The 57671-nt window shown below is 54.9% G+C and carries 52 protein-coding genes and 1 tRNA gene (1 of these 53 running past the window's edge); 37 read left to right on the top strand and 16 right to left on the bottom strand.

Features of this window, described 5'->3' with window-relative positions; translation table 11 throughout:
• A protein-coding gene (locus EDC90_RS11145) for an SDR family oxidoreductase (RefSeq protein ID WP_132311536.1) crosses the window boundary here: on the top strand, nt 1-729 show its 3' portion. Its footprint begins 9 nt before the window's first position; 729 of the gene's 738 nt are visible here — the last part of the coding sequence; its start codon lies beyond the left edge, outside the window; the stop codon is at nt 727-729.
• A gap of 244 nt (nt 730-973) precedes the next feature.
• Here the strand turns inward: EDC90_RS11145 and EDC90_RS11140 are convergent, their stop codons facing one another.
• Nucleotides 974-1930 (bottom strand): LysR substrate-binding domain-containing protein, encoded by a 957-nt coding sequence (locus EDC90_RS11140; protein ID WP_132311534.1) that lies wholly within the window; start codon nt 1928-1930, stop codon nt 974-976.
• 270 nt (nt 1931-2200) lie between these two features.
• On the opposite strand from EDC90_RS11140, the gene EDC90_RS11135 reads away from it, so the two are divergent.
• Nucleotides 2201-2473 carry a DUF1127 domain-containing protein gene (locus EDC90_RS11135; protein ID WP_165972809.1) on the top strand — a complete coding sequence of 91 codons (273 nt, stop codon included), beginning with the start codon at nt 2201-2203 and terminating at the stop codon, nt 2471-2473.
• 305 nt (nt 2474-2778) lie between these two features.
• Here EDC90_RS11135 and EDC90_RS11130 read toward each other — a convergent pair whose 3' ends face one another.
• The 3 genes from EDC90_RS11130 to EDC90_RS11120 form a co-directional block, all read right to left on the bottom strand.
• Nucleotides 2779-4152 carry a glutamate--cysteine ligase gene (locus EDC90_RS11130; RefSeq protein ID WP_132311530.1) on the bottom strand — a complete coding sequence of 458 codons (1374 nt, stop codon included), beginning with the start codon at nt 4150-4152 and terminating at the stop codon, nt 2779-2781.
• 176 nt (nt 4153-4328) lie between these two features.
• Nucleotides 4329-5066 (bottom strand): 16S rRNA (uracil(1498)-N(3))-methyltransferase, encoded by a 738-nt coding sequence (locus EDC90_RS11125; RefSeq protein WP_132311528.1) that lies wholly within the window; start codon nt 5064-5066, stop codon nt 4329-4331.
• 73 nt (nt 5067-5139) lie between these two features.
• Nucleotides 5140-5607: an NUDIX hydrolase gene (locus tag EDC90_RS11120; protein WP_132311526.1), complete on the bottom strand. Its 468-nt coding sequence runs from the start codon at nt 5605-5607 to the stop codon at nt 5140-5142.
• Nucleotides 5608-5755: 148 nt separating this feature from the next.
• Here EDC90_RS11120 and EDC90_RS11115 point away from each other — a divergent pair, with 148 nt between their 5' ends.
• Complete coding sequence (locus EDC90_RS11115; protein ID WP_432420002.1) at nt 5756-6007, top strand: DUF1328 family protein; 252 nt, start codon at nt 5756-5758, stop codon at nt 6005-6007.
• 7 nt (nt 6008-6014) lie between these two features.
• Here EDC90_RS11115 and EDC90_RS11110 read toward each other — a convergent pair whose 3' ends face one another.
• Nucleotides 6015-6923 carry a LysR family transcriptional regulator gene (locus EDC90_RS11110; protein ID WP_132311524.1) on the bottom strand — a complete coding sequence of 303 codons (909 nt, stop codon included), beginning with the start codon at nt 6921-6923 and terminating at the stop codon, nt 6015-6017.
• A gap of 131 nt (nt 6924-7054) precedes the next feature.
• Here EDC90_RS11110 and EDC90_RS11105 point away from each other — a divergent pair, with 131 nt between their 5' ends.
• Genes EDC90_RS11105 through glcF form a run of 4 tightly spaced genes read left to right on the top strand, consistent with a single transcriptional unit; the run spans nt 7055 to nt 11400 of the window.
• The gene (locus EDC90_RS11105) at nt 7055-8497 is read left to right on the top strand and encodes an FAD-linked oxidase C-terminal domain-containing protein (protein WP_132311522.1); all 1443 of its coding nucleotides are present in this window, start codon (nt 7055-7057) and stop codon (nt 8495-8497) included.
• On the top strand, nt 8490-9713 hold the full coding sequence (gene glcE / locus EDC90_RS11100) for a glycolate oxidase subunit GlcE (RefSeq protein ID WP_132311520.1): 1224 nt from the start codon (nt 8490-8492) through the stop codon (nt 9711-9713). The genes EDC90_RS11105 and glcE overlap by 8 nt, the downstream gene beginning before the upstream one ends.
• The gene (locus EDC90_RS11095) at nt 9710-10087 is read left to right on the top strand and encodes a DUF4870 family protein (protein ID WP_132311518.1); all 378 of its coding nucleotides are present in this window, start codon (nt 9710-9712) and stop codon (nt 10085-10087) included. The genes glcE and EDC90_RS11095 overlap by 4 nt, the downstream gene beginning before the upstream one ends.
• Nucleotides 10088-10101: 14 nt before the next feature.
• Nucleotides 10102-11400: a glycolate oxidase subunit GlcF gene (gene glcF, locus EDC90_RS11090; protein ID WP_132311516.1), complete on the top strand. Its 1299-nt coding sequence runs from the start codon at nt 10102-10104 to the stop codon at nt 11398-11400.
• A 168-nt stretch (nt 11401-11568) separates the two neighbouring features.
• On the opposite strand, the gene EDC90_RS11085 is transcribed toward glcF, so the two are convergent.
• Entirely contained in the window at nt 11569-12240 is a 672-nt protein-coding gene (locus EDC90_RS11085) for an outer membrane protein (protein WP_132311514.1), read from the bottom strand.
• 216 nt (nt 12241-12456) lie between these two features.
• Between EDC90_RS11085 and EDC90_RS11080 the strand changes: the two genes are divergently transcribed.
• A complete protein-coding gene (locus tag EDC90_RS11080; protein WP_132311512.1) occupies nt 12457-13101 on the top strand; it encodes a DNA-3-methyladenine glycosylase I in 645 nt (214 codons plus the stop codon).
• 3 nt (nt 13102-13104) lie between these two features.
• Here the strand turns inward: EDC90_RS11080 and EDC90_RS11075 are convergent, their stop codons facing one another.
• Nucleotides 13105-14163 carry a YeiH family protein gene (locus EDC90_RS11075; RefSeq protein WP_132311510.1) on the bottom strand — a complete coding sequence of 353 codons (1059 nt, stop codon included), beginning with the start codon at nt 14161-14163 and terminating at the stop codon, nt 13105-13107.
• A gap of 207 nt (nt 14164-14370) precedes the next feature.
• Here EDC90_RS11075 and EDC90_RS11070 point away from each other — a divergent pair, with 207 nt between their 5' ends.
• From EDC90_RS11070 to EDC90_RS11050, 5 genes are all read left to right on the top strand, one after another.
• Nucleotides 14371-15261 (top strand): LysR substrate-binding domain-containing protein, encoded by an 891-nt coding sequence (locus EDC90_RS11070; protein ID WP_132311594.1) that lies wholly within the window; start codon nt 14371-14373, stop codon nt 15259-15261.
• A gap of 84 nt (nt 15262-15345) precedes the next feature.
• Nucleotides 15346-16905, top strand: coding sequence for a histidine--tRNA ligase (gene hisS / locus EDC90_RS11065; RefSeq protein ID WP_132311508.1), 1560 nt, complete (start codon nt 15346-15348; stop codon nt 16903-16905).
• 129 nt (nt 16906-17034) lie between these two features.
• On the top strand, nt 17035-18180 hold the full coding sequence (locus EDC90_RS11060; RefSeq protein ID WP_132311506.1) for an ATP phosphoribosyltransferase regulatory subunit: 1146 nt from the start codon (nt 17035-17037) through the stop codon (nt 18178-18180).
• Nucleotides 18177-18872, top strand: coding sequence for an ATP phosphoribosyltransferase (gene hisG / locus EDC90_RS11055; RefSeq protein WP_132311504.1), 696 nt, complete (start codon nt 18177-18179; stop codon nt 18870-18872). The genes EDC90_RS11060 and hisG overlap by 4 nt, the downstream gene beginning before the upstream one ends.
• A 270-nt stretch (nt 18873-19142) precedes the next feature.
• Nucleotides 19143-19850: a glutathione binding-like protein gene (locus EDC90_RS11050; protein ID WP_132311502.1), complete on the top strand. Its 708-nt coding sequence runs from the start codon at nt 19143-19145 to the stop codon at nt 19848-19850.
• A gap of 620 nt (nt 19851-20470) precedes the next feature.
• Here EDC90_RS11050 and EDC90_RS11045 read toward each other — a convergent pair.
• Together EDC90_RS11045 and EDC90_RS11040 are read right to left on the bottom strand one after the other, a co-directional pair.
• Complete coding sequence (locus EDC90_RS11045; RefSeq protein ID WP_132311500.1) at nt 20471-20743, bottom strand: hypothetical protein; 273 nt, start codon at nt 20741-20743, stop codon at nt 20471-20473.
• Nucleotides 20744-20940: 197 nt separating this feature from the next.
• Entirely contained in the window at nt 20941-22395 is a 1455-nt protein-coding gene (locus EDC90_RS11040; protein ID WP_132311498.1) for an SPOR domain-containing protein, read from the bottom strand.
• A 311-nt stretch (nt 22396-22706) separates the two neighbouring features.
• Between EDC90_RS11040 and EDC90_RS11035 the strand changes: the two genes are divergently transcribed.
• Both EDC90_RS11035 and EDC90_RS11030 read left to right on the top strand, forming a co-directional pair.
• Entirely contained in the window at nt 22707-23435 is a 729-nt protein-coding gene (locus EDC90_RS11035; protein WP_132311497.1) for a rhomboid family intramembrane serine protease, read from the top strand.
• A gap of 129 nt (nt 23436-23564) precedes the next feature.
• Nucleotides 23565-23999, top strand: a complete 435-nt coding sequence (locus tag EDC90_RS11030) for a CBS domain-containing protein (RefSeq protein ID WP_132311495.1) — start codon at nt 23565-23567, stop codon at nt 23997-23999.
• A 106-nt stretch (nt 24000-24105) separates the two neighbouring features.
• On the opposite strand, the gene hisI is transcribed toward EDC90_RS11030, so the two are convergent.
• A complete protein-coding gene (gene hisI / locus EDC90_RS11025; RefSeq protein ID WP_132311493.1) occupies nt 24106-24555 on the bottom strand; it encodes a phosphoribosyl-AMP cyclohydrolase in 450 nt (149 codons plus the stop codon).
• A gap of 174 nt (nt 24556-24729) precedes the next feature.
• On the opposite strand from hisI, the gene EDC90_RS11020 reads away from it, so the two are divergent.
• Entirely contained in the window at nt 24730-25173 is a 444-nt protein-coding gene (locus tag EDC90_RS11020; RefSeq protein WP_132311491.1) for an iron-sulfur cluster assembly scaffold protein, read from the top strand.
• Between the two features lie 4 nt (nt 25174-25177).
• Complete coding sequence (yidD, locus tag EDC90_RS11015; protein WP_132311489.1) at nt 25178-25558, top strand: membrane protein insertion efficiency factor YidD; 381 nt, start codon at nt 25178-25180, stop codon at nt 25556-25558.
• Here the strand turns inward: yidD and EDC90_RS11010 are convergent.
• From EDC90_RS11010 to moaA, 4 genes are all read right to left on the bottom strand, one after another.
• Complete coding sequence (locus tag EDC90_RS11010; RefSeq protein ID WP_132311487.1) at nt 25543-26364, bottom strand: methyltransferase domain-containing protein; 822 nt, start codon at nt 26362-26364, stop codon at nt 25543-25545. The two genes, yidD and EDC90_RS11010, sit on opposite strands and share 16 nt — an antisense overlap.
• A gap of 172 nt (nt 26365-26536) precedes the next feature.
• Entirely contained in the window at nt 26537-27196 is a 660-nt protein-coding gene (gene mobA / locus EDC90_RS11000) for a molybdenum cofactor guanylyltransferase MobA (protein WP_165972808.1), read from the bottom strand.
• A complete protein-coding gene (locus EDC90_RS10995; RefSeq protein ID WP_245511029.1) occupies nt 27193-28158 on the bottom strand; it encodes a DMT family transporter in 966 nt (321 codons plus the stop codon). Before EDC90_RS10995 ends, mobA begins: the two co-directional genes overlap by 4 nt.
• 82 nt (nt 28159-28240) lie before the next feature.
• Complete coding sequence (moaA, locus tag EDC90_RS10990) at nt 28241-29233, bottom strand: GTP 3',8-cyclase MoaA (RefSeq protein WP_132311588.1); 993 nt, start codon at nt 29231-29233, stop codon at nt 28241-28243.
• A 168-nt stretch (nt 29234-29401) separates the two neighbouring features.
• Here moaA and EDC90_RS10985 point away from each other — a divergent pair, with 168 nt between their 5' ends.
• Together EDC90_RS10985 and EDC90_RS10980 are read left to right on the top strand one after the other, a co-directional pair.
• Nucleotides 29402-29770 (top strand): gamma-butyrobetaine hydroxylase-like domain-containing protein, encoded by a 369-nt coding sequence (locus EDC90_RS10985; protein WP_132311483.1) that lies wholly within the window; start codon nt 29402-29404, stop codon nt 29768-29770.
• Between the two features lie 38 nt (nt 29771-29808).
• Nucleotides 29809-30420 (top strand): pyridoxamine 5'-phosphate oxidase family protein, encoded by a 612-nt coding sequence (locus EDC90_RS10980; RefSeq protein ID WP_132311481.1) that lies wholly within the window; start codon nt 29809-29811, stop codon nt 30418-30420.
• A gap of 9 nt (nt 30421-30429) precedes the next feature.
• Here EDC90_RS10980 and EDC90_RS10975 read toward each other — a convergent pair whose 3' ends face one another.
• Complete coding sequence (locus EDC90_RS10975; RefSeq protein WP_132311479.1) at nt 30430-31506, bottom strand: AI-2E family transporter; 1077 nt, start codon at nt 31504-31506, stop codon at nt 30430-30432.
• Between the two features lie 126 nt (nt 31507-31632).
• On the opposite strand from EDC90_RS10975, the gene EDC90_RS10970 reads away from it, so the two are divergent.
• The 13 genes from EDC90_RS10970 (at nt 31633) to EDC90_RS10910 (ending at nt 52718) form a co-directional block, all read left to right on the top strand.
• A complete protein-coding gene (locus tag EDC90_RS10970) occupies nt 31633-32214 on the top strand; it encodes a DUF924 family protein (RefSeq protein ID WP_132311477.1) in 582 nt (193 codons plus the stop codon).
• 82 nt (nt 32215-32296) lie between these two features.
• Nucleotides 32297-34891, top strand: coding sequence for a mechanosensitive ion channel family protein (locus tag EDC90_RS10965; protein WP_132311475.1), 2595 nt, complete (start codon nt 32297-32299; stop codon nt 34889-34891).
• A 140-nt stretch (nt 34892-35031) separates the two neighbouring features.
• On the top strand, nt 35032-37545 hold the full coding sequence (locus EDC90_RS10960) for a GcvT family protein (RefSeq protein WP_132311473.1): 2514 nt from the start codon (nt 35032-35034) through the stop codon (nt 37543-37545).
• A gap of 217 nt (nt 37546-37762) precedes the next feature.
• Nucleotides 37763-37838: transfer RNA gene (locus EDC90_RS10955), tRNA-Trp, on the top strand.
• A 169-nt stretch (nt 37839-38007) separates the two neighbouring features.
• Complete coding sequence (gene secE, locus EDC90_RS10950) at nt 38008-38208, top strand: preprotein translocase subunit SecE (protein WP_132311471.1); 201 nt, start codon at nt 38008-38010, stop codon at nt 38206-38208.
• A 29-nt stretch (nt 38209-38237) separates the two neighbouring features.
• On the top strand, nt 38238-38768 hold the full coding sequence (gene nusG / locus EDC90_RS10945; RefSeq protein WP_132311469.1) for a transcription termination/antitermination protein NusG: 531 nt from the start codon (nt 38238-38240) through the stop codon (nt 38766-38768).
• Nucleotides 38769-38912: 144 nt separating this feature from the next.
• Nucleotides 38913-39341 (top strand): 50S ribosomal protein L11, encoded by a 429-nt coding sequence (rplK, locus tag EDC90_RS10940; protein WP_132311467.1) that lies wholly within the window; start codon nt 38913-38915, stop codon nt 39339-39341.
• A 5-nt stretch (nt 39342-39346) separates the two neighbouring features.
• Entirely contained in the window at nt 39347-40042 is a 696-nt protein-coding gene (gene rplA, locus EDC90_RS10935; RefSeq protein ID WP_132311465.1) for a 50S ribosomal protein L1, read from the top strand.
• Nucleotides 40043-40389: 347 nt separating this feature from the next.
• On the top strand, nt 40390-40908 hold the full coding sequence (gene rplJ / locus EDC90_RS10930) for a 50S ribosomal protein L10 (protein ID WP_132311463.1): 519 nt from the start codon (nt 40390-40392) through the stop codon (nt 40906-40908).
• 66 nt (nt 40909-40974) lie between these two features.
• Entirely contained in the window at nt 40975-41355 is a 381-nt protein-coding gene (rplL, locus tag EDC90_RS10925) for a 50S ribosomal protein L7/L12 (RefSeq protein ID WP_132311461.1), read from the top strand.
• Nucleotides 41356-41648: 293 nt separating this feature from the next.
• Nucleotides 41649-45794: a DNA-directed RNA polymerase subunit beta gene (gene rpoB / locus EDC90_RS10920; protein WP_132311459.1), complete on the top strand. Its 4146-nt coding sequence runs from the start codon at nt 41649-41651 to the stop codon at nt 45792-45794.
• Between the two features lie 193 nt (nt 45795-45987).
• Nucleotides 45988-50196 (top strand): DNA-directed RNA polymerase subunit beta', encoded by a 4209-nt coding sequence (gene rpoC, locus EDC90_RS10915; RefSeq protein ID WP_132311457.1) that lies wholly within the window; start codon nt 45988-45990, stop codon nt 50194-50196.
• A 542-nt stretch (nt 50197-50738) separates the two neighbouring features.
• Nucleotides 50739-52718, top strand: a complete 1980-nt coding sequence (locus EDC90_RS10910) for a leucine-rich repeat domain-containing protein (RefSeq protein ID WP_132311455.1) — start codon at nt 50739-50741, stop codon at nt 52716-52718.
• 106 nt (nt 52719-52824) lie between these two features.
• Here EDC90_RS10910 and EDC90_RS10905 read toward each other — a convergent pair whose 3' ends face one another.
• Nucleotides 52825-53118: a transcriptional regulator gene (locus EDC90_RS10905; protein WP_132311453.1), complete on the bottom strand. Its 294-nt coding sequence runs from the start codon at nt 53116-53118 to the stop codon at nt 52825-52827.
• 288 nt (nt 53119-53406) lie between these two features.
• On the opposite strand from EDC90_RS10905, the gene EDC90_RS10900 reads away from it, so the two are divergent.
• The 5 genes from EDC90_RS10900 to EDC90_RS10880 form a co-directional block, all read left to right on the top strand.
• Nucleotides 53407-53892: a hypothetical protein gene (locus EDC90_RS10900; protein WP_132311451.1), complete on the top strand. Its 486-nt coding sequence runs from the start codon at nt 53407-53409 to the stop codon at nt 53890-53892.
• 592 nt (nt 53893-54484) lie between these two features.
• A complete protein-coding gene (rpsL, locus tag EDC90_RS10895) occupies nt 54485-54856 on the top strand; it encodes a 30S ribosomal protein S12 (protein WP_132311449.1) in 372 nt (123 codons plus the stop codon).
• A 59-nt stretch (nt 54857-54915) separates the two neighbouring features.
• The gene (rpsG, locus tag EDC90_RS10890) at nt 54916-55386 is read left to right on the top strand and encodes a 30S ribosomal protein S7 (RefSeq protein ID WP_132311447.1); all 471 of its coding nucleotides are present in this window, start codon (nt 54916-54918) and stop codon (nt 55384-55386) included.
• Nucleotides 55387-55413: 27 nt separating this feature from the next.
• Nucleotides 55414-57513, top strand: coding sequence for an elongation factor G (gene fusA / locus EDC90_RS10885; protein WP_132311445.1), 2100 nt, complete (start codon nt 55414-55416; stop codon nt 57511-57513).
• A 68-nt stretch (nt 57514-57581) separates the two neighbouring features.
• Nucleotides 57582-57671, top strand: a 90-nt coding sequence (locus EDC90_RS10880; protein WP_132311443.1) for a GTP-binding protein, incomplete at its 3' end; no start/stop codon positions are given.

Genomic DNA, 57671 nt, shown 5'->3' with positions numbered 1-57671 from the left:
GTTGCTGGAAAAGTCGTGGTCATCACCGGTGCAAGCTCCGGTCTGGGCGCGGAAACCGCACGGCATTTGGTGGAAGCAGGAGCGAAAGTCGCTCTTGGCGCGCGCAGAAAGGACAGGCTCGATGCGCTTGTCGATGAACTCGGCAGCGATAATGCCAGGGCCTTTCAGGTTGACGTCACAAAGCGTGAACAGGTCGAGGCATTCGTAAAGGGTTCCAAAGAGCACTTCGGTCGCATCGATGTCATGCTGCATAATGCTGGTCTTATGCCAATGGCACCGCTCAGCATGAACCGCTATGATGAGTGGGAGCAATGCATCGATGTCAATCTCAAGGGCGTTTTATATGGTGTTGGTGCGGTTCTGCCGATCATGAAAGAACAGGGCAGCGGCCAGAACATCTTCGTTTCATCCGTTGCCGGCCATGTTGTGAATTCGGTCAGCGCGGTTTATTGCGCGACGAAATTCGGTGTACGCGCCATTGCTGAATCTCTGCGCCAGGAAGTCAAAGAAGATGGCCTGCGCACGACCATCCTGTCTCCCGGTGCTGTCGAATCGGAATTACCCGGTTCGGTGAAGGCCGAAGGCGTGCAGGAGGCGATTGCCGATTTCTACGAGAAGCAGGCTATTCCGGCCTCCAGTTTCGCCCGTGCGGCGGTCTATGCGATTTCGCAGCCCGAAGAGGTCGATATCAACGAGATACTCTTCCGTCCGACCAGCCAGACATTCTAGAGCGGTTCCGCCTTTCATGGAAACGCGCAACCGCTCTATCTCTTTGTTTTGACGCATTTTCGCGGACGTTAGATTTTTCCATCTGACTGCGAAATGCTCTAAACGCCTTGCAGCATCGGCCCGAAAATCGGAATCGATTCTCGGGCCGATGCGTAAATTCAATAGGTTGGAGCGTGCTTTGTGCATCCGAATGGATGCATGGCACTTTAAGGCCCGGTGTTAAGCCGGGCCTTTTAAAACGGCATTACCAACTGGGCAGGATGTGTCCGGGCCTGAGGCGCGGTTGGCGGGGAACAGGCGCAGCCTTGCCATCGGGTTCATAGGCATCAACGGGATCAGCCGGGCTGATATTGTCCAGCGAGGCGATGATGTGATTACACAGCGCAGTTGTCAGAGATGCCGAGGCACCGGGGCGTTTCATCAGTCCGATCTGGACCGGTGGCAGCGATGGAAAGCCATCGGCCTGCGTTAAAACCCGCATGCCGGTCCTAAGCGCGGACTCCGGCAGAATGGAAACCGCCATCCCCGCCAGCACTGCAGAGGCCACAACCGTAGATGACCAACTGGTGAAAAGAACCTTGTAGTCTCGTCCAACACCTTCCAGCGCGCTGATGGCCAGTTGACGCCAACGGCAGTCACGCCGCCCCACAGCCAGTGGTACCGGCCTGTCCACGGGCAAGGCATGATTGGCTGAAGCAACCCAGCACAGAGGCTCCGTGCGTACAACTTCTGAGTCGCGGGTGCGCGGGTTATGTGTCACGAGAGCCATATCAAGCTCGCCATGTTTCAGGCGTTCAGCCAGATCCACCGATGCCTCGCAAACGATATAAAGCTCAACATTCGGATGGGTTTTGCCGAAACGGCTAATGATGTCCGGCATATAGCGATCAGCATAATCATCCGGCGTTCCGATCCTGATCGAACCTTCCAGCCGGTTATCATCAAATGCCGCGACAGCTTCATTATTGAGGCGAATGATCCTGCGGGCATAGTTGAGGAGCTTGTCGCCTTCATCCGTCAGCTTAACGCCTCGGCCATCCTTGGTGAAGAGCTGTTTTCCGACCCGTTCTTCAAGGCGACGCATCTGCATTGAGACCGCAGACTGGGTTTTGAAAACCTGTTCTGCGGCACGGGTGAAGGAGCCGTTGTCGACAATTGCGACGAAGGTCTGGAGCTGGTCTGTATCAAGCGGCGCGGCCATGAGCGTCATCCATCAATCGTATTGATGCTTGATATTAAAAACATTCGTTGGACTGATCAATAGGGGCGTGAGAATATTGCCATCAACGGGACAGAAGCGCTGACGGCATTGGGCGCATAAATCGGGTGGTTTTTTTGGCCAGAAACGGTTTCCTTCGGTCTCGACTAATGAGCAATTCCTTACAATGCCAGAGATCTGGCTTTCTGCGGTGTTGCTCAACAAAAAATGAGGCGTTTCCGGGACCGGCAACGTTTCAGAGAGGAAACGAAAATGAACACCTTGAACCGAACTGCTGAAAGCCGGACTTCCGGCCACGGATCGACCACATTTGAAATGATACAGGCTGCTTTTGCAGCAACAATGCGTTTCTTCAGGAACCGCTTCGCTATCAAGGAACTCGCGGAGCTTGATGACGCACTGCTGAAAGACCTTGGCCTGACCCGTCACGATGTCAATCGCGCTTACTATTCGGCAGCCTCGGAAGATCCTATGACAGATCTGAAGCAAAGTGCAGCCCGCCGCGCCCAGCGCATGATTGTCTGATCTCGCTTCTGCAGCTGTCATCGCTTTTGGCGTGAACCTCTGCGTGTCCAAAGGGATCGCGCTGAAAGATTTTCACGCTGTATGGCTCTTTTGCAAGCGCCGGTGATGGTTTGCTCTGTTTTGGCGTTAACAGTCCGGTCGTTCATCCCAACATGCGGCCAGATGAAAGCGTCATTTTCCCCGCAGGATATTTTCAGCCTTTATCCTGCATTTGCCCGGAAACGCGTTGCGTTTTCCGGGCTTTTTTATCAGGGGCAGTGCTGTCCGGCGTTTGTGTATTTCCGTGTCCACGCTCAAAGGGCGCTCTAGTACTGAAATTCGGAAAATAGCGGGTCTACGGAGCCGTTCCAGCGCCCGTGATAAAGTGCCAGAAGATCTTCGGCAAATGTCGCTTTCTTCGCCAGAATCTCATCAAGCGTCATCAGGAATACGCTTTCATCACGCCCGTCACTGTTGCGGTTGCCGCGTGCCTGCAGTCCTTTGCGCGCGATCGCGATCACATCCGGGGCGACATCCAGAAGCGATCTGCCGCCGATCTCAGCCTTGAGCGCCAGAGAGGGGACATCGTTCCTGAGTTTGTGGATGTCGGCAATCGACCAGTCTTTGGTCAGCGCTTCTGCATCAGACATCGCAGTGGAATCGTAAAGCAGGCCAACCCAGAAAGATGGCAAGGCACAAATACGCCGCCAGGTTCCGCCATCGGCTCCGCGCATTTCAAGAAAACGCTTCAGACGAACGTCGGGAAACAGCGTTGAAAGGTGGTTGGTCCAGTCACCCATGGTCGGCTGCCATGCTTCGACTTCATCTTTAAGGGCGCCGTCCATGAACTGGCGAAATGTGATGTGGGTGCAATCATGATAGCGGCCGTTGCGCACGATGAAATACATCGGCACGTCCAGCGCCCATTCAACATAACGCTCAAAGCCAAAGTTCGCTTCAAAAGCGAAATCGAGCAGTCCCGATCGGTTATTGTCGGTATCGCGCCAGATATCGCCACGCCATGACAAGAGGCCGTTGGGTTTGCCTTCGGTAAACGGGGAGGACGCAAACAGCGCAGTCGAGAGCGGCTGAAGTTTCTGAGAAAGCGCCATCTTCCGCCGCATATCGGCTTCTGAGGAAAAATCGATATTCACCTGAATCGTGCAGGTCCGATACATCATGTCCAAGCCCTGCGTACCAACCTTCGGCATGTAGCGCGTCATGATCTCATACCGCGATTTCGGCATGCGCGGTGTTTCGTCAAGGCTCCATTTCGGGCTTCCGCCAACACCGAGAAAACCGATTCCCATCGGTTCTGCAACACCGCGCAAAACGGCCAGATGCTGGTTGGATTCACGGCAGGTTTCGTGCAGCGTTTTGACCGGCGCTCCGGAAAGCTCAAACTGGCCACCGGGCTCCAGAGATATGGCACCCATGCCATTGGGTTCGGCGAGGCCAATAATGTTCTCGCCATCCATGATCGCATCCCAGCCGAGCTTGTCCTTCATGCCATGAAGCAATGCAGAAATCGAATGCTCACCATGATAGGGAACCGGACTGTTATCTGCTTTGAAAAACGGAAACTTCTCATGCTCCGTGCCGATCCGGAAATGCGATTCCGGCTTGCAGCCGCGTTCAAGGTCGGCGATCAGCTCAGTCGTGGATGTGATTGGCGTGTCATCGGATGTATCACGAGCCATGATGTTTCCTCGAATATAAATGGTTCCGGCCTTCAGCCGCAAAGGAACTGGCTCGCCGGATAATCTGACCGCTCTTGGCCCTAATCAGCCGGGCGATCAAGTCAATTTCTTTGATTGAATGATAAAACCGGTTTGAAGTCCAATCCGATATAATGCCTGATCCGGCCACAAACAGGTCAATACCAGTCACCGATTGCCGCTTGTATGACAGCCATAGCGGCCACGGCAGCTGTATCGGCGCGCAAAATTCTGGGGCCGAGCGGGATGGGGGTAACAAAGTCTTTGGATCGCAGGAGCGCGCGTTCTTCATCCGAAAAGCCACCTTCCGGACCGATGATCAGCGCAAGTTTTTCAGATCGGACCGGTTTGAGGGCCTTAAGCGGGTTCTGCGTTTCGGCCGCCTCGTCACAGAAAATCAGCGCCCTGTCTGCCGGCCAGCTATCAAGTATCTCGTTCAACTTTTCCCCCTGCCGGAGTTCCGGCACGGCAAGGACCCCGCACTGTTCGGCCGCTTCGGTGATGTTGGCCGCAAGTCGTTCATAATTGTTGATCTTGCCTTGAACGTGCTGGGTCATGACCGGCTGAATGACACCCGCGCCCATTTCGACCGCTTTTTGAACCATATAGTCCATCCGCCCGACTTTCAGCGGTGCAAACAGGTAGTGAAGGTCGCACGGAGCTGGTTGCGGGCGAACCTGTTCTTTTATCTTAAGAGTGATTTTCTTGCGCGTTGGAAAATCAACCTCGGCCAGCCACTCGCCGTCCCGGCCATTGAAAAGAAGAACGTCGCTGCCCTGTTCGGCGCGCAGAACATGTGCCAGATAATGAAACTGATCCTTGCTGGCAGGAAGGTCTTCGTCGCCTTTCAGTTGCGCTTCCACGAACAGGCGCTGAAGACGGTAATTAGCGCGCATGACGGTCTCCCGCGAATCATTGATGATTGGCCGGGAATTTAGCGGCTAAGGCCAGACACGCAAAGCGCCGTGGCTATTTCATCTGGTCGGCAAAATTCATCAGCAGCGATTTCAGCTCGTGCTCATGCACCATGTCGACAGCCTCTTCAAGCGAAGTCCAGCGTCTGACACGTTCCTCTGCCTCTGGAAATTTTGTTTTGGTCTTGCGAACCAGAAGCGGGAAGAGATCGACCTTGCAGGGCACAGAAGTGCCGTCGTCGAGGCGCTTCAGATAGCTAAAATTGCCCAGCGGGTTTTCTGAAATCTTTCCCTTGATGCCGGCCTCTTCGTAGGCTTCCTGTTCAGCGACTTCATGTGGTGCCTTGTTGTTCATGGGCCAACCCTTCGGGGTTACCCACCGGCCTGTATCGCGACTTGTGATCAGCAGGATTTCGAGGTCCTTCGTTTTCTTGCCCGGGCGGCGGTAGCATAATGCTGCATATTGCTGACGCGTTTCGTCTGTTCCACCGGCCCTGTCCTGCTTTTTATCCTTCGATGACATGCCGCAGCTGTCCCTTATCGTTGTTTGGGGTTGTTCATTTCTTTTTCACTTTGGTTCATTCGAATAGCACACGAAGAATCCCTGCGTCTTCTCAGTCGCATGAACCTTTTATGACGATTGTGCAGAAGTATTCGAAGCCAAGCACCGGATGCACAGCCTGCAAACGGAACTTTCGGTAAACCTGATCGTTGATAGCATAGGTTGTTATAAAACAAAAATAGAGAAAGGGTCACCAATGCTGGAATGGATTCTGATACTTCTGATTATTGCTGCAGTCGCCAGTCTGCTTGGATTTCGCGGCGTCGCCGGTTTGTCAGCCGGGATAGCGCGGATTTTGATCTTTGTCGTCTTGGTTGTGTTGCTGATTTCTCTGTTAACCGGGATCATCATCGTCGCTTAAACGACCATTAACCGCTGAGGCCCCTGTCCCAATAAGGGGCGGGGCCATAAAGGCCAGCCAGAAATTCGATGAACATTCGAACCTTTCCGGGCAGGAAGTTTCGTGTCGGATACACTGCGAAAAGACCGACATCTGAAGCGCTTTCATACGTACTGAGTACCTGAACCACATCGCCACGGGACAGTTCTGGTCCGATATCCCATGTCGATCGCAAAGCGATGCCCATGCCTGAAATCAATGCTTCGCGCACCACTTCACTGGAATTGGTCGTCAGTCTTCCATGCGGTCTGAAGCTGACCGGACCTTCCGGCCCTTCAAGACGCCAGTGTTCGCCATTGTGTGCGGGCAGGCAGATATGATTGTCCAGGTCCGACAGACCGGTTGGAACCCCGTGTTCCGCGATATAGGATTTTGAGGCACACAGAATGCGCCTGACCCTTGCCAGCTTTCGCGCGACGAGGGTCGAATCATGAAGCTCGCCGATGCGGATGGCGAGATCAAATCCTTCCCCTACGATATCAACGAATGTGTCGCTGAGCACCAGTTCGATATTGAGTGCGGGGTATGCATTCATAAATCCGTTCAGGTGCGGTGCGATATGCATCCGGCCGAAGGATGTTGGCGCCGATACCTTGAGACGGCCCCTGATCTGCGTTGCCCTGCCTTCAACAAAAGCCTGCGCTTCTTCCGCGCCCGCCAGAACCGGCAACAGCCGTTCGTAAAAGCCGCGCCCTGTTTCAGTCAGCGCGATCTTTCGTGTCGTTCGCTGAAGCAGGCGCGTGCCAAGCTGCTCTTCAAGCCGTTTGATACTCTTTGAGACGACTGCGGGAGAAAGACGCATGTCTTCTGCGGCTTTGGTCATGCTGCCGGTTGCGGCAACGCGCGCGAAGACTGCCATGTCATGAAGATTCTTCATTAAACTGCCCGACTGTTTCCATTTCGGAATAAATGTTAGCATTTGTCTTGAATTCTGGCGAGTGATAAACAATCGTCAGGTAAAGGGCGGAGGAGACGCCTTAAACACGGATGGGGCGGATATCTTAAAGCATGACCGGTACGATTGCGTTCCAGCAGCCAAAGGCCGAGATACTTGCGCGGCGTGATGCAATCATCGCCGAGCTTCGTGCGCTTTTGCCATCTGATTGCATCATTCATGAGCGCAGAGAACTCGTACCATTCGAGACCGACGGTTTCCTCGCCTATACACGTGTGCCGCTGGCGGTGTGTTTGCCTGAAACAACCCGGCAGGTGGCTGACATACTGTCTTATGCCTACAAGAACAGTATTCCTGTTGTTCCGCGTGGGGCAGGCACATCGCTTTCGGGCGGTGCTATCGGTCAGGAAGATGCCATTATTATCGGCCTGTCGCGGATGAACCGTATACTCGATATCGACCTGCCAGATCGGACCGCTATCGTTCAGGCTGGCGTTACCAATATCGCGATATCGGAGGCCGTGAAGCCGGAAGGTTTTTTCTACGCGCCTGATCCCAGCTCTCAGCTCGCCTGCACGATCGGCGGTAATATCGGCATGAATTCGGGTGGCGCCCATTGCCTGAAATATGGCGTGACCACTAATAATCTGCTGGGCGTCAAAATGGTGCTGGTTGACGGAACGGTTGTCGAGCTTGGCGGAAAGGCGCTGGATGCGCCCGGCTATGATCTTTTGGGGCTGGCTTGTGGCTCCGAGGGGCAGCTCGGCATCATCACGGAGGCGACCGTCAGGCTGCTGGCCGTGCCTGAAGGCGCTAGGCCCGTACTCTTTGGCTTTCCGTCATCGGAAAAGGCTGGTGCCTGCGTGACGGATATCATTGCTGCCGGCATTATCCCGGTTGCAATTGAGTTTATGGACAAGCCCGCCATCGAGATTTGCGAAGCCTTTGCCAAGGCTGGCTATCCGCTGGATGCCGGTGCGCTGCTGATTGTCGAGGTTGAAGGCTCCGAAGCTGAAATGGAGGCGATGCTGGCCGCCATCGTTGAAATTGCAAAGCGTCACGATGTTGGCACAGTTCGCGAATGCCAGTCAGCCACAGAGGCAGCTCTGATCTGGAAGGGGCGCAAATCGGCCTTTGGTGCGACCGGCAGGATCGCAGACTATATTTGTATGGATGGAACTGTTCCGCTCAGCCAGCTTTCTTACGTTCTTGAGAAAACCAGTGAAATCACGGATCGTTATGGACTCCGCGTTGCCAATGTTTTCCATGCCGGTGATGGCAACATGCACCCGTTGATCCTCTACAATATTAATGACCCGGAAGATGCCGCACGTGCAGAAGCCGCGGGTGCGGAAATCCTGAAACTGTGTGTCGATGCCGGTGGTTGCCTCACCGGAGAGCACGGTGTTGGCATAGAAAAGCGCGACCTTATGCGCCATCAGTATAGCGAGATCGATCTGAAGCAGCAGATGGCCGTGCGGGCCGCTTTTGATCCTGACTGGATCCTGAATCCGTCAAAGGTCTTTCCGCTGGAAGGGCGCGAAGACAATGCATGATGTTCTGAAGCCTGAAACCGAAGCGGACGCCGTTGAGATCGTCCGCCAGTTTTATCAGGAGGGGAAATCGCTCGAGATCTCCGGCGGGAATACCAGGCCCGACTTCGGCCAGCCTGTCAAAGCCGACCAGAAGCTGTCTTCACGAAGCCTGAGCGGAATTGTTTCCTATAATCCTTCCGAAATGGTGATGACGGCCAAAGCCGGAACGCCTCTTGCTGAAATCGATCTGGCATTATCGGAAAACGGTCAGTATCTCGCGTTCGAACCGATGGATCATCGCGGCATCATGGGCAGTTATGGCGACCCTACAATTGGTGGTGTGTTCGCTGCCAATGTTTCCGGTCCCAGGCGTTTTTCGCTGGCTGGTGCGGCGCGTGACCATCTGCTCGGCGTACGTTTCATCAATGGCAAGGGCGAAATCGTTCGCTCCGGTGGCCGGGTGATGAAGAATGTGACAGGCCTCGATCTGGTCAAGCTGATGGCGGGATCTTATGGCACGCTCGGTTTCATGAGCGAGGTTACGTTCAAGGTTCTTCCCGCGCCAAAGGCTGCGGCAACAGTGGTGCTTTCCGATCTTTCCGACGAAGATGCCGTGAAGGTTATGGCGGCTGTCATGGCGTTGCCTGTTGAAGTCTCCGGCGCTGCTCATATGCCTTACAGCGTCATACATCGGATGTTGGATGGTCTGCTGGAAGGCGGGGCGGCAACCTGTTTCCGGCTTGAGGGGCTTTCAGAATCGGTCGCCGTGCGCCGAGACAAGCTGAGAGATTTTCTGTCTGAATTCGGTTCAGTTTCTGTGTTGGCTGAAGACGAGACCCGCGCGCTCTGGCAGGCGATCCGAGATGTTTCGCCTTACAGTGAAAATCATCAGACGTGTCTGTGGCGCGTCAGCATCGCGCCATCGGCCGGTGCTGCACTTCTTTCCGACATGCGGCTTGTGGCAGCCGTCGATGCCTTTTACGATTGGCAGGGTGGACTGATCTGGATGGCTCTCGAAGGAGATGCAGAGGCTGATGCCTTGCGCAGACTGATCAGGAAACACGGCGGCGGACATGCCACATTGCTGCGTGCACCGGAAACGGTGCGATCTGTCACGGCATGTTTTGAACCGCAGCCTTCGCCAGTTGCTGCGCTTTCAAATCGTATCAAGGCGACATTCGACCCGAAGGGCATACTCAATCCAGGCAAGATGGACAAACAGGAGACTGCCGCATGAGTGAACCTGAAAATACACAGCCGAAGCGTTGGGGCGACGGCTGGATGGACCCCACCCGCAATAATATCATTCTGATCTACATTCTTTATCTGGTCAGCTTTGTGATTTTTATTGCCGGCATTATTGGTGTTGTTTCGGCCTATATGAACCGCGACAAGGCTGATGAATGGCTTAAAACCCACTATACGTGGGCAATCAGAACCTTTTGGATTGCTGTGCTGTTTTCAGCCATTTCATTCGTTCTGATGTTCGTTGTGATTGGCTTTCTGGGTTTCCTGGCAACGGCTGTCTGGGTCGTCGTGCGCGTTGTGATCGGCCTTCAGAAAGTTTCGCGTGAAGAGCCGATTGCCAATCCGCAATCCTGGTTGATCTGAAGCGGACCTGCTGAATGCAAACGAATTTTTCGCCCGCGCAACTGGACAATCCCAAGGTCGCTGAAGCTGAATCCATTCTTCGCAAATGTGTTCATTGCGGCTTCTGCACAGCCACGTGCCCAACGTATGTGACGCTTGGAAACGAGCTGGATAGTCCGCGCGGGCGGATCTATCTGATCAAGGATATGCTGGAAAATGACCGGCCGGCAGACAAAGAGGTCGTAACCCATATCGACCGCTGTCTTTCATGTCTTTCCTGCGTGACAACCTGTCCTTCAGGCGTTGATTATATGCATCTGGTCGACCATGCACGGGTTCACATCGAAAAGACCTATCAGCGTCCGCTCCTGAACCGGCTGACCCGCGCAACGCTGGCTGCGGTTCTGCCTTATCCCAGGCGCTTTCGTGCTGCTCTTGTGCTTGCACGGTTGGGCCGTCCGTTTGCCGGGCTTCTGGCGCGTTATAAGGCGTCAAAGCCCTTCGGGGCGATGCTGAAACTGGCGCCTCAAAAACTGCCTCCGGCCTCCGATGCATCGAGACCGGGCGTATATGGGCCAAAAGCCGAGAAACGTGGTCGGGTCGCCATTCTCACAGGTTGCGCGCAATCTGTTCTCGATCCGGATATCAATGAAGCAGCGATCCGGCTTTTGACCAGGTTCGGTGTCGAGGTGGTTATGCCGGAAGGCGAGGGCTGTTGTGGATCGCTGGTGCATCACATGGGGCGTGAGGAACAGGCTCTTTCACAGGCGCGCCGGAATGTTGATGTCTGGTGTCATGTGCTTGAAAATGGCGGGCTGGATGCCATCATCATCACGGCGTCAGGATGTGGCACAACAATCAAGGATTACGGCCATATGCTCGCCGGAGATCCTGCCTATGCGGAAAAGGCAAAAAAGATTTCGTCTTTGGCGAAAGATGTGACCGAATATCTTCTCACCCTCGATCTGCCTGAACAGCCACCGCGGAATATGGTGGTCGCCTACCATTCGGCCTGTTCGATGCAGCATGGTCAGCAGCTGAAAACACAACCGGGAAAGCTTCTTAAACGTGCCGGTTTTACTGTGAAAGAGCCCGCCGAAGGGCATCTGTGTTGTGGTTCAGCGGGCACTTATAATATCATGCAGCCGGATATCGCAGACAGGCTTAAAAGCCGTAAGGTCAAGAATATCGAGGCGACAAACCCGGATGTGATCGCAACCGGAAATATCGGATGTATCACCCAGATTGGAAGCGGAACGGCCACGCCGATCCTTCATACGGTGGAGTTGCTGGACTGGGCTTACGGTGGCAGAAAACCTGAACAGCTCAAATAGGCCCCACAGCATCGACCCCAAAACCGGAATCGATTTTCGCAAAGGATGATGCGTAGATTCAATAGCTTAGAGCGTCCTTTGTGCATCCGAATGGATGCACAAAGGACGCTCTAAAGCCAAAAGCCGCCCTTTTGAGGCGGCTTCTTAAAGTTTCAGTGTCTGGGAGGATCAGAACCGGTAGCTGACGCCCACATTCACCGCATTGGTGAAAATATTCGTCTGCAGCGAATCGCCGCTGTCGATATCGACATCAACCCAGGAATAGGTCGCCTTATATTCCAGAAATGCATCCCAGTTTTCCAGAAACGAGTATGCGATCCCGGCCTGCGCCTGCAAGGTTGCGCCGCCGAACTGGTAATCGAAGGTTTCGCCGCTTGCACGCGTGACCTCAACATGCGGTACGTTGATACCGGCACCAGCTCCCACATAGGGCGTCCATTTCGTTTCCTTGATCGGGAAACGATAGAGAGCATTCAGTGTCAGTAGATTGATGCCATCGGTAAATTCAAAATGCGACCAGCCGGATTTGCTGAGGGTTTCACTGTCCGCATAGACCTTGTCATGGCTGTAATCGAGTGAAATGCCGAGATTTGGCATGTCGAACTGATCCAGCCACCAGGTGCCGCGAACACCCCAGTGCGGCGGTGCTGTGAAGGGCTTGCCTTCCCAACCGGCAGTAAACGCATCCTGATTATTGATATCGATTTCGGAATGCGGTGCAGACTGATAACCGCCGTAGACCGAAAACGCCATTTCGGCCGATGCGTTCTGCGGAAGTGCAGTCATCCCTGCAACGATTATTGCTGCAGGTGCAGCCAGCGTAGCGACGCGAAGAGACATGAAGTGATCCGGTAATCTGGTTTTGCTATGCTTTCTTTTTTAGAATTCGTTCACCATAATCACCACATCACAGTTAATAAATATTTTAAAGTTGTACTCATGAACCTCTGCAGGCGTGGCGAAATGGCAACAGTTGTGACAGTAAGGTAACCGTCTTTTGTCTGAAATTGTCATTTGTCAGATTATGAGGCGTGCGCCAGAGGGAGAGCGGATCTTATGAGCGAATCAAAAGGGTTGATTGAAGGCAGTGACGGGCTTTGGCGCTGCTTCTGGCATGGCAATCAGGATGACTATCTGCGCTACCACGATGAAGAATGGGGACGCCCGGTCACCGATGATTTCAGGCTTTTCGAAAAGATCTGTCTTGAAGGGTTTCAGTCAGGGCTGTCCTGGCTGACAATCTTGAGAAAGCGCGAGAATTTTCGTACCGCTTTTGCCAGCTTCGATTTTCATAAAGTCGCGTTTTTTGATGAATCGGATGTCAACCGTTTGCTCGAAGACAAGGGGATCATCCGTCACCGCGGCAAGATCGAGGCCACCATCAATAATGCGCGCCGTGCCATTGATATGGAACGCGAATTCGGTTCTCTGGCCGCTTATTTCTGGTCGCATGAACCAGAGCCGCAAGACCGGCCTGCGGTCGTTGACTATGAGACGCTGGTCGCCAATCCGATTACACCGGCTTCAACCCGTATATCGAAAGACCTGAAGAAACGCGGCTGGAAATTTGTTGGTCCGACAACGGTTTACGCCTTCATGCAGGCCATGGGACTGGTCAACGACCACATTGAAGGCTGCTGCTGTCGTGAAACAGTCGGCAAACTTCGGGCAGAGCTGGTCCGCCCGAAGGCTGATATGTGAGCTTTAGCCGATCTGCAGGAAGAAAATCAGGCCAAGAGCGATGCTCGTCAGCACGCCGATTGACAAAACGGCGGTGAGGACAACACGACCACCGGCGCGACCAAGCGAGCGCACGTCTACGGAAAGACCAAGTGCGGCCATTGCAATCACTGTAAGAGCATTTGATGTGTGTGCCAGCGGGACAACAAGACCATCCGGAATGGCATTGACCGAGCGCAGCGCCATCATGATCGCAAAGCCAATGATGAACCAGGGCGCGATGTGTTTCAGTTTGACCTTTGCGCCACCGGTTTCGCGGCTGGCTGCACGGGCGCTGATCCCAAGGGCGAACAGAACCGGGCCGAGCATCATCACACGAATGAGTTTCACCAGTGTGCCAGTCTGCACTGCGATCATACCGCCCGGCTGTGCGGCTGCCAGCACTTGCGGCACGGCATAAACGGTCAGCCCGGAAAGAACACCATATTGCGATGGAGTCATGCCCAGACCCGTTAGCGCCAGGGGCAGGGCAAGCACCATGATGACGCCCAGCACCGCTGTAAAAGCAATCGCTGCTGCAACATCATCGTCTTCTGCATCGATAACCGGCGCCGCTGCTGCAATCGCTGAATTGCCACAGATGGAGTTGCCGCAGGCGACCAGCGTGGCCAGTTTATGTTTCAGGCCGAGGCCCCGCCCGATGGAATAGCTGACGAGAATTGCCAGGGAGACCGTGCCGATGATGCCGACCACAAGAACCGGCCCGGCAGCCTTTAACGCCTGCACGCTGATGGAGGCGCCAAGAAGCACAATGGCAACCTCAAGGATGAATTTCTCCGAGAACTTTATGCCGTGATGAAAGACAGCGGGCAGGCTGATAGCCGACCGGATGACCGTGCCAAGCAAAATGGCGAGCACCAGGTTTTCAACATAGCGATGGCCGGTAAGATGAACCTCCAGTGCCTCCAGCGCAAATGCGGCTGCCGACACTGCGCCCGCCAGAAGCAGGCCGGGGACAAGGCGTGTGAAAAACTGAAGGCGGCTGTTATCGGTATTCGATAGGGCCTCTGAAGCGGTCTGCATCTCTTTTGTCTCGCAATGGCAGTGATTTACGCCGCCGCCGGGAATGCGCGGGTGAAAATCAGGACAATTCTCAGATATGGCGTTTGCGGTCGCGAAGGTTGCGGCGCTGAACGTCTTTGGATGGTGGGAATGTCTCATGCGCGAATGTCGACTTCCATCGAATAATAATTTACAATTCATTCGATTGGAGCGAACGTTTTTCCCATGATGACCTTTGAACAGATTATCATTTTCACCGAAGTGGCCGAACGCGAGCATCTGACGCGCGCCGCTGAAGCATTGCATCTGACACCATCGGCGGTTTCCAGTGCGATCCGCAAGCTTGAGGATTTCTACAGTGTGAAACTGTTTGACCGCGTTGGCCGCGGCATTGTCCTGACAATGGAGGGACGGCAGTTTCTGGAAGAGGCGCGGGCAACACTGGCACGTATACGCGCGGCTGAGCGGGTTCTGGGTGAGCTGGGAGGGCTGGAGCGCGGAGCGCTTTCGGTTTACGCCAGTCAGACCATTGCCAGCTATTTTCTGCCGCCGGTTCTGATGCGCTTTCATGCGCGCTATCCGGGGATCGAGCTTGAGCTGTCCATCGGCAATACCGCGACGGTGGCTGATGCTGTTGCCAATGGCGAGGCGGAGCTTGGCTATATCGAGGGCACGCTGGACAATCCTCTTCTGCGAAAACGGCATATCACTGACGATGCTCTGGTTGTGGTTGTCGGTCCGGAACATCCTCTTGCCGATGGACGTGTGGTGACGCCGGGGGAACTGGCCGGACAGACCAGTTGGGTTCTGCGCGAGGATGGTTCCGGCACACGCTCCGAGTTTGAGTATGGTATGGCCGCATTCGGTATTCCCGCTGAGGCGCTGACGGTCGTGATGTCGCTGCCGTCAAACGAAGCCGTTCTTTCTGCGGTGCGCGCCAGCCATGCTGCGACGGCCATTTCCGGTTCGGTGGCCGCGCCGTGGCTTGCCTCCGGCGGACTGAAACGGGTGAATTTCGATCTGCCATCGCGCGCGTTTCAGCTTCTAAGCCACAAGGAACGGCATCTGAGCAAGGCGGCGGAAGCGCTCGTGACATTCAGCTTTGAAGGTCAGCCCTGATGGTTGAGAGGCTTGCCGCCCGGCCTTCGATCTTTTAAGACAGCGACCAGCATTTTCCAGCAGATAAAAAGAACGGTCAGCCCCATGAGCGACAAGAAGAAGAAACCGCAGAAGCTGAAGGCCCGCCTGCCGCGCGGCTTTGGCGACCGCTCCGCCGCCGATATCCGCGCGACCGAGGAAATGGTGGCGAAGATCAAGGCGGTCTACGAGAATTACGGCTTCGATCCGGTGGAAACGCCGATGTTCGAATATACCGATGCGCTGGGCAAATTCCTGCCGGACAGCGACCGCCCCAATGAAGGCGTGTTCTCGCTGACCGATGATGACGACCAGTGGATGTCGCTGCGCTACGACCTGACGGCGCCGCTTGCCCGCCATGTCGCTGAAAATTTCAACGACATCCAGCTTCCCTACCGCACCTATCGCGCCGGCTATGTGTTCCGCAACGAAAAGCCCGGCCCCGGCCGCTTCCGCCAGTTCATGCAGTTCGATGCCGACGTCGTCGGCGCGCCGGGCGTCCAGGCGGATGCCGAAATGTGCATGATGATGGCCGACACAATGGAAGCCCTCGGCATTCCGCGCGGCGACTATGTGATCCGGGTGAACAACCGCAAGGTGCTGGATGGGGTGCTGGAGGCGATCGGCCTTGGCGGTGAGGAGAACGCGGCGCAGCGGCTGACGGTGCTGAGGGCGATTGACAAGCTGGATAAGTTTGGGGCTGACGGGGTGCGGCTGCTGTTGGGTGAGGGCCGTAAGGACGAGTCAGGTGATTTCACCAAGGGCGCGGGGCTTGGCACGGAGCAGATAGAGAAAGTTCTAACCGTAGTTGTTCCTAATGTTGGTCCCATAGCAGATGACGCCGATGGTTCGAAGCAACGATCTTATTTGGATCGTTTGATGGCTGTGATTGGTGATTCCGAGGTTGGTTTGTCGGGCATTAACGAGCTGTCGAGCCTGCTTGGCCAAGTGATGGCGGCAGGTTATGGCGGGAAACCGCTGAGGGTAGCGGTCGATCCCTCCGTCGTCCGTGGCCTCGAATACTATACTGGCCCTGTCTACGAAGCCGAACTCACCTTCGACGTCACCAATGAAAAGGGTGAAAAGGTCGTGTTCGGTTCGGTCGGCGGCGGCGGGCGGTATGACGGGCTGGTGTCGCGCTTCATGGGCCAGCCGGTGCCGGCAACGGGCTTTTCCATCGGCGTGTCGCGGCTGATGACGGCGCTGAAGAATCTCGGCAAGCTCGGCGCGTCCGAGGTGATCGAGCCCGTTCTCGTCACCGTCATGGATGGCGATGCCGAGGCGATGGGGCGCTACCAGAGGATGACGCAGGAATTGCGTAAGGCCGGCATCCGCGCCGAGATGTATCAGGGCAACTGGAAGAAATTCGGCAACCAGCTCAAATATGCCGACCGTCGCGGCTGCCCCATCGCCATCATTCAGGGCGGCGATGAGCGCGCCGAAGGTGTCGTCCAGATCAAGGACCTGATCGAGGGAAAGCGTTTGTCCGGTGAGATCGAGGACAATGCCGAATGGCGCGAGGCCCGCGTGGCACAGAAAACCGTGCCGGAAAGCGCGCTTGTTGAAGAGGTTCGCGCCATGTTGGAAGCCCAGGCAGAAGATCGGAAGCGCGCCAGCGAAAGCTGAGCGCGTCAGGTCTTTCCGGCAGGGCACCCGGCCTGAAAGTGACGTGAAAGTCCCTCAAGCGTTGACTTTTTGCCCAAAGGGTGGTGTTCGGGGTCGGCGAATTCCTTTGACCAGACAAACGGACGATCCATGCCGTCTTCCAGCCTTCCGGCGTCTGCCGGTCTTATCATTTCAGAGTTCAAAGCGCGTGCGACCGTGATGACCGATACGCCGGTGATCCAGCCTGCCGCGCCGTTTCTCGATATGACCGGTGAGGCACTGCGTCGCCGTATTTTCATGACAGAGAGCGAAACCGGCGAAAGCCTTTGCCTGCGCCCGGAATTCACCATTCCCGTATGTATGGGGCATATCGCCGAAAATGCCGGAACGCCGCGCCGCTATGCCTATTGCGGCATGGTTTTTCGTCAGGCGCGTGATGATGGTGAAGCTGAGTTTTATCAGGCCGGTATCGAGGATTTGGGCGAAGCCGATGTGGCGGCAGCCGATGCGCGTGCCATTGCCGATGCCACACAGGTTTTGCAGAAAATGCTGCCTGGCAGAAAACTTCTGACCACGCTTGGCGATCAGGCTGTTTTCGAGGCTGTTGTCAGGGCGCTTGGTCTGCCGGGCGGATGGCAGAAGCGGTTGATCGGCGCTTTCGGCAATCAGGCACAGCTTGCCCGGCTGATGGAAACACTGGCAAGCCCGCAGCCTGTTTCCGGGCTTGACCGGCGGGTCGCCGGCTTTCTGGCGGATGGTAATGAGGCCGGGTTGATTGCGCACATCAACGAGACCATGAGTGCGACCGGATATTCCACAAATGCCAGCCGAAGCCCGGAGGAGATCGCACGACGGCTGAAGGAAAAGCTGGCTCTTTCTGTAACCAGTCTTGACGAGGAAGCGCTGGCGGCATTGAAGGCCTTTCTGGCGCTGGATGTTGCGCTGGATAAAGCCACAAAAGTGCTCGATGATTTTGCAGCAGAATACCGGCTGGATATCAAAGCTGCCGTTTCCGGTTTCAGTGCGCGCATTGAGGCCTTGTCGTCGGCGGGCGTGGATGTCGCCACAATTTCCTATCGCGCCGCTTTTGGCCGGCCGCTTGATTATTATACCGGCCTTGTCTTCGAGATTTCCGAAGAGGGGCCATCGGGTGCGCTTCTGGCCGGTGGCGGCCGTTATGACCGCCTGTTGACGCTTTTGGGCGCTGAAGCCCGTATTCCGGCAGTTGGTTTCTCTCTCTGGCTCGACCGGATTGAGCGGGCCACTGCACAGGCCGAAGGGAGAACGTCCAAATGACCGTTACCATCGCTCTTCCGTCGAAGGGCCGTATCAAGGAAGGTGCGGAAGCTGCTCTGGCAAAGGCTGGTTTCATTGTCGAAACCAACGGCAATGATCGCTCCTATCGTGGCCGGATTTCAGGCCGGGATGATATTGAGGTGGCCTTTCTGTCTGCCTCTGAAATCTCGCGCGAGCTGGGCAAGGGGACTGTCGATTTCGGTGTAACCGGCGAAGACGTTATGCGCGAAAATGTGCCCGGCGTTGATGAAAAGGCTGAGTTTCTTGCACGCCTGGGTTTCGGGCAGGCTGATGTTATCGTCGCTGTGCCGGAAATCTGGCTGGACGTCGATACGATGGCAGACCTCAACGACGTTGCTTCGGAGTTTCGCAGCCGCCATGGACGCAGGCTCGCCATTGCCACAAAATTCTGGCGGCTGACGCAGCAGTTCTTCACGGCTCAGCACGGTATTCAGCTTTACCGTATCGTCGAAAGCCTTGGTGCGACCGAAGGCGCTCCCATGGCAGGGCAGGCCGATATCATCGTCGACATCACCTCGACCGGATCGACGCTTGCGGCCAATCATCTGAAAATTTTGAACGATGGCGTGATCCTGAAGTCTGAAGCCTGCTTTGTACGGGCCAAAAAGCCGGAGCATGCAGATGATCCGGTCATAGCGGAAATTACGCAGGCGCTGAAAAGCCAACACTAGCGTAAACCGCTTGCCGCATGGCTTTGAACGAAATCCGGCGTTCGGCTTACTCGGTGCTTTGCGATCAATCACGCAACCTGGTTCTGCCCGAATGATGTTTTTGGGTTACGCTGGTGATGATTAATGAAAAAAATCACTTGTTTCGACCTGCGTTGACTCACTGTCTCCATTTTGTAGCCACAAAAATGGAAACTCTGAGCTTGTAATTCCGTGCAATGCAGCACATCTGAAAATACTGAACACAAAAACTCCATATTTTAAGGAGCGTCTATGTCACGCTTGTCCGACTTCCCGATCACATCCCGATGGCCGGCAAAAAATCCCGATATTCTACAGCTCTATTCCCTACCCACACCGAATGGTGTGAAGGTCTCAATCGCTCTTGAAGAAATTGGGCTTCCCTATGAAGCGCATCTTATATCGTTTTCGAACGACGATCAGATGACGCCTGAATTTCTCTCGCTTAATCCGAACAATAAAATTCCTGCGATTATTGATCCGGATGGTCCTGAAGGAAAGCCGATCGGCCTTTTTGAATCGGGAGCAATCCTTCTATATCTGGCCGAAAAGACCGGTAAGCTGATCCCGAATGATCCTGTCGGTTTGTATAAAACGATCCAGTGGGTCATGTTTCAGGTGGGCGGTATCGGCCCAATGTTTGGCCAGTTCGGTCACTTTTATAAGTACGCCGCCGATAAAGTTGCGAACAATCCTTACCCGATGGAACGCTACACAAATGAAGCCCGTCGCTTACTCGGTGTGCTTGAAGGCCAGTTGATGGATAGCGCGTTCATCATGGGTGACGAATACACGATTGCCGATATAGCAATTTTCCCATGGGTACGCGGCTTGTCTGAAGGTTACAATGCAGCTGAGCATCTGGGCCTCAGTGACTTTCACGCTGTCAATGCATGGGTAGAGCGCTGTGCATCGCGTCCGGCAAGCATCAAAGGGCTTGAAATCCCGCCCCGCGATTAATCCCGATTTTCGGGCAAAAGCGTAAATTCAAGGCGGCTTTACGGTCGCCTTTTTTATGCAATGCTGACGGTTTTCGATCGTCAGAAACGGATCACAAAGCCGGCCTTCAGGCTGGTTTGGGTCAGGCGCGATTCCTGCAAGCCGGAAATGCTGGTCGCATCTTCTAAAATGTCGGTTTCGCCAAAATCGGCAGTCATAAAAAACTTCATCAAAAAATGTCCCGCTCCTGAGCGATTTCCCCAACATCATATGTTTAGCAAACCATTGTTCAATGGCGGGATGGTGTTTGTGAACGGCGTTTCAGATGTTGCGTTTTAGCCACTGTTTTGTGGTGAATGGACCGGAGCTTGTTTGATTTGCGAACGCTTTGTCCCTCGGCGTTTGCTGTAAAATGATACGGAACTAAAACGGGTGCCCTGAAACGCTCTCCAGATGACTATTGACGGTTTCAGGCCTCGCGTTGGAATAAGGCAATATAAGGCGGGCTGGGAGCCTTATGGCAATCTGAAAGCGGCGATCTACGTGACCACTTAAAACGCAAAAACCCGTCGAAAAATCGACGGGCTCGTCAGGGGCATTTAAAAGCCGGACAGGGGATTTTTGTCAGCTTTTAGCTGAGCTTAACGCAGGCGAAGGTTCAGTGTATGCCGGTCAGATTTGCGCGCTGTGTCAATATATAGGTGAATACGCACACTCGGCTGAGCTATCCGCAAAGCGCGGTCACTTTGGCTTGAAAGCAGGCCAATCAATTCCTTGGCCCGATAGCGGCCAGGGAAACGGGCATACTCGGAAAGTTTCTGCGTCGCTTCATGCAATGGGTTGAAGCTGGTGCGCTGCACCTCTTGCTGGGCGTTTTTACCGGTCATTGTTTGGTCGCTCTGTTTCCTGTTCACGTCAGTCCTCTTGGCAACGCAAGACACATGCAGGATTCAATTTCGATCGGCGAATTCTCGTTTCGTGCTTTCGAAATCCTTACCTTACCCCTGAAGGTAGACCGCAAACCTTTCGAATTCCTTTACCGTCACAAAAATGCCGGCTTTCATTGAAAGCCGGCACTTAAATAACTTCGATTCGTGATCAGGCGCTGGCCTTATTGCAGGCTTGCCCAGCAGTTCACGCCATTGCGCTTGAGTGCGCGGCAGGTCCGCACTGCTTCTTCCTGATCGGAAAAGCCACCGAACCGGGCGCGATAGATTTTCTGGCCGCCGCTGTTATAGGCCAGAGCAAACGGTTCACTGGAATCCAAAGCGCCTTCGGCTTTGGATTTTGTGCGCTGGAGCAGGGCTTCTGCGTCAGATTCCGTGGCGGCTGTTCCAACCTGAACAACCCATCCGCGCGGACCGATAGCGGCGGTTGTTATCGAGGTGTCCGGTGCAGATTCGTGTGCCTGCGCTTGTGGTATAATGGCGTTGCCGACCGCATCCGTCACGTTGTCTGCTGTCTCGATAATGTCCTCCACGCGCAAGCCTTCTCCATTGTCGTTGTCAGCTGCGACGCGTTCACGCGGAACCGGAACATTGGCAACCAGATCGGCCTGAGGGCCACTCAGGCCGGCAGCGACGGCATGAGGCTTCTGGTTGTCATTTGCAGCATAGGCAAGAGCTACGCCGGTATCTGCCGTCGGTCGGGGGTAGGGGATCGGACCTTCGTCGGGAAACTTCATCGTGTCCGCACGAGCGATGGCAAAGCTACCACCACCATTGGAGGCTTTGGGCAAGTATTTTTCGACAAGTCGGGTTGCCCACTGATTGCGGCTGGCACCGGTGGATCCGCCCATAACCACAGCGACGATCGATCGATTGCCGATCTCTGCGGAGGTCGCAAGGTTGTAGCCGGATGCATTGGTGTAGCCGGTCTTGATACCATCCACACCTTTTACCTTACCGAGAAGCTTGTTGTGATTCCCGATGTAATGCTTGCCATATTTGAAGCTGCGTGTACCAAAGTAGTGATAATATTGCGGGAAATGCTGCCGTAGAGCGATGCCAAGCCGTGCCTGATCGCGCGCGGTTGTTTTCTGAGCGCTGTTAGGAAGACCGTGGGCATTCTTGTAGGTCGTGCGCGTCATGCCCAGTGCATGGGCCTTGTTTGTCATCATCCGGGCAAAATTCGCTTCAGAACCGCCGAGAAATTCACCGATGGCAGTTGAGACATCATTTGCCGAACGGGTGATGAGCGCATAGATCGCGGTTTCTACGGAAACACTGCCGCCAGCCGGGATATAGAGCTTCGTCGGTGGCTCTGAAGCGGCATGTTTGGACATCGGGATCTTGGTGTTCAGCGTCACCCGTCCGTCGTCCATCGCTTCAAACAACAGATAAAGCGTCATCATTTTCGTGAGCGATGCCGGATAGCGCGGTGCGTCCGGGTGGTCGCTGTAGAGCACTTTTCCGGTGTGTGCATCAATGACGATTGCCGCATCATTCGTGTCTGCATGCGCCTTGATGGCAGGCTGAAGCGCAACAATGACGAAAAGCGCGGCAACGAACATGACTGCGTTGGACAATCGGCTCATAGGGAAGCGGCGGGATGCCTGTTTTAGCATTCGAAAAACTCTTGCAAAATCTGGCGGTTGTGGTTCCTGGCTGGGCCGTTTCGCGGGATCATACCTTCCGCGCCGACCACAGGCTAGATTAGAACTCATACTGCGCCTTACGCAGTTAACAGACATTTAAGTTTTTGGTGTTGGTCGCGCTGATGCAGGAACTTTCTATAACATAATCTTATAATTGAAACCCCGGCGACTGGATCAGTTGTCGGGTTTTTCCTCGCTCGATTGACGTGTCGCATTCAGAACCCCTATATCCCGTTAAGGTCGCCAGTCGGCAGGCTGATGAGCAGGGAAGGCGAAAGCAGATGCAGACACCGCAAAACGGTCCTTACAGGCCACGCAAGCCGTCGAACCCGCCGGTGAACCTTCCGCCTGCCGTGTTGATTGCGCTTTGTGTCCTGTTCGCGATCTTCCTGTTTCAGGAATATGTGCTCGGATTGCGTAGCAGTGCGGTGATCTGGCAAAACTTCGGGTTTATTCCCGCACGGTATACGCATGCGCTGGGAGATCAGGGGCTGGCATGGCTTTGGTCGCCGTTTACCTATTCTCTGCTGCATGGCGGCTGGACGCATATTGTTTTCAACAGTCTGTGGCTGGCCATTTTCGGTGCGCCGGTTGCACGCCGGATCGGCACACTCCGGTTCGTCATTTTCTGGCTTGTCAGTGCGGCGGCGTCAGCTTTCTTCTTTGCCTTTACAGACTGGGGCGCGCCATCTGTTCTCATCGGCGCATCCGGCGTGGTCTCTGCTTACATGGGGGCAGCCTGCCGGTTTGTTTTTTCCGCAGGCGGCGGTTTCTCACCTTATGCGCACCGCAATCCACGCATGTCGATTTCCGCTGTTTTTGCTGACCGGACGGCGAGTGCCTTTGTCTTATTCTGGCTTGTCGGCAACTTCCTGATTGCGCTCGGCGTCGGCTTTGCCGGTATTGATGCCAGCGCAGTTGCCTGGCAGGCCCATATTGGCGGGTTCCTGTTTGGGTTTCTGGCTTTCCCTCTGTTCGATACGCAAAAGGCGCGGACGCTGCGATTTTGAAACGCGCCCGCGGCGCAGTGCCGCTCTCTTGCAATCGTCATAATCCTCATGCAACATTCTTGGTATGTCCGGGATATTCCCGAACAAGCGGTATCTGGAGGGACGCCGCTTAAGCGCGAGGAGGCTTTTATGGCGATAACAGTGAGGATGATTCTCGACCAGAAAGGTCGTTCGGTGATCACGGCTCCGGCCCGCACACCCATTGCTGAAATGGCACGCATACTGCACCAGAACCGTATCGGTGCTGTGGTGATTGTCGGTGATGACAATTCGATTTCCGGCATCTTCACAGAGCGCGATCTTGTTGCAGCCATCGGAAAACATGGTGGGGGCTGCCTGACAACACCGGTTAAGGCGGAGATGACCGAGAACGTTTATCGCTGTGGTGAAGGCGTCAGCGTGAATGAGTTGATGCAAGTTATGACAGAACGGCACTTCCGCCATGTTCCGGTTGAAGTTGATGGGCGACTGGCGGGCATCATCTCAATTGGCGACGTGGTCAAGTCGCGCATCTATGAGGTCGAGCAGGAAGCCGAGCACATCAAATCCTATATTGCCGGTTGATCAATGCAATGCCCGACGCATGAAGCCTTCCGGAGCGCAAGGCGCCGCAAAGTGCTCCGGAACAGGTTGTTCAGTTCGTCTTCAAAATCCAGCTCTGGTGAGCGTTTTAACTCTTGCCGTAAACCGCATCTGGATCAAATGCGCGGTCATTGTCGATGGACTCCAGCGTAACACTGTCTTGGCTGACTTTGACTTCCCGATAGAAGCAGGAACGGCGGCCCGTGTGGCAGGCGGCACCGTGACCGTCCATTGTCACTTTCAGCAGGATCGCGTCCTGATCGCAATCGGTGATGACGGCTTCGACATGCTGAAGGTTGCCGGAAGTTTCGCCCTTCTTCCATATCTTGTCGCGAGATCGGCTGTAATAATGCGCAATGCCGGTTTCGATCGTCAGCGACAATGCCTCGTCATTCATGTAAGCCAGCATCAGGACCGCATTATCGCGTGCATCGATGACAACTGCTGTCACCAACCCCTTTTCGTCAAATCGCGGGGTGAACTGGGTTGCTTCGTCCAGAAGCGATTTGTTCTGTGGTGGTCTGTCAAATTTAAGCATGGTCTTTCCCGTGATTGAAAAGCCAGATAAACCGGTTCCTTGGCCGGGGTCAAACAGATGAAACACCGGCTACAGGAAAAACCATTTCGGATAGGGCTTGCTGTCATCTTTTGAAGTGCCCATCTTTTTGTAGAATGCAGACCGGATTGCTGCTGTCTGAACAGGTGCTGAGACATGGATGACATCTATTCTTCGAAAATTCTTGGCTATGCCGGCAATATCACCCGGATTGGCGCACTTGAGGGCGCCGATACATCTGCTTCCGCACACGCCCGGCTTTGTGGTTCACGACTTACCGTGTATCTGAAGGTCGATGGCAAGGGGCAGGTCAGCGATTTTTCTCATGAGGTGAAAGCCTGCGCTCTGGGGCAGGCGTCATCGGCCATTATGGCGCAATCAATCATCGGCGCGACGGCAGATGAGATTCGTGCCGCGCGTGACGATATGCGGGCGATGCTGAAAGAGGGCGGTGAAGGGCCGGAGGGGCGTTTTTCCGATATGCGCTGTCTGCTTCCGGTGCGCGACTATCCGGCACGTCATGCTTCTGTCATGCTGACCTTTGATGCCACGGTCAAAGCGCTCGACAACATGTCTGTTTCGGCACCCGAGAAAGCCTGAGCCTATGTGCAGGGTCTGCGGAAAAGAGCCGAACGGACATCATCAGAAAGGGACGAAGACCACATCCCGGAATTATCAGGGGCCTTTCAGGAAAACGCCGGGCCGACTTTTCGGCATGGGCTTCATTCGGCTCTACCAGTTGACCTTTTCCAGCATTATCGGCCAGTCCTGCCGCCACTTGCCGACATGCTCTGAGTATGGCTATGAGGCGATTGCACGTCATGGCCTTTGGTCCGGCGGTTTTCTGACCTTGTTTCGCGTCAGCCGTTGCGGGCCTGGCGGAACAGCCGGCTTCGATCCTGTGCCTGAGACGCTGAACCCGCGCTGGCGGTGGTATATGCCGTGGCGATACTGGCAAGCCGGTCGATATCATGCAGGTGAATAGCGGGCGATCACCAGATAGCCGGGTGTCGGTTCCCCATTTTCGAACCGCACATTGATGTCGGTGATATCCAGCGGCCAAAAACCGAAGCGGGCCAGTCCATCTTTGAGGTAGGTCAGGCTGTGACCGAAGCGATGATGCGGCCCAACCATATATGGCCGATCCCGCAGAACATCATCAGGCAGGGTTTCTGCGGAAAAGGCAAACAGCCCGCCAGGTGTGCTATTGGCCGCAGCGCCTGAGAACAGGGCATCCAGCGTGCCAAGATAGGGCAAAACGTCTGCAGCCACGATCAGATCAAAAGCGTCTTCATCGTTTTCGTGCAGAAAATCCTCAACCTCTGCCACGAAAAGGGTTTCGTAGATTTCCTTCTCATAGGCGATTTCAACCATGTTTTCTGAAATGTCGAGACCGGTAATATCTTCGACCATATCGCGCATGGCACTGGCACCCAGCCCTGTTCCGCAGCCAAGATCCAGCATACGGGCAAACGGGCCCGCCTGAAGCGTCTGCATCCGCTGGCGAATGATCATCGGCACACAATAGCCAAGCTGATCAACGAGGATATCCTCGAAGTCTTCGGCGTGCTGGTCGAAAAGTGTTTCGACATAGGCATCCGGGGCTTTGCTGGGAATTTCACCAAAACCGATTGCGGCGAGGCGGACGGCGGCGCCGCCGTGATCGTCCGGATCGATCGTCAGCACTTCGCGATATGCAGCCGCTGCCTCTTCGAGTTTTCCCGATTTTTCGAGCACCAGAGCCCGGTTATAGGCCTCTGCCAGTTTTTCTTCATCGATATTGCTGGTCATCCGCTGTACTTCCCGCGTTGGTCTCGCCGGGCTGTAGAGTGTCCTTTGTGCATCCATTCGGACGCACAAAGGACACTCCAACCTATTGAATCTACGCATCGTGCTTTCCGAAAATCGATTCCGATTTTCAGGCCGATGCTGTAGGCTTTTGTGAAACTGCATGCAACAGCATTCAGGCTGTGCTCAGGGCCACTGCGAACCGGCGGGCCCTGGCAAGATCATCCGGCGTATTGATGTTGAAGAATGGATCGAGCGCGCCTGCACTTGTTTTCTCTATGGAGAAGTCGACAAAGATTGGGCTGTGGCGGTTGATAAAATCCATCATGCGCCGGTTTTCCGGAACCTTGAGCCATTGCGCAAGATCCTGTTTTAACTGAAATGGCCAGAGCGCGAAAACCGGATGTGTCCGGTTTTCCGACCGCGCAATAACAAGGCTTTCCGGTGTGCCGGCTTCTTCTTCAAGGCAAAGAGCCAGGTTTTCGGGAAAGAATGGCGTGTCTACAGCGACAGACAGCAGATGAGTTGCCGTGGTTTCCTTCATGGAAAAATGCTCGAGCGCTGCGAGTATGCCAGCCAGTGGTCCGGCAAAACCCGAAACCCCATCTGCAACAATAACGGTCTGATTTTTGATAAAACGATCCTGTGGCCCGCTGATAACAACAGGGGCGCACTGCTTCGCCAGACGGTGGTAAACATGATCGAGAAGCGGCTGGCCGTTCAGGGGGAGGTGTGCCTTGTCTTGCCCCATACGGCGCGAAGCGCCGCCAGCGAGAATGACGGCTGGTAACGCGCGTGCGTCACTTTTATCGGCGCTCGGGATGGTTCCGATCACGATTTCTCCCTGTGATCCAGCAGATCCTCTTCACCTCTGGCGATCAGGCCACCGCCTTCGGCGGCGCCAGGCTGCGTGGTTTCTGAAAGTGGTTCCTGCCCGCGTTTGCGCTCTCGGTAGAAGGAGTAAAGCCCGGCGGCGACGACGATGGCGCCACCCATCAGAACATTCGGGCCGGGATATGTGGCAAAGACGATAATACCGAGCAGCGTTGCCCATAAAAGCCCAGCATAGCGGAACGGGGCGATATACGAAATATCGGCCTTGCGGACAGCAAATACGATGAACTGATACCCCCCAAGCAGGAAGAGGGCCGCAAGTACGAGCTGGAACAGTATCGGCGCGGTCAGCATTTCCCAGTCCCGTTCCATTGTGCCAAGAACCGCGCCGCCAAGCGTTAAAAGGGCAGAGGTTGAAAGTGTGATGACGATGGCCGGAACGTCAGAGCGAATGGTTTTGGTAATCAGGTCGCGGGTGGAGGCGGCCAGCATGGCGACGACGACATAGATTGCGCCATCCTCAAACCCGTTTGGGCCGGGCTGGATGATGATCATCACGCCGATAAAGCCAGCGATGATGGCGCTCCAGCGCCGCCAGCCCACCGGTTCGCCCATGAAAAGCGCAGCACCAAGTGTCACAGCCAGCGGCAGGCATTGCAGGATCGCAGCGGCATTGGCCAAAGGCATTTGCTTAAGGGCCTGAAGATAGCAGATCGCTGCAATCAGCTCGCAGAATGATCGGGCAGCCACGCGGGGCTGGAGCGTTTTTCCGACCTTGCTGATGGCTTTGGCACGCCAGGCAATCAACATCGCAAATCCAGTGAGAATAATGCCGCGAAAAAACATAATCTGGCCGACACCGATCTCTTCGGTCAGAAGTTTCACGGTGGCATCATTCGACGCGAAACCGGCCATCGCCAGTATCATGAAGAGAGCGCCGAGATGGTTGGGGGAAATGCGCATTATTATTCTCACTGTTGGGACTTTCTCCCTACAGAGAAATGTGCGGCTTTAAAAGGTGATTGGTCAATCAGCTATTGTTATTTCAGCCACCCGTCATGCTCATATGACGTGCCACCGCGACGCGGGATTTCGTTTCATCCAGTTCGAAGTTATGCTCTTTCGGCTTTCTGGCGATTGCCGCATCGATTGCGGCGTGAACAGCATTGTCGTCATCAGGGTTGTTGCGCAGGCATTCGCGGAAGTCCGCCTTGTCGTCCTGGCCAAGGCACATGAAAAGTGTGCCTGTGCATGTCAGCCGGACCCGGTTGCAACTGGCGCAGAAATTATGCGAAAGCGGTGTGATGAAGCCCAGTCGGCCGCCAGTTTCTTCCACATTCACATAACGCGAGGGGCCACCCGTCGCGTGGCCGCTTTCTTTCAGCGTAAAGCGTTCTTCGAGATCACGGCGCACTTTGGAAAGCGGCAGATATTGCGATGAGCGATCCTCATCGATCTCGCCCAGCGGCATTGCTTCAATGAGGCTGATGTCCATGCCCTCGCCATGGGCAAACCGCATAAGCTCGGGAATTTCATGTTCGTTGAAGCCCGAAAGCGCAACCGTGTTCAGCTTGATCTTCAGCCCTGCCTTGCGGGCGGCCTCCAGCCCGGCCATGACCTTGTTAAAGTCACCCCAGCGCGTGATTGCACGAAATTTGTCCGGGTCGAGCGTATCGAGTGAAACATTGACTCGCCGGACACCAGCCTCGAAAAGCTCCGGAGCATAACGCTCTAGCTGGGAGCCGTTGCTCGTGAGCGTGAGTTCATCCAGTGCGCCTTGAGGGATGCGCTGCCCAAGTGCTCTGAACAGCTGCATTACGTTTTTGCGCACCAGCGGCTCGCCGCCGGTCAGCCTGATCTTGCGTACACCTTTGTCGATGAATGCATTGCAGAGCCGTTCGAGTTCTTCCAGTGTCAACAGATCCCGTTTGGGCAGGAAAGTCATGTTTTCCGCCATACAATAGGTGCAGCGAAAATCGCACCGGTCCGTCACCGAAACGCGCAGGTAGGTGATTGATCGGCCAAACGGGTCGATCATCGGCGAGGGGCTGCTGGTCTGCGACGCTTCCCTTTTGTCGATGGGTCTGATGCTCAAAACAGGTCTCCTTCTTCATAAAGATGTGTAATGGCTTGGCAAGCGTCAAGACAAGTGCGAAACACGTGCACGTGACCAGCAACCCCATCAAAAGAAACAGCAGGTTCAATCATGACGGCGCCAACAGAATTGCGGGTTTCCAAAGACAGGAAAACACTGACCGTGACTTTTGAAGATGACGCACGGTTTGCACTTTCTGCTGAAATGCTGCGCGTGCTTTCGCCCTCAGCCGAGGTCAAAGGACACGGGCCGGGGCAGGCGGTCACTGTGCCAGGCAAACGCAATGTGGAAATCATTTCTGTGGAGCCTGCCGGAAATTATGCCGTGCGTATCGGTTTCGACGATATGCATGACACAGGTATTTATACCTGGACCTATCTGAGAGAGCTTGGAGAAAACGGTGATGATATGTTCGCCGCTTATGAACAGGAGCTCAAAGAGAAGGGGATGACGCGCGATCGTTTAGAACGGCCGCGGTGAAACTTTGTGTCTGAGATGAACAGGAGCGGCCGTTTGTTATGAAGACTGTCACAAGTATTGATGAGCTGAAAACGATCTATGATCATGTCGTGCCGTCCGCCATCGATAAAGTCACGCAATCCCTGACTTCTCGCTACCGCCAGATGATCGAGGCTTCGCCGTTTATGGCGCTGGCAACCGTCGGGCCTGAGGGGCTTGATTGCTCACCGCGTGGTGATGAAAAAGCCGTTGTCCGGGTGAACGATGAAAAGACCGTGTTGCTGCCGGACTGGCGCGGAAACAACCGCGTCGATTCACTGATGAACATTGTCCGCGACCCACGCGTTGCGCTCATGTTCCTGATTCCCGGTTCCAACACAGTCATGCGCATCAATGGCCGGGCTGTGGTCGCAATAGAACCGGCGCTCCTGGCAAGCTTTGAAATGAACGGAAAACATCCCAGAAGTGTCGTTGTTGTCACGATTGACGAAGTCTATTTTCAATGCGCCCGCGCTGTACTGAGAGCGGATTTATGGAATGGCGCACGCCATGTCGATCCTGCTGAATTGCCCAGCCCCGGTGAAATGGCGAAAGAAGCAAGCACGGCTTTCTTTGACGCAGAAAGATATGACCGGGAATGGCCGGAGCGCGCAGCAAAGACCATGTGGTGAGGTGCGCACTCAGGATTCTGCTTTTTTCTCCAGCCTCTCAAGGTGATCTTTTCGCCGGCCGCCAAGAAGATCAGAGACCCAGTTGAGCGATGGGACATTCTCACACACCGTGAGAAGCGCAATCGTGATCGGAACGCCGAGAAACGTGCCGAACAGACCCCACATAAAGGTCCAGAAGAAAATCGAGAACACCACCACAAAAGGCGAAATCGACAAGGCGGAGCCCGAGACCATGGGCTCTACATAGTTGCCGATCGCAAACTGAATCAGGTTCAGGCTTACAAAAAGGGCGAGCGCAGTTTCCCAGTGCTCAAACTGAATGACACCGTAGAGCGATGGGAAAACTGTGGCGATCACCGAGCCGATAAATGGAATGTAGTTCAGAACAAAAGCGATTACGCCCCACTCCATGGGGAAGTTCAGGCCGGTTACTGTTGCAGAAACCCAGAATAAAACGCCCGTGATTGCACTCATAGCCGTTCTCACAAGCATATACCGACCGAATTTTCGCGCGGTGTGATCCGCGATACGGATGGCAGAAGCGGCGAATTTCTGATCGTTGAGCCCCGTGATCTTCTGTTTCAGCCGGTCGACTTCGGTCAGGCCCAGAACCACATAGGCAAGCACCACCAGCCAGAAACTGAGTGTTGTGCTGGCCTGACCCGTGACCTGCTGTACCGTTCGCACAATCAAGCCGACATTGAAGACGTCATTCAGTGAGCTGGCGACCGAAATTCCCTGGGCTCCGAGCCATGCAACCGCTCCCTCATAGGAGGCTTGCAGTTTCCACGCTGCGTTGACAAACGAAGTCGCAACGCGGCTGAACCCCCAGACAACCAGCATTGTGAAGATAACGAAGACGATGATTGTGCTGATCACCGTTAAAGCAAGCGCAATGAGCGGCGGCATGTAGCGCTGTAAAGCGCTTTTGATCGGCCAGGTGACAGCTATAATGAAAAGCGCAAGCGCAACAGGTTTCAGAAAATTGCCAGCCCAGCGCGCGGCGAGCAGAAGCAGGATCGCGAAAATCAGCGAGGTTACGACAGTTATGCCGCGGCGACTGCCCGCGGAGCCGGGTTCTAGCATTCAAATCTCTTTGAAATGACTTTCTTGAGAAGACTATCGTGAAAATGTATCTTTCCGGCCATATATGCGCAAGTGAACTCTGGGTCGGCCAGGCAATTATGCGGCTGAAAAAATGAAGGAAATGCCATGACTGAATTCTCCGAGTCCGTTTGCCATCCTGACGAGGTGCTTTCCTTCTGGTTTGAAGAGCTGACGCCGAAAGACTGGTTTCGTCCCGACGATGTCGCTGCGCTGGACCGGCAGATCCTGCACCGTTTTTTCGTGACGCATCGCGAACTTGCGCGTGATGTTGGCGGCCTGTGGCGTTCAAAGGCTGACTATCAGCTTGCCGCAATCATTGTTCTCGATCAGTTTCCGCGTAATATCTATCGGGCGACACCGCTTGCCTTTGCAACGGATATGCTGGCTTTGCGGGAAGCCAAGCTGGCAGTAGCAAGCGGGGCGCATGAAAAGGTGGATGAGGCCCGGCGCGCATTTTTCTTTATGCCATTCGAACATTCAGAGTTGCTGGCCGATCAGGATCGCTCGGTTTCGCTGTTTGAAGCGCTTGGCAATGAGGAATATGTTGATTACGCGCAGCAGCACCGTGACGTGATCAGCCGTTTCGGGCGATTCCCGCATCGCAATGCCATTCTGAAGCGACGTTCAACGCGTGCGGAACTGGCCTATCTCGCTGATGGCGAAAATACCGGCTGGGGACAGAAATAAGTGTCCTCGTGGCACGTTTGCGCATTGTTGAGGCGCGCTGCATCAGAAAATCACTGAGATCGAGAACAAAGGCAGGTACCACGTGAATCTGGCACAACCCGGCTCAAAAGCACCGTTGAACCTGTTCCGCTTTTTGCTCCTGTTCAGTTTTTTGCTGGCGCTGGCTGCTGGATCGGCCTTTGCCCAATCTTCCGGGGGCAGAGACCAGGCCTCCAGCGAAAGTGCTTCTTTCACGACGCAGCCTGTCCGTGATTCCTTCGTCACCAACACTGCCAAACAAATCGCTGATTATCAAAAGAGAATCCGCGATATTGAAAACCAGCTTGAAGGCAAGTCCAATGACGATGCCACGCTTTCTGATTTGCAGACAAAGGCAGATCAGCTTGCGAGCGATATTTCACAGGCAGAGGCAGACGTTCAGAAAAAGCTGGAAGGTGTTCGCGCCGAGCTGACGGAGCTTGGCAGTGCGCCTGGGCCGGGTGAACCTGCGGAACCGGCAGTCACCACCGATGAACGCAATCACCTGCTGGCCATGCGGTCGGAAATCAACGCGCTTTCAGACCACATTAAAAAGCTTGCGACAGCCTCAGATGATCTGGCGGCCCGGATTACGACAGTTCGCCGCGAGCAGTTCACTCAGGCGCTTTTTAAACACACCAATATCCGGGACCTGCTCTCCACGGACTTCCGCACACTTCTGGCGCAGGAAGCGGATAGTTTCTCGGCCTCTTATGGCAGCTGGTTGTCATTCGTCTTGCAGTCGAAGCGGGTTGAGTTCATTCTGGCCAATGTTCTTTCAGTCTTCGCAGCGTTTTTCTTCTATCAGACTTCGTCCCGGCTTGTTGCACGAACCGAGATCGATTTCGAGGATGATGAACCGGATTATGTCGCCAGACTTCTCGCGGCCTTTTTCAAGACTGTTCTGCCGATTGTCGTGTTGATCGGATTTCTGCTGGTTTCCTTCATTCTGTTTACCAGCATGAACATTCTGTTGCCGGATGTTGAGCGCTTTGTGCGCGAGGTATACATATCAATTGTCATCGTTGTTTTCGTCTTTTTGCTCTCCCGGAATGTTCTGGCGCCAAGACGGCCAAAATGGCGCCTTATACCGATCGGCAACAACGCTGCGCGTCATCTGACCTTTGCTTTCACTGCGATTGCGGCGGTGAACTGGGCTGATCAATCGATTGCAGTGTTGAATGATACGCTGGATGTCGATTTCCGTCTGGAGGTGATGCGTAGTCTTGTCGTGGCCATTCTGATCGGCGCTCTGCTCGTTGCCGTTTCGTTTATTCATCCGCGGCGCGGGGAAGGTGTCAGCGAAACAGGTCTGAGCCGCCGGGAGCGACTGGCAAAGGTAATGTTCCCGTCTTTCATTGCTGTTGCTGCACGGCTGGTCGGTCTTTTCGTGGTCTTCGCTGCTATCATTGGCTATGTGGCGCTTGCCCGTTTCGTCGCCATGCAGATTGTGCTGACAGGTGCAGTGCTCATCACCATTTACATCGGTATTCTTGTCGGACGTGCTGTCGGGCAGCCCGGCAGCCTTGCGCGGACCCGCAACGGGCGACGATTTGTCGAGCGCTATTCGCTGACACCGGTGCGGGCCGATCAGATTTCCCTGCTGGCCGGGCTTGCAATCTATGCCATTACACTGGCGATCGGCATTCCGCTGACCCTGATGTCATGGGGTGTGCGCGCTGAACAAATCCGGTTCTGGGCTTCGAACAACCTGACCTCGATCAGTATCGGTTCGATTTCGATTTCGCTTGGCGGCATTCTCATCGGGATATTGCTCTTCATCGGTGCATTTCTCGTAACCCGCTGGTTTGAACGTTGGTTCGATGAAAATGTGCTGTTGCGTTCGCGTGCCGATGCCGGTGTGCGCAATTCGGTGAAAACCGGGATTAAATATCTCGGCATCGTGATCGCGGTGCTGCTGGCGGTGTCAGCTGCTGGCGTAAACCTCTCCAGTCTGGCACTTGTCGCCTCGGCGCTTTCGATTGGTATCGGCTTTGGCCTGCAAACGATTGTGTCGAACTTTGTATCCGGTTTGATCCTTCTCGTTGAGCGCCCCTTTAAGGTCGGAGACTGGATTGTCTCAGGAACAACCGAAGGGTTTGTAAAGCGCATTTCCGTGCGGGCAACCGAGATCGAGACCTTTCAGCGCCAGTCGATCATTGTTCCGAATTCCGAGCTGATCAATGCGTCTGTCGGCAACTGGATGCATCACAATCAGATGGGGCGTTCAGAGGTCGCCGTTGGTGTTTCCTATGATTCCGAACCGCGCAGGGTGATGGACATTCTGATGGAAATCGCGACATCGCATCCTCTTGTGCTTCAGAATCCCGAGCCGATGGTGATTTTCATGGGCTTTGGCGAGTCGACGCTTGATTTCGAGGTTCGCGTCTATCTTGCTGATGTGTTCAACGGTATCGCTGTCCGCAACGATATCCGGGTGGCGATCTTCGAGCGGTTCAGGGATGAGGGGATTACCATTCCCTATCCTCAGCGCGATCTGCATATCATTCCGCAAAAAGAACGACGTGATGAACTGGCTGATGCCATCCGCAAGAACCGTAAGCCGGGGGAGAAGAACGGCCAGTCAGAGCCGCAGGCTGTCATTAAGCCAGTCTTTGATGAGCCGGGTGCGGGCAATGACGACGGCGGAGACCGGTAAACACGGTTTTTCGCTGGCGTCGCCATAGCATTCAAGCATGTCGCAAACGGGCTGTTGGCCGGTGAGGCCGCGTTGCATAGTCGGAATAAAGCGGTCTGCCGGGCAGGCCCGATATTCATGACCTTTGCGAGGCGGAACAGATGACGACGAAGACAAAAGCTCTGGTAATCGGCGGTGGCGTTGTTGGTGTTTCAACGCTTTATCATCTCGCGAAAAAAGGCTGGGACGATGTCGTTCTTGTCGAGCGAAAGGAACTGACGTCAGGGTCCACATGGCATGCAGCCGGGCTCCTGCCGCTCTTTAATATGAGCTACTCTGTAGGCCAGCTGCATCGATATTCGGTGGATCTTTATTCGGCGCTGGAAACTGAAACAGGTCTGAATGTTGGCTTTTCGAAAGTCTCCAATATCCGGCTTGCGATGACGAAAGACCGGATGGATGAGTATCTTTACTATTCCGGTATTGCCGAGACCATTGGTGTGGATTTTAGATTTCTGACACCAGAAGAGGTCAGAGAAGTCTGGCCGCTTGCCGAAATCGACGGGCTTCTTGGTGCGATCCAGCATCCTGGCGACGGTTATATTCAGCCTGCCGATCTGACGCAGGCGCTGGCCAAGGGCGCGCGCGACAACGGCGCGCGGATCATACGTAACGCCACGGTAATCGAGATCCGACAGAACGGTGACGGGACATGGCATGTGGAGACCGATAAAGAAGCCTTTACCGCCGAGCACGTGATTTCATGCACGGGCAATTTCGCACGGCGCACCGGCCAGATGGTTGGGCTCAATATCCCGGTCATTCCGGTCGAGCATCAGTATATCGTCACCGAACCGCATCCTGAAATACTGGCCCGTAAAAAACAGGGACTGCCGGAGATGGGTGTTTTGCGCGAATCTGACAGCGCCTGGTACATGCGTGAGGAGGCCGGTGGGCTACTGCTGGGGCCATATGAAGCCGGAGCGCCGGTCTGTTATGTCGATGGCCCGTCCGATGACAGCGAGTATGAGCTTTTTCAGGAAGATCTTGATCGCCTCATGCCGCATATCGAAACAGCGATGGCGCGTGTTCCGGCCTTCGCAGAGGTGGGCATCAAGAAGGTCTATAACGGTGCGATCGCCTATACGCCCGACGGGAACCCGATTGTCGGGCCTGCGCCGGGGCTGAAAAACTTCTGGCTGAATGAGGGACACTCCTTCGGGATTACCGCTGCCGGTGGCGCGGGTTGGCAGCTTGCAGAATGGATTGTAGACGGTGAGCCGACGATCGATCTCGCCGGGGTCGATCCCAGGCGTTTTGGCCCGTATGCGACAGAAGGATATCTGATCGCCAAGAATGAAGAGGCCTACGCCAATGTCTTCACCATGCACTATCCCGATGAAGAACGCTCTGCGGCGCGCCCATTGAAGACATCACCGGTTTACGCTCGCTTGAAAGCCCTCGGCGGCGTGTTCGGCTCGGTCTATGGCTGGGAACGCGCGAACTGGTATGCGCCGGAAGGCTACCAGCTGGACGAAAGCGAACTGGGGGTTGGTGCTGATGTGATCACCAGCCACAACCACGCGCCGCCGCTGGACGATGGCAGGATCGTTGAAAAGTGGTCGTTCCGCCGTTCCAATTATTTTGAGCATGTCGGCAATGAAGTGAAGCATGTGCACGAGAAGGTCGGCATTCTCGATATGACGCCGTTTGCCAAAATGGAGGTTTCCGGTTCCGGCGCGCGGGCATTCCTCAATTCGATATTTGCCAATACCGTGCCGAAGAAACGTGGCCGTATCGCGCTCTGCCACCTTCTCGGGCGTCAGGGCGGTGTGCGTGCCGAGTTTACGCTCTATGAGTGGGCGCCAGACCGGTTCTATCTGGTGTCCGGTGCGGGGCTGGAAACGCACGATCACGACCTTCTGGCAAAGCTCGCGCCGACTGATGGATCTGTCCGGCTGCGGCCACTCACCATGGAAATGGGTGTTCTGGTGCTTGCAGGACCGAAGGCGCGCGATGTCTTGAAAAAGCTGACGCGCTCATCACTGGAAAATGCTGATTTCCCATGGCTGACCGGCCAGTCTATTTCAATCGGTGCTGCCAGCTGCCATGCGCTCAGGGTAAACTTCGTCGGAGAGCTCGGATGGGAAATCCATCACCCGATCGCAATGCAGACCTATATCTTCGATCAATTGATGGAGGCGGGAGCTGAGTTTGATATCAAGCCCTTCGGCATTCGGGCCATGGGTGCAATGGCGCTGGAAAAATCTTACCGCGCCATGCAGCGGGAAATGACCATCGAATATACAGCCTACGAATCGGGACTCGACCGCTTCATAAAGCCGACCAAGGATTTCATCGGTAAAGAGGCTCTGCTTTCAAGGAAAGAAGAAGGGCTGTCAGCCATCTTCGCCACACTGATTGTTGAGGGCGTGACGGACTGTGATGCGCGTGGTTCAGAGGCAATCTATGATTCGAGCGGCGCGCTGGCTGGGCGCGTGACGCAGGGGGGCTTCGGCTGGCGAATCGGAAAATCCATCGCCTTGGCCATGCTGTCACCTGAGTACGCCGCAGTCGGAACCAGGCTGAAAGTTAAGATCCTCGGTGCGCTCTATGAGGCGAGCGTTGTGGAAGAAAGCCCGTTCGATCCTGATAATGAGGCTTTGAGAGCCTGAGAACCCGGGCCGCATGGACTGGCAAAGGTGGAATATGGGCTGAACGATGGAATTTTGTCATCGCAGCACCATTGAAGTTGGACCGGTAGGGCCCGGACTGAACATCTTTGGATATTTTAGTGAAAAACACTCTTGCAAAGTGTGCGTCATACCCGTAAACGGAACGCCACATCCGGTCAGGCTTCGCGAGTGTCTGCTGAAACGCCGGATCGGTTAAAGGGGTATAGCTCAGTTGGTAGAGCGGCGGTCTCCAAAACCGCAGGTCGCGGGTTCGAACCCTGCTGCCCCTGCCATTTCTTCTTCCGTCGTTCCGTTGAAGGTTGTTTGACGGAAGGGCGAGACTATAAAAATGTTGTTTTCCTCTTGAGAAATTGGAAAACGATGATATGTAATGCGAAACAGACTCGCGGTGCGTGGAGCTGGACAATTCCACTTTACGCGCCGTAAAGGCGTGGGCAGTTTATGGCATCGAAAACTAATCCATTTACGTTTCTGCAGCAGGTTCGCTCCGAGACGGCTAAAGTTGTTTGGCCGTCACGGCGTGAAACAGTCATTTCCACCCTGATGGTGATGGTGATGGTTGTTGTTGCAGCGTTGTTCTTTTTCGCTGCAGATCAGTTGATGAGTTGGGGTATGAACTTCATCCTCAATCTTGGTGCCTGATCTTAACCGGCGAGAGGGAGAGTTTTAAAATGGCGATGCGCTGGTATATCGTTCACGCTTATTCCAACTTCGAAAAGAAGGTGGCGGAAGCGATTGAAGAAAAGGCCAAGCAAAAGGGTCTTGATCACTTTTTTGATCGCATTCTTGTGCCCACCGAAAAGGTTGTCGAAGTTCGTCGCGGACGTAAGGTTGACTCTGAGCGTAAGTTTTTCCCGGGCTATGTTCTCGTCCGGGCCGATCTGAATGATGAGGTTTTTCATCTTATCAAGAATACGCCGCGTGTAACCGGTTTTCTGGGTAGCGATCAGCGCCCTGTTCCGATTCCGGATTCTGAAGCTGAGCATATCCTTGGTCAGGTTCAGGAAGGTGTTGAGCGGCCCAAGGCGACGGTATCCTTCGAGATCGGTGAGCAGGTTCGCGTCTCTGATGGTCCGTTCGCGTCGTTCAACGGTGTTGTGCAGGATGTTGATGAAGAGCGTGCCCGCCTGAAGGTGGAGGTTTCGATCTTTGGTCGTGCTACACCGGTTGAGCTGGAATACGGGCAGGTCGAAAAAGTTTAAGTTTAACCCCGTTTCGGGGTTTTCGCGTGGAAGAATGGAAGGGCTTTAGCCGGTTCTTCGTTCAATTCGCACCACGCAACCGCAGCCGCCGGTTTTGCCGGCAAGTGGGTCGGTTTTCCGGCCAGTGAAGTGAAAGGCAGAGTAATGGCTAAGAAAGTTGCAGGCCAGCTCAAGTTGCAGGTCCCGGCAGGTTCGGCAAACCCGTCCCCGCCGATCGGTCCCGCTCTTGGTCAGCGTGGCATTAATATTATGGAATTCTGCAAGGCGTTTAATGCCGCCTCGCAGGAAATGGAAAAAGGTATGCCGATCCCGGTGATCATTACCTATTTCCAGGATAAATCCTTTACCTTCGTTATGAAGCAGCCGCCGGTTTCTTACTTCCTCAAGCGGGAAGCCAAGATCAAGAAGGGGTCGCAGACTCCAGGTAAGGCGAAGGCTGGTTCGATCAGTGCTGACCAGGTGCGTCAGATTGCCGAAGCTAAAATGAGTGACCTGAACGCTGCCGACATTGACGGCGCGATCAAGATGGTTGAGGGCTCTGCCCGCGCCATGGGTCTGGAAGTGACGGGTTGAGCGCTATGACGAAGATTGCAAAACGTATCCAGAAGGGCCGTGAAGGCCTCGATCCCAACAAGCTTTATGATCTTTCTGAGGCCGTAAAGCTGGTTAAGGAACGCGCGACCGCCAAGTTTGATGAGTCTGTCGAGGTGGCGATGAATCTCGGTGTTGATCCGCGTCACGCAGACCAGATGGTCCGTGGTGTTGTCAATCTGCCGAATGGTACGGGCAAGACCGTTCGCGTTGCTGTTTTTGCACGCGGCGCCAAGGCCGATGAAGCCAAGGAAGCCGGTGCAGACATCGTCGGTGCGGAAGATCTGCTCGAGCAGGTTCAGGGTGGCAATATCGATTTCGATCGTTGCATTGCCACGCCGGACATGATGCCACTTGTTGGTCGTCTCGGTAAGGTTCTTGGGCCCCGCGGCATGATGCCTAACCCGAAGGTTGGCACCGTCACGATGGACGTCAAGGCAGCAATCGAAGCCTCCAAGGGCGGTGCTGTTGAATTCCGTGTTGAAAAGGCTGGTATCGTCCATGCCGGTATCGGCAAGGCCTCCTTTGAGGCAAGCGCACTGGAAGAAAATATCCGCGCTTTTGCTGATGCGGTTATCAAGGCGAAGCCTGCCGGCGCCAAGGGTAACTACATCAAGCGTGTTGCTCTGTCCTCGACGATGGGTCCGGGCGTCAAGATCGACTTTTCGTCGGTTGGTGCCTGATTATAAGTTTTTGGAGGTTTCACGCCTCCGGTAAAAGTTTTCCGGGCCGTTTGGCCCGGAAGAACCCGGGAGAAATCCCGGTTTCCTGTCCGAGATTGCAGGTGGGCAACCTTAATCATTTGCCTGCATGAGACGGGTGAGACCAATTTTTCCGTTTTGGCTGAGGCTTTCCGCCTTGATACGGCTGAGTTGGTTCGAACCTGGTGTGCCTAGGCGCTCTTTATCAGCGCGCCGATGGGGGCAGGATCCTCGAGCGTCGCTTGGGATCTTGAAGTAAAGCAAGACCCTTGCGGCAAAAGGCAAACCCGATGGGGCTTGATTTAAGCCCTGTCAACTGGAGATAGGCAGTGGAAAGAGCGGAAAAACGCGAATTCGTCACAGAACTGAACGAAGTCTTCAAGGCTTCGGGCTCGGTTGTTGTGGCCCACTATGCCGGTGTCACCGTTGCGCAGATGAACGATTTTCGTACAAAAATGCGTGAAGCGGGCGGCACTGTCAAAGTCGCGAAGAACCGTCTGGCCAGAATCGCCCTTCAGGGTACGGAGTCCGAAGGAATGGCTGACCTGTTCACAGGTCAGACGCTCATCGCTTATTGCGAAGATCCTGTAACGGCTCCGAAGGTTGTCATGGATTTCGCCAAGACCAACGACAAGCTCGTTGTTCTCGGTGGTGCCATGGGACCGACCGTGCTCGATGCTGATGGTGTCAAGTCGCTTGCGACGATGCCTTCGCTGGACGAGCTGCGTGCAAAGCTGGTTGGTATGATCCAGACCCCGGCAACGCGTATCGCAACGGTCTCCTCCGCACCGGCAAGCCAGCTTGCCCGCGTGCTGAACGCCTACGCCACGAAGGACGAAGCCGCTTGAGGCGGTTTTTCGCTGTTTATGAAATTTCGACCCAGTTCGAACCAAACACACTGAAGGAATATGAACATGGCTGATCTCGCCAAAATCGTAGACGAACTCTCTGAACTGACGGTTCTCGAAGCCGCTGAACTGTCCAAGATGCTCGAAGAAAAGTGGGGCGTTTCCGCTGCTGCTCCGGTTGCTGTTGCAGCTGCCGGCGGTGCTGCAGGCGGTGAAGCTGCTGCTGCAGAAGAAAAGACCGAATTCGACGTCATCCTGGCTGACGTTGGCGGCAACAAGATCGGCGTCATCAAGGAAGTTCGTGGCGTTACCGGTCTCGGCCTGAAGGAAGCTAAGGAACTCGTCGAAGGCGCTCCGAAGGCTCTCAAGGAAGGCGTTTCCAAGGAAGAAGCTGAAGAGCTCAAGGCTAAGCTGGAAGCAGCTGGCGCCAAGGTTGAGCTTAAGTAAGCTTTGCTTCTTAACGAGTTCTGCGGGCGGGTTGCTCCTGCCCGCAGAGCTTGAAAATCGGACTGAAACCATTACCCAAAGTCCCATTTCGGGCCTTTGGGTAATGGGTTCTTAAAAAAGACCCTTTCGACGGGAAGCGCGACCGGTCTCGGTTTGACGCTCGGATAGTCGATAAAAAAGAAGAGACAGAGCCTCTCCGGCGGTATTGGGGATGGCTCACGATGATGACGGAGCCGGCTGGCCATCGGTAACCGTCTGTTGCAGGCCCGGATGCAGATTGACAAGGAGCGACGATGGCTCAGACCCTTTCCTTTAATGGTCGCAGGCGCGTACGCAAGTTTTTCGGAAAAATCCCTGAAGTGGCAGAGATGCCGAACCTGATCGAGGTTCAGAAGGCATCTTACGACCAGTTCCTCATGGTTGATGAGCCAGAAGGCGGTCGCCCCGACGAGGGTTTGCAGGCAGTGTTCAAGTCGGTTTTCCCGATGACCGATTTTTCGGGCGCTTCCATGCTGGAGTTTGTCTCCTACGAGTTCGAACAGCCGAAGTTCGATGTTGAAGAATGCCGTCAGCGCGACCTGACCTATGCAGCACCGCTGAAGGTCAAGTTGCGGCTGATCGTGTTCGATATTGATGAAGATACGGGCGCAAAGTCCATCAAGGACATCAAGGAGCAGTCGGTTTACATGGGCGATATGCCGCTCATGACCAATAATGCGACCTTCATTGTCAACGGTACCGAGCGTGTTATCGTTTCGCAGATGCACCGTTCTCCGGGTGTATTCTTCGATCATGACAAGGGTAAGAGCCATTCGTCCGGTAAGCTTCTGTTTGCTGCCCGTGTGATCCCTTATCGCGGCTCATGGCTCGATATCGAATTTGACGCCAAGGATATCGTTCACGCCCGTATTGACCGTCGCCGCAAGATCCCGGTGACGTCGCTTCTGATGGCGCTGGGGATGGATACCGAGGAAATTCTCGATACCTTCTACGAGCAGGCTGATTATACCCGCGACGGCGATGGCTGGCGCGTTCCGTTCTCGCCTGAGCGTCTGCGCGGCCAGAAGGCGGTTTCCGATCTCGTTGATGCCGATAGCGGTGAAGTCGTTATCCAGGCTGGCAAGAAGCTGGCACCGCGTCGTTTGAAAAAGCTTGCCGAAGATGGCCTGAAGGCGCTGAAGGTGACCGATGATGAGCTGCTCGGCTCATTCCTTGCGGAAGATATCGTCAACCTCGAAACCGGCGAAATCTATCTGGAAGCCGGTGCAGAGCTGGACGAGAAGAACCTCGCCATGGTCGTTGAGGCCGGCATCGAAGACATTTCGATCCTGAATATCGACCATGTCAACGTTGGTGCTTACATCCGCAACACGCTGGTAGCAGACAAGAACGAGAACCGTCAGGACGCTCTGTTCGATATCTACCGGGTTATGCGCCCGGGTGAGCCGCCAACGATGGATTCGGCCGAAGCGATGTTTACGTCGCTGTTCTTCGATCCTGAGCGTTATGATCTTTCGGCCGTCGGTCGCGTCAAGATGAACATGCGTCTCGACCTCGATGCGCCGGACACGATGCGGGTGCTGCGCAAGGAAGATATCCTTGCTGTTGTCAGGCAGCTCGTAGACCTCAGAGATGGCAAGGGCGAAATCGACGACATCGATAACCTCGGTAACCGTCGTGTCCGTTCGGTCGGCGAGCTGATGGAAAACCAGTATCGTCTGGGCCTTCTGCGCATGGAACGCGCGATCAAGGAACGTATGTCCTCGATCGAGATCGATACCGTGATGCCGCAGGACCTGATCAACGCGAAGCCGGCTGCCGCCGCCGTTCGCGAATTCTTCGGTTCCTCGCAGCTGTCGCAGTTCATGGACCAGATCAACCCGCTGTCGGAAATCACGCATAAGCGTCGTCTGTCTGCCCTCGGCCCGGGCGGTCTGACGCGTGAGCGCGCTGGCTTTGAAGTCCGCGACGTGCATCCGACCCATTATGGTCGTATCTGCCCGATCGAGACGCCGGAAGGCCCGAACATCGGTCTGATCAACTCGCTGGCGACTTTTGCCCGTGTCAACAAGTACGGCTTTATCGAAAGCCCGTATCGCAAGATTTCCGAGGACGGCAAGGTCACTGATGAAGTGGTCTATCTGTCGGCCATGGAAGAGGCGAAGTACTACATCGCACAGGCCAACTCGGTGATGAACGAAGACGGTTCTTTCTCGGAAGAATTCGTCGTCTGCCGTCATGCCGGTGAAGTGATGCTGGCCCCGCGCGAAAACATCAACCTGATGGACGTTTCGCCAAAGCAGCTTGTGTCTGTTGCCGCCGCTCTTATTCCGTTCCTGGAAAACGACGACGCCAACCGCGCTCTGATGGGCTCGAACATGCAGCGTCAGGCTGTGCCGCTTCTTCGCGCCGAGGCGCCGTTTGTCGGTACCGGTATGGAACCGGTTGTGGCCCGTGACAGTGGTGCTGCTATTGGTGCGAAACGCGGTGGTATTGTCGATCAGGTCGATGCGACGCGTATCGTTGTGCGTGCCACAGAAGACCTTGATGCCTCGAAATCGGGCGTTGATATCTACCGGCTGATGAAGTTCCAGCGCTCCAACCAGAATACCTGTGTGAACCAGCGTCCGCTGGTCCGCGTCGGTGATGTCGTGAACCGCGGTGATATCATTGCCGACGGTCCGTCGACGGATCTGGGTGATCTGGCTCTGGGCCGTAACGCACTCGTCGCGTTCATGCCCTGGAACGGGTATAACTACGAGGACTCCATCCTGCTTTCCGAGCGGATCGTTTCGGATGACGTCTTTACCTCGATCCATCTGGAAGAATTCGAGGTTATGGCCCGTGATACGAAGCTTGGTCCGGAAGAAATCACCCGCGACATTCCGAATGTTTCGGAAGAAGCGCTGAAGAACCTTGATGAAGCCGGAATCGTCTACATCGGTGCAGAAGTGCATCCGGGCGATATTCTTGTCGGCAAGATCACGCCGAAGGGCGAAAGCCCGATGACGCCGGAAGAAAAGCTTCTGCGCGCTATCTTCGGTGAAAAGGCTTCTGACGTTCGCGATACCTCAATGCGCATGCCGCCCGGAACTTTTGGTACGGTTGTTGAAGTGCGTGTGTTCAATCGTCACGGCGTTGAAAAAGACGAGCGTGCGATGGCCATTGAACGTGAGGAAATCGAACGCCTCGCCAAGGATCGCGACGACGAGCAGGCCATCCTCGACCGCAATGTCTATGCCCGTCTCGCAGACATGCTGCGTGGCCAAACCTCGATTGCAGGCCCGAAGGGCTTCAAGAAGGGTGCTGTTCTCAATGACGAAGTGATCGAAGCCTATCCGCGTTCGCAGTGGTGGATGTTCGCCGTTGAGGACGAAGGTGTTCAGGGCGAGGTTGAAGCACTCCGCGGTCAGTACGACGAATCCAAGAACCGCCTTGAACAGCGTTTCATGGACAAGGTCGAGAAGGTCCAGCGCGGCGACGAAATGCCTCCGGGCGTTATGAAGATGGTCAAGGTCTTCGTTGCTGTTAAGCGCAAGATCCAGCCAGGCGACAAGATGGCTGGCCGTCACGGCAACAAGGGTGTGGTTTCGCGCATTCTGCCTGCCGAAGACATGCCGTTCCTGGAAGACGGAACCCATGTTGACGTTGTGCTCAATCCGCTTGGTGTGCCGAGCCGCATGAACGTCGGTCAGATTCTGGAAACGCATCTGGCCTGGGGCTGTGCCGGTATGGGTAAGCGCATCGGCGAAATGCTCGATGAGTACAAGGAAACCAACGACATCGCTCCGCTCAAGAAAGAGCTGACCGAGGTCTATGCTTCTGAGGCGAAAAGCGAAGTCGAGCACTTCGATGATGAAGGTCTTCTGCGTCTTGCCGAAGAGGCCAAGCGTGGTGTTTCCATCGCGACTCCGGTCTTCGATGGTGCGCATGAAGGCGATGTCTCGGAGATGCTTTCGCGTGCGGGCTACAACCCGTCCGGTCAGTCGGTGCTCTACGACGGACGTACAGGCGAACGGTTCGACCGTGAAGTGACCGTTGGCTACATGTACATGATCAAGCTCAACCATCTGGTTGATGACAAGATCCACGCCCGTTCGATCGGTCCGTACTCGCTCGTCACACAGCAGCCGCTGGGTGGTAAGGCGCAGTTCGGTGGTCAGCGCTTCGGTGAAATGGAGGTCTGGGCTCTGGAAGCCTATGGTGCCGCCTACACGCTGCAGGAAATGCTGACGGTCAAGTCGGACGACGTTGCTGGTCGTACCAAGGTCTATGAAGCCATTGTTCGTGGTGATGATACGTTTGAAGCCGGTATTCCGGAATCCTTTAACGTGCTCGTCAAGGAAATGCGTTCTCTGGGGCTGTCGGTTGAGCTGGAAAATCTGGCCGATGACACAGTTCCGACCGAAGAGACTGAACTTCCGGACGCAGCGGAATAATCAAAAAACAAAAGGCGCGCCCGGGCTTTATGCTGGCGGGGCGCGCCACCGACACAGAGCACAGTAAGTGTAAAGTGTCATTTCTGCCGCATTTTGCGGCGACACTCGTTTCAAAGGGCAGTAAGACCGGCGCCGGGGTTTGGCCGGTCGAAAATGCCGAGAAGGGCGATGCCGCCCAGTCAAGGAGACAGGCATGAACCAAGAGGTCATGAATCTTTTCAATCCGCAGGCGCCGGCGCAGACATTCGATTCCATCCGGATTTCGATCGCCAGCCCTGAAAAGATCCTTTCCTGGTCTTATGGCGAAATCAAGAAGCCGGAAACCATCAACTACCGTACGTTCAAGCCGGAGCGCGACGGTCTGTTCTGCGCGCGTATCTTTGGTCCGATCAAGGACTATGAATGCCTTTGCGGCAAGTACAAGCGTATGAAATACAAAGGCATTATCTGTGAAAAGTGCGGCGTTGAAGTCACGCTTTCGCGGGTTCGCCGTGAACGTATGGGACACATCGAGCTGGCCGCTCCCGTTGCCCATATCTGGTTCCTGAAATCGCTGCCGAGCCGTATTTCAACACTGCTCGACATGACGCTGAAGGATGTTGAGCGCGTTCTTTATTTCGAGAACTACATTGTCACCGAGCCTGGTCTTACGGATCTGAAAGAAAACCAGCTTCTCTCTGAAGAAGAGTATATGCTGGCCGTCGATGAGTTTGGCGAAGACCAGTTCTCTGCCAATATCGGTGCAGAAGCGATTCTCGAAATGCTTGCCAGCATGGATCTGGAAAAGATCGCTGGCGATCTTCGGACCGAGCTTGCCGAGACGACATCTGAGCTGAAAACCAAGAAGCTGATGAAGCGTCTCAAGATCGTCGAGAACTTTCTTGATTCCGGTAACCGCCCGGAATGGATGATCATGAAGGTCGTTCCGGTGATCCCGCCGGACCTGCGTCCGCTCGTGCCGCTTGACGGTGGCCGTTTTGCGACCTCAGACCTGAACGATCTGTACCGCCGCGTGATCAACCGTAACAATCGCCTGAAGCGTCTGATCGAACTGCGCGCGCCGGGCATCATCATCCGTAACGAAAAGCGTATGCTGCAGGAATCTGTCGATGCGCTGTTCGACAACGGCCGCCGTGGCCGTGTCATCACGGGTGCGAACCGCCGTCCGCTGAAGTCACTCTCCGATATGCTGAAGGGTAAGCAGGGCCGGTTCCGTCAGAACCTGCTCGGCAAGCGCGTCGACTATTCAGGTCGTTCGGTTATTGTGACCGGTCCGGAACTGAAGCTGCACCAGTGTGGTCTGCCGAAGAAGATGGCGCTCGAACTGTTCAAGCCGTTTATCTACGCCCGTCTTGACGCCAAGGGCTACTCCTCGACCGTCAAGCAGGCGAAGAAACTGGTTGAGAAGGAACGTCCGGAAGTCTGGGATATCCTCGACGAGGTCATTCGCGAGCATCCGGTTCTCCTGAACCGTGCGCCGACGCTTCACCGTCTTGGTATTCAGGCATTTGAGCCGACCCTTGTTGAAGGTAAGGCCATTCAGCTTCATCCGCTCGTGTGTACAGCGTTCAACGCTGACTTCGACGGCGACCAGATGGCTGTTCACGTTCCGCTTTCGCTGGAAGCTCAGCTGGAAGCCCGTGTTCTGATGATGTCGACCAACAATATTCTGCACCCTGCAAACGGTGCGCCGATTATTGTGCCATCGCAGGACATGGTTCTTGGTCTCTACTATCTCTCGATAATGAACCAGAACGAGCCGGGTGAGGGCATGATTTTCGGTGACATGGGCGAACTGCACCATGCGCTTGAGAACAAGGTCGTTACACTGCATTCGAAGATTAAGGGACGCTTCCGCACCGTCGATGAAGATGGCAACGCGGTTTCCAATATCTATGAGACGACTCCGGGTCGCATGATCATCGGTGAGTTGTTGCCGAAGAGCGCAGCTGTGCCGTTTGAAATCTGCAATCAGGAAATGACCAAGAAGAACATCTCCAAGATGATCGACACGGTCTACCGTCATTGCGGCCAGAAAGACACGGTCATTTTCTGTGACCGGATCATGAGCCTCGGCTTTGGTCAGGCCTGTAAGGCTGGCATTTCGTTCGGTAAGGATGACATGGTCATTCCGGATGCCAAGTACACCATTGTCGCTGAGACAGAGGCGCTGGTTAAGGAATATGAGCAGCAGTACAACGACGGACTGATCACCCAGGGCGAAAAGTACAACAAGGTTGTCGACGCCTGGGGCAAGGCGACCGAAAAGGTTACCGAAGAGATGATGGCGCGCATTAAGGCCGTCGAATTCGATCCGGAAACCGGCCGCCAGAAGCAGATGAACTCGATCTACATGATGAGCCATTCCGGTGCGCGTGGTTCTCAGAACCAGATGCGTCAGCTTGGTGGTATGCGTGGCCTGATGGCGAAACCCTCCGGTGAGATCATCGAAACGCCTATTGTTTCGAACTTTAAGGAAGGTCTGACCGTGAACGAGTACTTTAACTCGTCGCATGGTGCCCGTAAGGGTCTGGCCGATACCGCTCTGAAGACTGCGAACTCCGGTTATCTGACCCGTCGACTGGTTGACGTGGCGCAGGACTGCATCGTCAATACTGCTGACTGCGGCACGGACAAGGGCCTGACCATGACGGCAATCGTCGATGCCGGTCAGATCGTTGCCTCTATCGGCCAGCGTGTTCTGGGCCGTGCAGCGCTTGTCGATATTGAAGATCCGAATACCGGTGAACTGATCGTTGAGGCTGGTCGCCAGATCAACGAGCAGGATGTCATCAAGATTGAGGCCTGCGGCATTCAGTCCGTCCAGATCCGTTCGGCGCTCACCTGCGAAGTTCAGACGGGTGTTTGCCAGGTCTGCTACGGTCGCGACCTTGCACGCGGTACGCCGGTCAACATCGGTGAAGCTGTCGGCGTTATCGCTGCACAGTCGATCGGTGAGCCCGGCACGCAGCTGACCATGCGTACCTTCCACCTTGGCGGTACGGCAAACGTGGTCGACCAGTCGTTCCTGGAGTCTTCCTATGATGGTACGGTTCGCATCAAGAACCGTAATGTCCTGAGAAACTCTGACGGCGTTCTGGTGGCGATGGGCCGTAACATGGCTGTTCAGATCCTCGATCAGCGTGGACAGGAGCGGTCTTCTCAAAAGGTTGCTTACGGTTCGAAACTGTTCGTGGATGATGGTGACAAGGTCAATCGTGGTCAGCGTCTTGCCGAGTGGGACCCCTATACCCGCCCGATGATGACGGAAGTGTCCGGTACGGTTGACTTCGAAGATCTGGTCGAAGGTCTTTCGGTGACAGAAACGACGGATGAAGCCACCGGCTTTACCAAGCGTTCGGTTATCGACTGGCGCTCGACGCCGCGTGGTTCCGATCTGAAACCGGCTATTGTCATCAAGGATGAGAATGGCGAGATCATGAAGCTGCCGCGCGGTACAGACGCCCGCATGCCGCTTTCGGTTGATGCAATTCTCTCGGTTGAACCCGGGCAGAAGGTCAGCCAGGGCGATGTGCTTGCACGTTCGCCACTGGAAAGTGCCAAGACCAAGGACATTACCGGTGGTCTGCCGCGCGTTGCGGAGCTGTTCGAAGCGCGCCGTCCGAAGGACCATGCCGTGATCGCAGAGATCGACGGTACGATCCGCTTCGGCCGTGACTACAAGAACAAGCGTCGCATCCAGATCGAGCCTGCAGAAAATGGTGTCGAGCCGGTGGAATATCTCATTCCGAAAGCCAAGCCGTTCCATCTGCAGGATGGCGACTACATCGAGAAGGGCGATTACATTCTCGACGGTAATCCTGCGCCGCACGACATTCTTGCGATCAAGGGTGTTGAAGCGCTGGCCTCCTACCTCGTCAATGAGATCCAGGAAGTCTATCGTCTTCAGGGCGTGGTCATCAACGACAAGCACATTGAAGTGATTGTCCGCCAGATGCTGCAGAAAATCGAAATCACCGCTACCAACGACAGTGAATATATCGCTGGAGACGTTGTTGATGCGATCGAGTTCGACAATACGAATGCTGCTCTGGTTGAAGAGGGCAAACGTCCGGCGGAAGGTGAACCGGTTCTGCTTGGTATCACCAAGGCTTCGCTGCAGACGCCTTCCTTCTTCTCGGCCGCTTCCTTCCAGGAAACCACGAAGGTGCTGACCGAAGCCGCGATTGCCGGCAAGGTCGATACCTTGCAGGGTCTGAAGGAAAACATCATCGTTGGTCGTCTGATCCCGGCTGGTACGGGACGCGCCATGGGGCAGGTTCGCCGTGTTGCCTCTTCGCGTGATGACCTGATACTGGAGGCCAAGCGTAAGGCCTCCGGCGCCGATGAGGCAACGCCGATGCTCTCTTCCATGAACGAAGAGGCACAACCGGGCGAGTAAGTCGCCTCGGCGTTTTCGAACTAAAAAAATCAAGGCCCGGTGCGAAAGCGCCGGGCCTTTTCGTTTTACCTTTTGTCTGAGAGCCAGATTGCGGGTCTGAGGGAGCGCGCCGTCAGCCAGCGCCATCCCGTGTATTTGAAATCTGGACCAGCTGAGGCCAGGGCGGTGGCTTCAGAAAAAGCGAATTTGTCTTTGCGGCGGAGTTTGTATCTTACCCCAAACTTTAGCGCGCCGCGCATCCACTCGGATGCGCAAGGCACGGATGCTGTAGACAAGGAGACCCGACTGTGGACCCATTGAAGCCCAGTGAACCCTCAGGTGCTGGCCCGTCTTCCCGTCGGGATACACCACCACAAGCGCACCGTAGATCTGCTTCGTTGGAGCGCGGGCTATCAACTTCCCAGCCTTCTGGCCCGTCTACGTCAGCCGCTGACGTGCATGCGGCGGCCCTTGCTTTTTCAAGAAAACGTCCAAATGCATCTCGCGATGACAGCGGAGAGACGTCGGCCCGCAAACTCCGGCTGGGATCGCCACGCACGGAAATGGGTGAGCAGACCGAGCCGCTGGATCTTTCCATGCCGAAGTTCCGCGGTATTGAGAAATGGCTGGCCAGTGCCCCGGCCGGTCTTCGGACAGATTATGAGCGTGTTGCCAATTCGCTGATGGCTGTTGCCCGCGGAGAGGGTGATGGCGAAATCGATATCAGCGGGGTTCAAACCCTGCCGGAGGTCATGAAAGACATGCCGGCAATTACAGCTTTGATATCGCGAACACCGGGCCTGCCATCAAATATCGCGATCTGCCAGCAGGTTACCGGTCTTGATATGGAAGACGCGCACCTGACAGAGGTTCCTGATGCTGTTTTTGAACTGAAGAATCTTCAGCGGTTGGATCTGTCGTCCAATCGCCTTGTTCATGTGCCTTCCAGGATTGGTGCGCTTTCAAAGCTTCTGGAGCTGAACCTCAGTGCTAATAATCTGACCCGGATACCCCCTGAGATTCGAAATTTGAGTCATCTCACTGATTTGGATATTGCTGGAAACCAGATCGCTGATGTCCCGCGGGAGATCGGGAGACTTCATGCTTTGTCTGAGCTGGACTTGAGCCATAATCAAATCACTGAACTTCCGCCCGAAATCGGTAATCTTAAAGATGTCCGGCTATTGCATCTCTCGCATAATCGCTTGAGCGCATTACCAGCCGAAATCGGTCTGATGGAGAGCCTTGAGAGATTGCATCTCGCCTCAAACACACTGCGCGCGATTCCCGAAACGGTTATCGACCTTCCCAGATTTAGCCATGTGGATCTGGGCTCAAATGATTTCAACGAAATTCCATATCACCTCATGACGATGAACTTGAGTGAGCTGGATCTGCGCCACAATCCACTGCAGGATGTCGAGGCGCTTGGCGAGGCCCGAACCCGGCCTGACTTAACGTTGATTTCATACCCCAATATTGGAGCTGCAACAGCCGAACGGGTCTGGGAACTGGGGCATGAAGACGATGGCGAGCTCGCTGATGACATCTATCTTGATGGAGCCCCTCCTGACTTCGGGCGAGCTCATATCGCCGATGATGGGGCAGACGATGACGGGAGTGTGATGGACGCTGGGGCGGAGGATCCTCTTCTTGAGCAACAATCCAACGCAGAACTTGTAACGTTCTGGCTCGAAAGGTCTCTTCTCGCAGGTGATCGTGCTGTGACGCAGCGTTGCTCTCAACTCGAACTCAGTGGCCCTATGCGGCACATGCTATTTGTACTGCGTGACGCGTCAGCACGCTTTCTGCATAGTCTGGCCGGAAGCGTCGCATTCATTCTCAATAAGATGAGTGAATATCCCGAATTGAAAGAAGAGTTTGAGCAAGAAGCGGGCGTTGCCGGGACACAAGATCAGTGCGTTGATGCCAACCTGTTGCTTCTGGATCGCATGGTCCGGCGCGCGGAAATGCGTGAGCTGGAAAACAGCAATGCGCCCGATGCGATGGCGACTATGGCGAAGAAGATTGTTGCGGGCCTGAAGGTTCGTGAGATTGAGACCATGGGATTGATTGAAGCGGACAAGAAGCGGTCCTCGCCAGGAGAGCCGGGCCATAACCAGGTTCACGAGTCGGAGATCATTACCTTCCTATTGCAACGTCTTAGCGATGACCTGCAGATTGATCTGGCATTGCAGCATGATCACTCCCGTTTTGCCGACAATCTTGGTTATTTGCCGCCGCAGGCCGTCGACACTGTCCGCGAAGCCGTTCAGGCACGCTTTGCGACGCGTGAGCAACAAGTGGCACTGCTTGCTGAATGTGATTCCTGGAGGAACCTCGTCGACCGGCAAGATTCTGAAACAGAAAATACGTATAGCCAAACCCGGACAGATGCCCAGGAAGCTTTGGAAAATCGAATGGAAAATGGCGAATTCGACTCCCTCGAAGATCCGCGATACAAGGCGGAGATCGAGTCAATTCGGTCCCGTTACGAAAGCCGCTATGCGGAAGCTGCCGAACGCTATCTGCCGCGTGGTTAGAATACCCAACTTGCGTCAGAACGGGAAAGCACGAAGGCTCTTTCTGGTTCGGTTGCCTTGATGGGGAGTCTGGTCGGAGAAGGTGTTTTTTTGCCGGACGGAGTTCTCACGCCTGGTTCAGCTTAACGATGGCGACTTCGCCTTCCATTGCTGTCTGATAGGCGGAAGCGTGAGGCTCTTCGTCCGGAATTTCGGTCAATAGCCCGATCTGGTCCAGGTCCGCTTCAGAATACCCTTCATTGGCAAGCGCGTTCAATGTGTTGCGCACGGCAGTATCTTCATCCGGTGCGGCGATCAGAACGTGGATCTCGGCTTCGCCATTCCATTCATGATAAACCTTGCCGGTGATCAGAAAGATCATTCGCTCGCCATCACTGGTGTAGCCGGGGATCGCAATCATCGTTTTTCCTTGTATTTCGGTTAGTGGTTCCCGCCAGTCAGGGCCGGTATCTGAACCGCCAGAGTTATGCGCGGCGCTTAAGCAGTTGGAGTTTTATCCGGTAACATTTTCGGATCGCCAGCATGTACGGTTTCATCAGTCTTTGTGGTTTCGATATTTGCATTTAAGTACGGCATATCGGTGTTTTGGAATCAACCGCTTTCCGACCTTCTATAAAGAAAGATGATTCTGGCTTAAGGGCTGAACGTGCCAGCCTGCTGATATTCTTATCAGGCAGGAGCAAAAAAGATGGATTCCAATATTTCCCCGACAACAACAACCGCCACAACATCAGGCGATACCCGAAGCCTCGAAGACTCGGCAATTCTCAGAGCTTTGAGGGCACCGCGCGGTGGTCCCGGATCGGCTGGCAGAGCAGACCGCGCGGGTCAGGGGGCTAGCGGTTCAGGACAAAGCAGTTTCAGTGGGGTGGCGCCGGAAGTCCCATCATTGGGCAGCATTCTATCGTCGGGTTCCGCTGGCTCTTCAGCGTCTTCTGCCCGTGAAAGGGATTTCTACGAAATCAATCTGATACGGGCGCAGACACCAGCCCTTGCTACAGCCATGGGGCTCGATCCGCAAAAATCTGAACGGCATGCTTTGACAACACCGGCTCCCTATCCATGGCAGGAGCGCAACCAGCTTCCGGCTGTTTCCGGTGACAGCATGTCCTCTGATCGATCCGGGCCCTCAGGGATGCCTGCGCACACGTCTAACGCAACGGGGCAGTCTTGAGGTGTGGCGATCAGCAAGCCTTATGGCCGTTGGTGGATGCTTTGCAACAGGGTGAGGTAAACCGCTGCCCCGATTCTTCCTGATTGTGAGAAAGGGGGGAGGAATCGTTAATAGAATCGCTTTAGAAGGCGGCGTCGCTCTTCTCAGGGCAAGGTGAAATGACGGGGATCATTTTCTTGCCTGAAGCCGCGAGTCGTCGGCTTAATCTTGCGCAAAGCCGCCGGAAGAGTAAAATCACCCGGCGGATCAGGCCCAAAGCCCAAGAATATTGAGGGTGGTACTTGACTGTGCTTAACGAAATGAGTATGTCCGCGGCAACGGAACCCATGTGAGGCATGGCCTTCCGGAGCGCCCAATGCTCTGGAGTTCACCTCAGACTAGGTTCTCATACAGCACGTTGAAGATCAAATGCTGCACGCACGACGCGGCAAAGTGCCCGTGTCCTCTGCTTTTGAGGTCCTTCTGCTTCTGTAAGAAGCGGGCAGGGCCGTGTTTGTGCGCATGTAAACAAATCAATGTGCTTCTGGTCGCCGGAAACGGCATTGAGCGTGCCCGCAAGGGTGGTGAAGAAGAATTCTAAAGGGATGGTTGTATGCCTACCGTAAACCAGTTGATCCGCAAGCCGCGCCAGCCGCAGGTTAAGCGGAATAAGGTTCCGGCACTGGAGCAGAACCCGCAGAAGCGCGGCGTTTGCACCCGTGTTTACACAACGACGCCGAAGAAGCCGAACTCGGCTCTGCGTAAGGTTGCCAAGATTCGCCTGACCAATGGCTTTGAGGTCATCGGTTATATTCCGGGTGAAGGTCATAACCTTCAGGAGCACTCTGTTGTTCTTATCCGTGGCGGTCGTGTGAAGGACTTGCCGGGTGTGCGTTATCACATCGTTCGCGGTGTTCTCGATACTCAGGGTGTCAAGAACCGTAAGCAGCGCCGTTCGAAGTACGGTGCAAAGCGTCCGAAATAAGGTTTTGTTGGTTCGCGGTTATCGTCAGATGATCCGGCCTAAAGTGAAAGACGAGAAATATGTCACGACGCCATAGTGCAGAAAAGCGTGAGATCAATCCGGATCCCAAGTTTGGTGATCTGGTGGTCAGCAAGTTCATGAATGCCGTCATGCTTCATGGCAAGAAGTCCGTCGCCGAGTCGATCGTCTACGGTGCTCTTGATGCCGTTGAAGGCAAGATGAAGCAGGATCCGGTCGAGGTCTTCCATCAGGCGCTCGAAAACGTTGCTCCGCACGTTGAGGTTCGTTCCCGCCGTGTTGGTGGTGCAACCTATCAGGTTCCGGTTGATGTTCGTCCTGAGCGCCGTCAGGCTCTTGCGATCCGCTGGATGATCGCTGCTGCCCGTAAGCGCAATGAAACGACCATGATTGAGCGCCTTTCCGGCGAACTCATGGACGCTGCGAACAATCGTGGTTCGGCTGTCAAGAAGCGTGAAGATACGCACAAGATGGCTGACGCTAACCGCGCATTCTCCCATTACCGCTGGTAATACAAATACGAGGGAAGGCCTTTCATCATGGCTCGCGATTACAAAATTGAAGATTACCGAAATTTCGGTATCATGGCGCACATCGACGCTGGCAAGACCACGACGACCGAGCGTATCCTCTTCTACACCGGCAAATCGCACAAGATCGGTGAAGTTCACGACGGCGCAGCCACGATGGACTGGATGGAGCAGGAGCAGGAGCGTGGCATCACGATCACGTCTGCTGCGACGACGACCTTCTGGGAAGGCCGTGACGGCAAGAAGCGCCGCTTCAACATCATCGACACGCCCGGCCACGTTGACTTCACGATTGAAGTTGAGCGTTCGCTGCGTGTTCTCGACGGTGCTGTAGCGCTTCTCGATGCCAATGCTGGTGTTGAGCCGCAGACGGAAACCGTTTGGCGTCAGGCGGACAAATATAATGTTCCGCGCATGATCTTCTGCAACAAGATGGACAAGATCGGTGCGGACTTCTACCGTTCTGTTGAGATGGTTAAGTCTCGTCTTGGCGCGACGCCTGTCGTTATCCAGCTGCCAATCGGCGCTGAAAGCGAATTTGCCGGCGTTATCGACCTGATCGAGATGAAAGCTCTCGTCTGGGACGGTGAGCACCTTGGTGCGCAGTGGGATATCACGGATATTCCGGCTGACATGAAGGAAAAGGCTGAAGAGTATCGCGAAACGATGATCGAAACGATTGTCGAAGTCGATGAAGAGGCGATGGAAGCTTATCTTGAAGGCGAAATGCCTGATAACGATAAGATTCGTCAGCTGATCCGTAAGGGTACGATCAACGTTGATTTCTATCCGATGCTTTGCGGTTCTGCATTCAAGAACAAGGGCGTTCAGCCGCTTCTGGATGCAGTCGTAGACTTCCTGCCTTCGCCTGTTGATATTTCCGGTATCAAGGGTATCGACGTTAAGACCGAAGAAGAGATCGTTCGCCACGCTGATGACGAAGAGCCGCTTTCGCTGCTGGCCTTCAAGATCATGAACGACCCCTTCGTTGGCTCGCTGACGTTCTGCCGCGTTTATTCCGGTAAGCTCGAAAAGGGCTCGTCGGTCATGAATACGGTTAAGGAAAAGCGCGAGCGCGTCGGCCGTATGCTGCAGATGCACTCGAACTCGCGTTCGGACATCGAAACGGCTTACGCCGGTGATATCGTTGCGCTTGCTGGCCTGAAGGAAACCACGACCGGTGATACGCTCTGCGATCCGCTGAAGCCTGTTATCCTGGAGCGGATGGAATTCCCCGAGCCGGTTATCCGCATCGCGATCGAGCCGAAGACCAAGGCCGACCAGGAAAAGATGGGTCTTGCCTTGAACCGTCTAGCTGCCGAGGATCCTTCTTTCCGTGTTTTCTCGGATGAGGAATCAGGTCAGACAATTATCGCTGGCATGGGTGAGCTTCACCTCGACATTCTTGTTGACCGCATGAAGCGCGAGTTCAAGGTTGAGGCGAATGTCGGTGCTCCGCAGGTTGCCTACCGCGAAACGATCACGGCTCAGCACGAAGAAGACTACACCCACAAGAAGCAGTCGGGTGGTTCCGGTCAGTTCGCGCGCGTCAAGATCATTTTCGAGCCGAACCCGGAAGGCGAAGACTTCGTATTCGAATCCAAGATCGTCGGTGGTGCTGTTCCGAAGGAATACATTCCGGGTGTTCAGAAGGGTATCGAAAGCGTTCTGTCCTCCGGTCCGCTGGCTGGCTTCCCGATGCTTGGCATCAAGGCGACGCTCATCGACGGTGCTTACCATGATGTTGACTCGTCGGTTCTGGCCTTCGAAATCGCATCGCGTGCCTGCTTCCGTGAAGCTGCGAAGAAGGCTGGCGCTCAGCTTCTCGAGCCGGTGATGAAGGTTGAAGTTGTCACACCGGAAGAGTATGTGGGCGACGTCATTGGTGATCTGAACTCCCGTCGCGGTCAGATTCTGGGTCAGGAACCACGCGGTAACGCGACGGTTATTGACGCTCAGGTTCCGCTGGCGAACATGTTCAAATACGTCGACAATCTGCGCTCAATGTCGCAGGGCCGTGCACAGTATTCGATGGTCTTTGACCACAATGCGCCGGTTCCTTCGAACGTCGCACAGGAAATTCAGGCTAAGTATTCCGGTCAGAACTGACCGGGATACACCCGTAACGTTAGAAATTATGACCCCGTCGCGGGTTCGATAAGAATAGGAGCCTAAAAATGGCAAAGGAAAAGTTCACGCGCACGAAGCCGCACGTCAACATTGGTACAGTTGGTCACGTTGACCACGGCAAGACGACGTTGACGGCA

The sequence above is a fragment of the Martelella mediterranea genome, from assembly GCF_004342225.1.
GTDB classification, from domain to species: Bacteria; Pseudomonadota; Alphaproteobacteria; order Rhizobiales; family Rhizobiaceae; genus Martelella; species Martelella mediterranea_B.
This window is presented reverse-complemented; position numbering and strand designations above follow the sequence as displayed.

Excerpts from the sequence above, each read along its gene's own strand:
- EDC90_RS11110 (WP_132311524.1), bottom strand. The coding sequence starts at position 6,923 with ATGAAGAATCTTCATGACATGGCAGTCTTCGCGCGCGTTGCCGCAACC.
- rpsL (WP_132311449.1), top strand. The coding sequence starts at position 54,485 with ATGCCTACCGTAAACCAGTTGATCCGCAAGCCGCGCCAGCCGCAGGTT.
- EDC90_RS10985 (WP_132311483.1), top strand. The coding sequence starts at position 29,402 with ATGACGGCGCCAACAGAATTGCGGGTTTCCAAAGACAGGAAAACACTG.
- EDC90_RS10975 (WP_132311479.1), bottom strand. The coding sequence starts at position 31,506 with ATGCTAGAACCCGGCTCCGCGGGCAGTCGCCGCGGCATAACTGTCGTA.
- rplK (WP_132311467.1), top strand. The coding sequence starts at position 38,913 with ATGGCTAAGAAAGTTGCAGGCCAGCTCAAGTTGCAGGTCCCGGCAGGT.
- EDC90_RS11050 (WP_132311502.1), top strand. The coding sequence starts at position 19,143 with ATGTCACGCTTGTCCGACTTCCCGATCACATCCCGATGGCCGGCAAAA.
- EDC90_RS11120 (WP_132311526.1), bottom strand. The coding sequence starts at position 5,607 with ATGTCATCGAAGGATAAAAAGCAGGACAGGGCCGGTGGAACAGACGAA.
- EDC90_RS10900 (WP_132311451.1), top strand. The coding sequence starts at position 53,407 with ATGGATTCCAATATTTCCCCGACAACAACAACCGCCACAACATCAGGC.
- EDC90_RS10980 (WP_132311481.1), top strand. The coding sequence starts at position 29,809 with ATGAAGACTGTCACAAGTATTGATGAGCTGAAAACGATCTATGATCAT.
- rpoB (WP_132311459.1), top strand. The coding sequence starts at position 41,649 with ATGGCTCAGACCCTTTCCTTTAATGGTCGCAGGCGCGTACGCAAGTTT.
- yidD (WP_132311489.1), top strand. The coding sequence starts at position 25,178 with ATGTGCAGGGTCTGCGGAAAAGAGCCGAACGGACATCATCAGAAAGGG.
- moaA (WP_132311588.1), bottom strand. The coding sequence starts at position 29,233 with ATGATCGACCCGTTTGGCCGATCAATCACCTACCTGCGCGTTTCGGTG.
- hisS (WP_132311508.1), top strand. The coding sequence starts at position 15,346 with ATGAGCGACAAGAAGAAGAAACCGCAGAAGCTGAAGGCCCGCCTGCCG.
- EDC90_RS11105 (WP_132311522.1), top strand. The coding sequence starts at position 7,055 with ATGACCGGTACGATTGCGTTCCAGCAGCCAAAGGCCGAGATACTTGCG.
- EDC90_RS11115 (WP_432420002.1), top strand. The coding sequence starts at position 5,756 with ATGCACAGCCTGCAAACGGAACTTTCGGTAAACCTGATCGTTGATAGC.
- EDC90_RS11070 (WP_132311594.1), top strand. The coding sequence starts at position 14,371 with ATGACCTTTGAACAGATTATCATTTTCACCGAAGTGGCCGAACGCGAG.
- rplA (WP_132311465.1), top strand. The coding sequence starts at position 39,347 with ATGACGAAGATTGCAAAACGTATCCAGAAGGGCCGTGAAGGCCTCGAT.
- nusG (WP_132311469.1), top strand. The coding sequence starts at position 38,238 with ATGGCGATGCGCTGGTATATCGTTCACGCTTATTCCAACTTCGAAAAG.
- EDC90_RS11130 (WP_132311530.1), bottom strand. The coding sequence starts at position 4,152 with ATGGCTCGTGATACATCCGATGACACGCCAATCACATCCACGACTGAG.
- EDC90_RS11140 (WP_132311534.1), bottom strand. The coding sequence starts at position 1,930 with ATGGCCGCGCCGCTTGATACAGACCAGCTCCAGACCTTCGTCGCAATT.
- EDC90_RS11030 (WP_132311495.1), top strand. The coding sequence starts at position 23,565 with ATGGCGATAACAGTGAGGATGATTCTCGACCAGAAAGGTCGTTCGGTG.
- EDC90_RS11080 (WP_132311512.1), top strand. The coding sequence starts at position 12,457 with ATGAGCGAATCAAAAGGGTTGATTGAAGGCAGTGACGGGCTTTGGCGC.
- EDC90_RS11040 (WP_132311498.1), bottom strand. The coding sequence starts at position 22,395 with ATGCTAAAACAGGCATCCCGCCGCTTCCCTATGAGCCGATTGTCCAAC.
- rplL (WP_132311461.1), top strand. The coding sequence starts at position 40,975 with ATGGCTGATCTCGCCAAAATCGTAGACGAACTCTCTGAACTGACGGTT.
- EDC90_RS11135 (WP_165972809.1), top strand. The coding sequence starts at position 2,201 with ATGAACACCTTGAACCGAACTGCTGAAAGCCGGACTTCCGGCCACGGA.
- secE (WP_132311471.1), top strand. The coding sequence starts at position 38,008 with ATGGCATCGAAAACTAATCCATTTACGTTTCTGCAGCAGGTTCGCTCC.
- hisI (WP_132311493.1), bottom strand. The coding sequence starts at position 24,555 with ATGCTTAAATTTGACAGACCACCACAGAACAAATCGCTTCTGGACGAA.
- hisG (WP_132311504.1), top strand. The coding sequence starts at position 18,177 with ATGACCGTTACCATCGCTCTTCCGTCGAAGGGCCGTATCAAGGAAGGT.
- EDC90_RS11010 (WP_132311487.1), bottom strand. The coding sequence starts at position 26,364 with ATGACCAGCAATATCGATGAAGAAAAACTGGCAGAGGCCTATAACCGG.
- glcE (WP_132311520.1), top strand. The coding sequence starts at position 8,490 with ATGCATGATGTTCTGAAGCCTGAAACCGAAGCGGACGCCGTTGAGATC.
- EDC90_RS10905 (WP_132311453.1), bottom strand. The coding sequence starts at position 53,118 with ATGATTGCGATCCCCGGCTACACCAGTGATGGCGAGCGAATGATCTTT.
- fusA (WP_132311445.1), top strand. The coding sequence starts at position 55,414 with ATGGCTCGCGATTACAAAATTGAAGATTACCGAAATTTCGGTATCATG.
- EDC90_RS11060 (WP_132311506.1), top strand. The coding sequence starts at position 17,035 with ATGCCGTCTTCCAGCCTTCCGGCGTCTGCCGGTCTTATCATTTCAGAG.
- rpsG (WP_132311447.1), top strand. The coding sequence starts at position 54,916 with ATGTCACGACGCCATAGTGCAGAAAAGCGTGAGATCAATCCGGATCCC.
- EDC90_RS11125 (WP_132311528.1), bottom strand. The coding sequence starts at position 5,066 with ATGCGCGCTAATTACCGTCTTCAGCGCCTGTTCGTGGAAGCGCAACTG.
- EDC90_RS10910 (WP_132311455.1), top strand. The coding sequence starts at position 50,739 with ATGGGTGAGCAGACCGAGCCGCTGGATCTTTCCATGCCGAAGTTCCGC.
- EDC90_RS11085 (WP_132311514.1), bottom strand. The coding sequence starts at position 12,240 with ATGTCTCTTCGCGTCGCTACGCTGGCTGCACCTGCAGCAATAATCGTT.
- EDC90_RS10970 (WP_132311477.1), top strand. The coding sequence starts at position 31,633 with ATGACTGAATTCTCCGAGTCCGTTTGCCATCCTGACGAGGTGCTTTCC.
- glcF (WP_132311516.1), top strand. The coding sequence starts at position 10,102 with ATGCAAACGAATTTTTCGCCCGCGCAACTGGACAATCCCAAGGTCGCT.
- EDC90_RS11020 (WP_132311491.1), top strand. The coding sequence starts at position 24,730 with ATGGATGACATCTATTCTTCGAAAATTCTTGGCTATGCCGGCAATATC.
- EDC90_RS10995 (WP_245511029.1), bottom strand. The coding sequence starts at position 28,158 with ATGCGCATTTCCCCCAACCATCTCGGCGCTCTCTTCATGATACTGGCG.
- EDC90_RS11035 (WP_132311497.1), top strand. The coding sequence starts at position 22,707 with ATGCAGACACCGCAAAACGGTCCTTACAGGCCACGCAAGCCGTCGAAC.
- EDC90_RS11075 (WP_132311510.1), bottom strand. The coding sequence starts at position 14,163 with ATGCAGACCGCTTCAGAGGCCCTATCGAATACCGATAACAGCCGCCTT.
- EDC90_RS10960 (WP_132311473.1), top strand. The coding sequence starts at position 35,032 with ATGACGACGAAGACAAAAGCTCTGGTAATCGGCGGTGGCGTTGTTGGT.
- EDC90_RS11095 (WP_132311518.1), top strand. The coding sequence starts at position 9,710 with ATGAGTGAACCTGAAAATACACAGCCGAAGCGTTGGGGCGACGGCTGG.
- rpoC (WP_132311457.1), top strand. The coding sequence starts at position 45,988 with ATGAACCAAGAGGTCATGAATCTTTTCAATCCGCAGGCGCCGGCGCAG.